This is a genomic window from Pseudobutyrivibrio sp. ACV-2, assembly GCF_900107545.1.
Taxonomy (GTDB): Bacteria; Bacillota; Clostridia; order Lachnospirales; family Lachnospiraceae; genus Pseudobutyrivibrio.
The window spans coordinates 1-51829 of record NZ_FNQZ01000018.1; the positions used below are offsets into that span (position 1 = coordinate 1).

General features: G+C 36.5%; 52 protein-coding genes and 3 pseudogenes. 44 read left to right on the plus strand and 11 right to left on the minus strand.

Features of this window, described 5'->3' with window-relative positions:
- Nucleotides 1-514: 514 nt before the first annotated feature.
- The 5 genes from BLV53_RS14290 to BLV53_RS14310 form a co-directional block, all read right to left on the minus strand.
- Nucleotides 515-958 (minus strand): GNAT family N-acetyltransferase, encoded by a 444-nt coding sequence (locus BLV53_RS14290; RefSeq protein WP_090302067.1) that lies wholly within the window; start codon nt 956-958, stop codon nt 515-517.
- 37 nt (nt 959-995) lie between these two features.
- The gene (locus BLV53_RS14295) at nt 996-1688 is read right to left on the minus strand and encodes an alpha/beta hydrolase-fold protein (RefSeq protein ID WP_090302069.1); all 693 of its coding nucleotides are present in this window, start codon (nt 1686-1688) and stop codon (nt 996-998) included.
- Nucleotides 1689-1691: 3 nt separating this feature from the next.
- Nucleotides 1692-1904 (minus strand): helix-turn-helix transcriptional regulator, encoded by a 213-nt coding sequence (locus tag BLV53_RS14300; RefSeq protein ID WP_090302070.1) that lies wholly within the window; start codon nt 1902-1904, stop codon nt 1692-1694.
- Between the two features lie 110 nt (nt 1905-2014).
- Nucleotides 2015-2563 (minus strand): hypothetical protein, encoded by a 549-nt coding sequence (locus tag BLV53_RS14305; RefSeq protein ID WP_090302077.1) that lies wholly within the window; start codon nt 2561-2563, stop codon nt 2015-2017.
- Nucleotides 2550-2828, minus strand: coding sequence for a hypothetical protein (locus BLV53_RS14310; RefSeq protein ID WP_139298977.1), 279 nt, complete (start codon nt 2826-2828; stop codon nt 2550-2552). The genes BLV53_RS14305 and BLV53_RS14310 overlap by 14 nt, the downstream gene beginning before the upstream one ends.
- A gap of 384 nt (nt 2829-3212) precedes the next feature.
- Here BLV53_RS14310 and BLV53_RS14315 point away from each other — a divergent pair, with 384 nt between their 5' ends.
- The 11 genes from BLV53_RS14315 to BLV53_RS14360 all read left to right on the plus strand — a co-directional run bounded on the left by BLV53_RS14315 (nt 3213) and on the right by BLV53_RS14360 (nt 11189).
- Entirely contained in the window at nt 3213-4124 is a 912-nt protein-coding gene (locus tag BLV53_RS14315; RefSeq protein ID WP_090302082.1) for an alpha/beta hydrolase, read from the plus strand.
- Between the two features lie 85 nt (nt 4125-4209).
- A complete protein-coding gene (locus BLV53_RS14320) occupies nt 4210-4509 on the plus strand; it encodes a hypothetical protein (RefSeq protein WP_090302085.1) in 300 nt (99 codons plus the stop codon).
- Nucleotides 4510-4610: 101 nt separating this feature from the next.
- A complete protein-coding gene (locus BLV53_RS14325) occupies nt 4611-5147 on the plus strand; it encodes a phosphatase PAP2 family protein (protein ID WP_090302087.1) in 537 nt (178 codons plus the stop codon).
- 110 nt (nt 5148-5257) lie between these two features.
- Nucleotides 5258-5428, plus strand: a complete 171-nt coding sequence (locus tag BLV53_RS17115; RefSeq protein ID WP_170830881.1) for a hypothetical protein — start codon at nt 5258-5260, stop codon at nt 5426-5428.
- Nucleotides 5429-5457: 29 nt separating this feature from the next.
- Nucleotides 5458-7293 carry a glycoside hydrolase family 3 protein gene (locus BLV53_RS14330; RefSeq protein WP_170830882.1) on the plus strand — a complete coding sequence of 612 codons (1836 nt, stop codon included), beginning with the start codon at nt 5458-5460 and terminating at the stop codon, nt 7291-7293.
- A 39-nt stretch (nt 7294-7332) separates the two neighbouring features.
- Entirely contained in the window at nt 7333-8436 is a 1104-nt protein-coding gene (locus BLV53_RS14335; RefSeq protein WP_090302091.1) for a ribose-phosphate pyrophosphokinase, read from the plus strand.
- 100 nt (nt 8437-8536) lie between these two features.
- A complete protein-coding gene (locus tag BLV53_RS14340) occupies nt 8537-9106 on the plus strand; it encodes a hypothetical protein (RefSeq protein ID WP_090302094.1) in 570 nt (189 codons plus the stop codon).
- 3 nt (nt 9107-9109) lie between these two features.
- Nucleotides 9110-9529, plus strand: a complete 420-nt coding sequence (locus tag BLV53_RS14345; RefSeq protein WP_090302096.1) for a DUF3574 domain-containing protein — start codon at nt 9110-9112, stop codon at nt 9527-9529.
- A gap of 32 nt (nt 9530-9561) precedes the next feature.
- A complete protein-coding gene (locus BLV53_RS14350) occupies nt 9562-10221 on the plus strand; it encodes a M15 family metallopeptidase (RefSeq protein ID WP_090302098.1) in 660 nt (219 codons plus the stop codon).
- Between the two features lie 52 nt (nt 10222-10273).
- Nucleotides 10274-10468: a putative periplasmic lipoprotein gene (locus tag BLV53_RS14355; RefSeq protein ID WP_090302100.1), complete on the plus strand. Its 195-nt coding sequence runs from the start codon at nt 10274-10276 to the stop codon at nt 10466-10468.
- A gap of 4 nt (nt 10469-10472) precedes the next feature.
- Nucleotides 10473-11189 carry a hypothetical protein gene (locus tag BLV53_RS14360; protein WP_090302102.1) on the plus strand — a complete coding sequence of 239 codons (717 nt, stop codon included), beginning with the start codon at nt 10473-10475 and terminating at the stop codon, nt 11187-11189.
- A gap of 137 nt (nt 11190-11326) precedes the next feature.
- Here the strand turns inward: BLV53_RS14360 and BLV53_RS14365 are convergent, their stop codons facing one another.
- Entirely contained in the window at nt 11327-12523 is a 1197-nt protein-coding gene (locus tag BLV53_RS14365) for a helix-turn-helix transcriptional regulator (RefSeq protein ID WP_090302104.1), read from the minus strand.
- A gap of 183 nt (nt 12524-12706) precedes the next feature.
- Here BLV53_RS14365 and BLV53_RS14370 point away from each other — a divergent pair, with 183 nt between their 5' ends.
- The 5 genes from BLV53_RS14370 (at nt 12707) to BLV53_RS14395 (ending at nt 20143) form a co-directional block, all read left to right on the plus strand.
- Nucleotides 12707-14011 carry a glycoside hydrolase family 1 protein gene (locus tag BLV53_RS14370; RefSeq protein WP_090302106.1) on the plus strand — a complete coding sequence of 435 codons (1305 nt, stop codon included), beginning with the start codon at nt 12707-12709 and terminating at the stop codon, nt 14009-14011.
- Between the two features lie 29 nt (nt 14012-14040).
- Complete coding sequence (locus BLV53_RS14375; protein ID WP_090302108.1) at nt 14041-15462, plus strand: MFS transporter; 1422 nt, start codon at nt 14041-14043, stop codon at nt 15460-15462.
- Nucleotides 15463-15519: 57 nt separating this feature from the next.
- On the plus strand, nt 15520-16329 hold the full coding sequence (locus BLV53_RS14380) for a sugar phosphate isomerase/epimerase family protein (RefSeq protein WP_278335408.1): 810 nt from the start codon (nt 15520-15522) through the stop codon (nt 16327-16329).
- Nucleotides 16330-16361: 32 nt separating this feature from the next.
- Nucleotides 16362-19025: an alpha-L-rhamnosidase gene (locus BLV53_RS14385; RefSeq protein ID WP_090302112.1), complete on the plus strand. Its 2664-nt coding sequence runs from the start codon at nt 16362-16364 to the stop codon at nt 19023-19025.
- A 665-nt stretch (nt 19026-19690) separates the two neighbouring features.
- Complete coding sequence (locus BLV53_RS14395; protein ID WP_090302120.1) at nt 19691-20143, plus strand: cysteine hydrolase family protein; 453 nt, start codon at nt 19691-19693, stop codon at nt 20141-20143.
- On the opposite strand, the pseudogene BLV53_RS14400 reads toward BLV53_RS14395, so the two are convergent.
- Nucleotides 20140-20526, minus strand: a pseudogene (locus BLV53_RS14400) (hypothetical protein); the annotation flags it as partial. The gene BLV53_RS14395 and the pseudogene BLV53_RS14400 overlap by 4 nt on opposite strands.
- A gap of 243 nt (nt 20527-20769) precedes the next feature.
- On the opposite strand from BLV53_RS14400, the gene BLV53_RS14405 reads away from it, so the two are divergent.
- From BLV53_RS14405 to BLV53_RS17395, 15 genes and pseudogenes are all read left to right on the plus strand, one after another.
- Nucleotides 20770-21687 carry a hypothetical protein gene (locus tag BLV53_RS14405; RefSeq protein WP_139298978.1) on the plus strand — a complete coding sequence of 306 codons (918 nt, stop codon included), beginning with the start codon at nt 20770-20772 and terminating at the stop codon, nt 21685-21687.
- Nucleotides 21688-22123: 436 nt separating this feature from the next.
- A complete protein-coding gene (locus tag BLV53_RS14410; protein ID WP_090302127.1) occupies nt 22124-22471 on the plus strand; it encodes a hypothetical protein in 348 nt (115 codons plus the stop codon).
- Between the two features lie 129 nt (nt 22472-22600).
- Complete coding sequence (locus BLV53_RS14415; protein ID WP_090302129.1) at nt 22601-23809, plus strand: GGDEF domain-containing protein; 1209 nt, start codon at nt 22601-22603, stop codon at nt 23807-23809.
- A gap of 56 nt (nt 23810-23865) precedes the next feature.
- Entirely contained in the window at nt 23866-24378 is a 513-nt protein-coding gene (locus BLV53_RS14420; protein ID WP_090302131.1) for a hypothetical protein, read from the plus strand.
- 363 nt (nt 24379-24741) lie between these two features.
- On the plus strand, nt 24742-26250 hold the full coding sequence (locus tag BLV53_RS14425; protein ID WP_090302134.1) for a carbamoyltransferase C-terminal domain-containing protein: 1509 nt from the start codon (nt 24742-24744) through the stop codon (nt 26248-26250).
- A 1-nt stretch (nt 26251) separates the two neighbouring features.
- Entirely contained in the window at nt 26252-26956 is a 705-nt protein-coding gene (locus BLV53_RS14430) for a phosphotransferase (RefSeq protein WP_090302136.1), read from the plus strand.
- Nucleotides 26937-28817 carry a glycosyltransferase family 4 protein gene (locus BLV53_RS14435; RefSeq protein ID WP_090302138.1) on the plus strand — a complete coding sequence of 627 codons (1881 nt, stop codon included), beginning with the start codon at nt 26937-26939 and terminating at the stop codon, nt 28815-28817. The genes BLV53_RS14430 and BLV53_RS14435 overlap by 20 nt, the downstream gene beginning before the upstream one ends.
- Nucleotides 28780-29961: a glycosyltransferase family 4 protein gene (locus tag BLV53_RS14440; RefSeq protein ID WP_090302140.1), complete on the plus strand. Its 1182-nt coding sequence runs from the start codon at nt 28780-28782 to the stop codon at nt 29959-29961. Before BLV53_RS14435 ends, BLV53_RS14440 begins: the two co-directional genes overlap by 38 nt.
- Nucleotides 29943-31394 (plus strand): tetratricopeptide repeat protein, encoded by a 1452-nt coding sequence (locus BLV53_RS14445; protein ID WP_090302142.1) that lies wholly within the window; start codon nt 29943-29945, stop codon nt 31392-31394. Before BLV53_RS14440 ends, BLV53_RS14445 begins: the two co-directional genes overlap by 19 nt.
- A 4-nt stretch (nt 31395-31398) precedes the next feature.
- Nucleotides 31399-32529 (plus strand): glycosyltransferase, encoded by a 1131-nt coding sequence (locus BLV53_RS14450; RefSeq protein ID WP_090302145.1) that lies wholly within the window; start codon nt 31399-31401, stop codon nt 32527-32529.
- Nucleotides 32483-33244 carry a radical SAM protein gene (locus BLV53_RS14455; protein ID WP_170830884.1) on the plus strand — a complete coding sequence of 254 codons (762 nt, stop codon included), beginning with the start codon at nt 32483-32485 and terminating at the stop codon, nt 33242-33244. Before BLV53_RS14450 ends, BLV53_RS14455 begins: the two co-directional genes overlap by 47 nt.
- A gap of 5 nt (nt 33245-33249) precedes the next feature.
- On the plus strand, nt 33250-34080 hold the full coding sequence (locus BLV53_RS14460; RefSeq protein ID WP_090302151.1) for a leucine-rich repeat domain-containing protein: 831 nt from the start codon (nt 33250-33252) through the stop codon (nt 34078-34080).
- Between the two features lie 4 nt (nt 34081-34084).
- Nucleotides 34085-34861, plus strand: coding sequence for a class I SAM-dependent DNA methyltransferase (locus BLV53_RS14465; protein ID WP_170830885.1), 777 nt, complete (start codon nt 34085-34087; stop codon nt 34859-34861).
- 63 nt (nt 34862-34924) lie between these two features.
- A complete protein-coding gene (locus tag BLV53_RS14470; RefSeq protein ID WP_090302155.1) occupies nt 34925-36229 on the plus strand; it encodes a phenylacetate--CoA ligase family protein in 1305 nt (434 codons plus the stop codon).
- A gap of 263 nt (nt 36230-36492) precedes the next feature.
- Nucleotides 36493-37281: pseudogene (locus tag BLV53_RS17395) on the plus strand (DUF5688 family protein).
- Between the two features lie 265 nt (nt 37282-37546).
- Here BLV53_RS17395 and BLV53_RS17750 read toward each other — a convergent pair.
- On the minus strand, nt 37547-37747 hold the full coding sequence (locus BLV53_RS17750; RefSeq protein ID WP_170830887.1) for a transposase domain-containing protein: 201 nt from the start codon (nt 37745-37747) through the stop codon (nt 37547-37549).
- Between the two features lie 56 nt (nt 37748-37803).
- Here BLV53_RS17750 and BLV53_RS14490 point away from each other — a divergent pair.
- Nucleotides 37804-38004: pseudogene (locus tag BLV53_RS14490) on the plus strand (transposase domain-containing protein); the annotation flags it as partial.
- 133 nt (nt 38005-38137) lie between these two features.
- On the opposite strand, the gene BLV53_RS14495 reads toward BLV53_RS14490, so the two are convergent.
- Nucleotides 38138-39376, minus strand: coding sequence for a helix-turn-helix domain-containing protein (locus BLV53_RS14495; protein WP_139298979.1), 1239 nt, complete (start codon nt 39374-39376; stop codon nt 38138-38140).
- A gap of 397 nt (nt 39377-39773) precedes the next feature.
- Here BLV53_RS14495 and BLV53_RS17120 point away from each other — a divergent pair, with 397 nt between their 5' ends.
- Nucleotides 39774-39956, plus strand: a complete 183-nt coding sequence (locus BLV53_RS17120; protein ID WP_170830888.1) for a hypothetical protein — start codon at nt 39774-39776, stop codon at nt 39954-39956.
- A gap of 85 nt (nt 39957-40041) precedes the next feature.
- Nucleotides 40042-41052: a nuclease-related domain-containing protein gene (locus tag BLV53_RS14500; protein ID WP_170830889.1), complete on the plus strand. Its 1011-nt coding sequence runs from the start codon at nt 40042-40044 to the stop codon at nt 41050-41052.
- Between the two features lie 312 nt (nt 41053-41364).
- Here BLV53_RS14500 and BLV53_RS17680 read toward each other — a convergent pair whose 3' ends face one another.
- On the minus strand, nt 41365-41529 hold the full coding sequence (locus BLV53_RS17680) for a transposase domain-containing protein (RefSeq protein WP_090302166.1): 165 nt from the start codon (nt 41527-41529) through the stop codon (nt 41365-41367).
- A gap of 127 nt (nt 41530-41656) precedes the next feature.
- On the opposite strand from BLV53_RS17680, the gene BLV53_RS14510 reads away from it, so the two are divergent.
- From BLV53_RS14510 to BLV53_RS14555, 10 genes are all read left to right on the plus strand, one after another.
- Nucleotides 41657-42004 (plus strand): transposase domain-containing protein, encoded by a 348-nt coding sequence (locus BLV53_RS14510; RefSeq protein ID WP_139298980.1) that lies wholly within the window; start codon nt 41657-41659, stop codon nt 42002-42004.
- A gap of 234 nt (nt 42005-42238) precedes the next feature.
- Nucleotides 42239-42448 (plus strand): helix-turn-helix transcriptional regulator, encoded by a 210-nt coding sequence (locus tag BLV53_RS14515; RefSeq protein WP_090302170.1) that lies wholly within the window; start codon nt 42239-42241, stop codon nt 42446-42448.
- A complete protein-coding gene (locus BLV53_RS14520; protein ID WP_090302173.1) occupies nt 42448-42927 on the plus strand; it encodes a hypothetical protein in 480 nt (159 codons plus the stop codon). Before BLV53_RS14515 ends, BLV53_RS14520 begins: the two co-directional genes overlap by 1 nt.
- Nucleotides 42928-43130: 203 nt before the next feature.
- Nucleotides 43131-43739: a TetR/AcrR family transcriptional regulator gene (locus BLV53_RS14525; protein WP_170830890.1), complete on the plus strand. Its 609-nt coding sequence runs from the start codon at nt 43131-43133 to the stop codon at nt 43737-43739.
- A gap of 31 nt (nt 43740-43770) precedes the next feature.
- Nucleotides 43771-45558, plus strand: coding sequence for an ABC transporter ATP-binding protein (locus BLV53_RS14530; protein ID WP_090302177.1), 1788 nt, complete (start codon nt 43771-43773; stop codon nt 45556-45558).
- Nucleotides 45551-47287, plus strand: coding sequence for an ABC transporter ATP-binding protein (locus tag BLV53_RS14535; RefSeq protein WP_090302179.1), 1737 nt, complete (start codon nt 45551-45553; stop codon nt 47285-47287). The genes BLV53_RS14530 and BLV53_RS14535 overlap by 8 nt, the downstream gene beginning before the upstream one ends.
- 18 nt (nt 47288-47305) lie before the next feature.
- Complete coding sequence (locus BLV53_RS14540) at nt 47306-47896, plus strand: MptD family putative ECF transporter S component (protein ID WP_090302182.1); 591 nt, start codon at nt 47306-47308, stop codon at nt 47894-47896.
- Nucleotides 47896-48600, plus strand: coding sequence for an energy-coupling factor transporter transmembrane component T (locus BLV53_RS14545; RefSeq protein WP_090302184.1), 705 nt, complete (start codon nt 47896-47898; stop codon nt 48598-48600). Before BLV53_RS14540 ends, BLV53_RS14545 begins: the two co-directional genes overlap by 1 nt.
- Nucleotides 48597-50177: an ABC transporter ATP-binding protein gene (locus BLV53_RS14550; protein ID WP_090302186.1), complete on the plus strand. Its 1581-nt coding sequence runs from the start codon at nt 48597-48599 to the stop codon at nt 50175-50177. The genes BLV53_RS14545 and BLV53_RS14550 overlap by 4 nt, the downstream gene beginning before the upstream one ends.
- Nucleotides 50167-50604: a GatB/YqeY domain-containing protein gene (locus BLV53_RS14555; RefSeq protein WP_090302188.1), complete on the plus strand. Its 438-nt coding sequence runs from the start codon at nt 50167-50169 to the stop codon at nt 50602-50604. Before BLV53_RS14550 ends, BLV53_RS14555 begins: the two co-directional genes overlap by 11 nt.
- 848 nt (nt 50605-51452) lie before the next feature.
- Here the strand turns inward: BLV53_RS14555 and BLV53_RS14560 are convergent.
- Entirely contained in the window at nt 51453-51710 is a 258-nt protein-coding gene (locus tag BLV53_RS14560; protein ID WP_090302191.1) for a Txe/YoeB family addiction module toxin, read from the minus strand.
- Nucleotides 51711-51829: the final 119 nt, after the last annotated feature.

Here is a 51829-nt window from a genome sequence, read left to right on the forward strand (position 1 = left end):
AGAGAAAAAGAGTAAGATAATCTCAAATCTAATTCTTATCACAAATGCACAGGGATAGTCTTTTCTGTGTTTTCCGAGTACAAATTTACGCTGCCGTGAGGTTTTAGGGTAGTTTACAAAAGAGATTAAAGTCTTTATAATATGAATTAAGAAAAGGTGCTAGCCGATTGACGGTTGGTCCGTTCAGAAAAAAGCAGTAGTAACCGCTCAGTCCTGCCAGACTAATGAGCGGTTACTTTTTTGTTGCACTATCTCGGTCAACTTTGTAGCCGATTCCAAATGCTGTAAATAATACTCCAGTAATAGCTACAAATTGCTCTAATGTTAACATCAAAGTATTCCTCCATAGATTATTTCTGCTAAATGACAGATTATTCTAAATAGAGGTCTCAGTCCTCTAGTTGAAGACCAACCGCCAACCGTAATGGGTAGCACCAGAATTAAGTCTATCAAAAGAGAATGTTAAAAACAATCGAACATTGATATTCTCTCACAAGATTTTTTTCTAGCCGTTTTACAAGGTTAATCTCATTTGATACCACTGGACATCACCGTGGGTTGATTCGCTGATTCCCTCATTCTTGAATCCAAACTTGGCATAGTAGTCGATAAGCTTATCTTTGCAGGTTAATACTAGGCCAGATCTATTTTGTGATTTCGAATCTTCAATGGCATGCTCTATAAGTTTACCAGCATAGCCATGGTTTCTATATTCAGGAATGGTGTTTACTCCAAATATCATCTGCCATTTGCCATTTTCATCGTGCATGTCAGCCTTAGCATACATTCCATCAGTAAGGTCGGGGTCATCTGTACAAAATCCATCAACGAAAGCTATGAGTTTGTCATTATCAAACATTAGCCAGAAGTGGTTAGCATAGTGTTCTAAGCGATCTTTGAATTCTCCTGATGTGGCTGCTTCTGTGGGAGGGAAGCATTCTGCTTCTACGCGAGCAATAGCAGGTAAGTCATCTCATCTATAGTAGCTGTTCTAATTAGCATTGTGTTGTCCTCTCAATACACCAAACGAAACCTTTAGCTGTTCGTATATCGGGTTCTTTAAAGTGATTTCCTTCATTCCATTCAAGGGTTGTGTCTATAGCCTTAGATGGGAAAATCTCACTAAGTTCACGTGTACAGTTGCCTACTGTAGCCATAGTAGAATTCTTAGCTCGCTCTTCTTTATCCCCTAGACTTAGATAAATATGCTTGGTATGTGGATTGTTATCTTTAGCATAATCAAGAAATCCAGGGAACCAAACCGACGGTGATGCTGCAGATATGGCAGTAAAGGTATCTGTTTGGTACGCACTCCAAAGAGCAAATAGACCGGCTAGTGAGTATCCGCCAACTATGGTAGGGATTGTTGGGCTGAGGTTGTATTTTACTCTTGTTGCTGGAATGAGCGTATCTAAGATAAAGCACAATGTGTTTTTCGCACCTTCACCAAAGCCTTCTTTACCAAAAACAGGCGGTGCTGTCCAAGGGGATAGCTCGGTATTCCAGTTATCTATGCTGAAGGCTACAAGCATATATGGAGAACTAGTATGCTCGGATATATATGCAATTTCATCATCTAGCATTTCATAATCATGTGAATCCACTGGTTGAATAAGCAGAATCTCAGGGGATTTAGTTATATATACTATGCAATTCTTTGTTTCGATTTGGAAGGTCTCTTTATTCATTCGTTAGTCCTCTTCTTCAGGAAACTCAAAGACTTCTTCTACGGATTTACCAAATACTTTAGCAATGTCCATAGCAAGTTTAAGTGAAGGATTGTATTTGCCATTCTCTAATTTACCTATAGTTTCACGGCGCACACCAACCATTTCGGCTAATTCTGCTTGCTGGAGATGCATTTCTTTTCTATATTCATGGATTCTGGTCTTTAATGTTGGCATAGCATCGATGATATCCTGGAGTGGAGTCTAGGTCATTGGGTCAAAATTGTCTTCTTATTCTTGTATATGTATTTCTATATAAGGTGGAGCTCTTGCTCCGCCTTTATTGTTTACTTAAGCTCTTCGAATATCTGCTTGATGTTACTGTCAGTGTTGGTGTCCTTCAAGTAGCCATAGTTGACGTCGTGCTTCTGCATATATGAAGTGAAGCGGTAGTATTCTGAATGACAGATAAAGTTACTGAAGAAGTATACTTTATCCCTGCCATCGGCTGTTGCAGGGCTAAGTGAAGCGAACTTCTCTACGCCTATAAAGCTCCAGTTAGGGAATAAGGTTTTTAGCTTATTATACCAGTTTGGATGGCCTCCGATGATAAGGATGTTCTTGTCTTCGATAGCTTTTTTCAATTCCTCTACGTTTGTATTAGATTCTGGGACAGTCTCGTCAGTAAGAATGTAAACGTAGTTTCTAAGATGGATTAATCCCTCATGCTCTGCTTCGAACTGATTCTTTAAAGATTCAAAAGTAGCAGCTTCGGTCTTGGCTTTTTTATTGTTGCTACGAAGATATTGGATATCTTGCTCAGCTTTATTTAACTTATTACGTAGCTCTGCAATTTCCTTTAGATAGTCTTCATTTGAAGCATTACCAGAAGACACAGGAGCTATCGTCAAATTCTTGTAGTTTAGTACCACAATGAGCCATGAAATCGTGCTCAATAATAGGGAAATCTACATACATTTCATCAGTCATAAAATCCTGAAGAAAATAGAAATCTGCTCCTGCTGTATCTGGCTCGATAATAATTCCATTGTCTCGATTATATTGGTCCTCAACGATTAGGGAGGCAAATTTTTTTGCTAATAAATCGCTGGCCTCCTGGAGAACAGAATTATTTTGAAAAGCATCATATGGTAATTTCATAACGGAATCGCCTCTGTTATAGATATAGGGATATTTTACCATAACAGGTAAAAGCATCGAGTTACATTTTTCCTGGGAAGATATTAGAAAAGGTTATGAAGCTTGGGCCGGTTGTTGCTATGTGGGAGACGATACCTCTTTAATATTTCTTGGACCCTTCCTAGCAGCTTCGCAGGTCTGCCCAGCTCCACAGACCAGGCGCTTCGCTTACAAGGAAGATTATAATCGGCTTCGCCGATGGGGGATTTATCTTTCAGTTTTCTATGAACCTTTCAGTTTTTCCTTCCCCCGGACCCCCTTTCCCCAGGATTTCAGAATTCAGAATATGGTTAGTAATGTCTAACTTGCTGTGATATTATTTTATTTAGGAAAGGTGGGAATAATATGGCTAGTATACAGTACAAAATGGTTTATGGCTTATTTAAGCTTTTAGGTGTTAACAAGATGCTTGATAAAGAGGGAGTTGAGTTTGATAAGCTTCTTGAAACCTATAGTAAAAAACAGAAAAAGCCACTTGCTATCCCATACAAAAAGATGGAAGGCTTTGACATTGAGACTAAAACTATCAGAGAGACTACAATTTATATAGTCAGAGAAAAGGGGAAAACTCCTTCAAAGGGAATTCTATACCTTTTTGGTGGCGGATATATTTTGCCACCTGATCCAGGGGATATTGTTTTATGTGGGCAAATTGCTAAGGAGTGTGACGCCGAGGTTTGGTTTCCTCTCTATCCTATGGCTCCAGAGCACAAGCTCATCGACACAGTTCAAAGTACAGTGAAGGTATATGAGAGTATGCTATCCAAATATGATAGGAGCAATGTGCGATTCTTTGGTACATCCTCAGGTGGCGGACTGGCCATGTCAGTTTGTATGTATATAAAGCATGAGGGATTAAGTATGCCATTACCTGAAAAGCTGGTACTTCAATCACCAGGACTTCAAGTGCCACCTAGCAAAGAACAAAAGAATGAAATGAATTTGATTAAGAAAGATGATGTAATGATTCCACCCGACTTTTTTGATAGGATTGCACCTGTACTTGCCAAGGGAGAAGAGGAGTATCTTTTAATTCCATTGCTATTTGATATTTCAGGCTTTCCTTCTATTGATATTTTTTATGGAACGAAGGAAGTTATGTATGTGTATTTGAAATATATGAGAGAGCACTGCAAGAAATACGGTGTAGTTCTTAATGAGCATGTAGGTGAGGGAATGATGCACTGCTGGGGAGCTATGGAGTTTGTTCCAGAGGCAAAGGCTGTAAGACAGGAATATTTTGCAGCTCTTAGATAGACGGTCATGCTAGTTTGGCTCCATTTCAGCCAGAGAGATTTATTGAAGCAATAGGTTAAATTGTTGTAAGGGGAGGGACGAGGATATGATGAAGTACACGGGAAAGTACTATATGATTTTTTCGCTATTGTTACGCAAGCATCTCAATAATCAATTTGGAAAAGAGATAACCAGCAAAGCTCTCAAAGGTGCAAAGCCTATTTATAAAGATATGCTCTTAAAATGTGAGGATATTGGCTATGACAATCCAATGGCTGGGAATATTTATATGTGCTTTGTTTTTCTTGCCATATGGAAAGCTACTGACAACTGTAATGATCCAGAGTGGTTCAGAGATTTATTTGGTACCATGTGTAAAAGTGTGGGGCTCTTGGACGAAAAATGATGTTTTTATATTTAAAGACTGGCTGGTCCAGTCTTTATTTTTGCAGTTTTTTCATAATCTTTGGATATACTTATCTATGATTAATAAGAGGAGGGAAAGTTATGGAGTTTGAATTCTTATATGCTATACCACGTACAGAAGTATTAGACACTTTCTTTTTAACAATCAACAAGATTACAGGATCTTATGGGCAGCTTTGGGTAATCATTGCTGTGATTCTTCTGTTATTCAAGAAGACTAGAAAGATTGGTATAGCAGTTTTGGTTTCTTATGTGCTTGTGTTTGTCTTAGGTCAGTATGGACTAAAAAATATGTTTTCAAGAATGCGTCCGTGTCAGATAGATGAGACTTTTGAGCTTTTGGTTTCACGTCCATCCAGCTCATCATTCCCATCTACTCATTCAGCCTGGGCATTTGGTGGAGCGGTAGCTATTTTCTTAGGGAATAAGAAGGGTGGAGTAATTGCCTTGATTTGGGCGGCACTTATAGCCTTCAGCAGAATGTACTTATTCCTTCATTTCCCAACAGACGTATTAGCAGGAATTGTTTTTGGTGTGTTGATGGGTGTAGTTGCTACTAAACTGGTGGAGTTTATTTCAAAGAAGATTAGTGCAGGAAAGGGAGGTGTCTATGAATAACGATGAGTAATGGAGAAATATGGTATTTCTAAGAAATTGGGAATTGGGATTATGCTTCAAATGTTGTAGACGATGAGCTAGAGCTTTTTACGATAAGAAGCAGGACACATATGCTTCCATTTACAAATAAGCGTTTGCTGATTAAGACTGAAAGAGGGGTTGTTCCGGACGACTTTGTGCATGAACATTATCTCGTAATAAAAGAAAAAGGGCTGACAGTGTTGATGTCTGGCTGCGCCCACAATGGAATTTTGAGTATTCTTGATGCTTATAAAATATAGAAGAAAAAATGCTGTTCAAGGAGGAGCTTATGAAAAAAAGAATAGCTTTTGTATTGTCGATACTAATAGCTGTAGTTACAGTTATTAGTCCAGCTTGTACAGTGAATGTTCAGGCCAAGGAGAGTATTGCTCAAATAGTTTCAGACATGCCACTGGAACAGAAGGTGGCGCAGATGATTATGCCTTCTTTTAGGTATTGGGGTACAGGGGATGCCAAAAAGGGCGTCACAGAATTGAATGACCAGCAGAAGGCAACTTTGATGAAATATAACTTTGGAGGTGTTATTCTTTTTGCACAAAATACCCAGGAAGCAGCGCAGACAACAGAGCTTGTCACTGCCATGCAAAAAGCCAATATTCAGGGCGGAGCCAAGTCGTCATTACTGATTTCAATTGATCAGGAAGGGGGATATATCACTCGTCTTCAGACTGGAACGCAGATGCCAGGAAATATGGCTATTGGTGCTACAGGTGATTCGGAGAATGCTTATCGTGCTGCTAATGTAATTGGAAAAGAGCTTGCAGTACAGGGAATAAATGTTGATTTTGCGCCTGTTATGGATGTAAATAATAATCCTGAAAATCCTATTATTGGAGTACGCTCATTTTCGGATAATCCATACACGGTGGCACGCTTTAGTCAGAGATTTATAGACGGGCTCCATAGTAATGGAGTCATGACTGCATTAAAGCATTTTCCTGGTCATGGCGATACGGCTACTGATAGTCATACTGGATTACCATTAATTGACAAAACGTATGACGAATTGAAGAAACTAGAGCTTATTCCATACGCTGCAGTTGCCAAGAAATCTGATTTCGTTATGACAGCTCATATTCAGTATCCAAAAATTGAGACAGGAACGTACATTTCTAAGCTTACAGGCGAAAAAATAAATATACCAGCAACACTCTCAAAGACTATACTTACAGGGATTCTAAGGGATGATTTGGGCTTCGACGGTGTAATTATCACTGACGCATTGGATATGGATGCCATTGCGAAACATTTTGATAAGCTTGAAGCAACAGAGCTTGCTATCAATGCCGGCGCAAATATGCTGTTGATGCCTATAGATTTGTCTACAGAGGACGGATTAAAGAACCTGGATGATTACATCAGTGGTGTAGTTGCAGGAATAAAATCAGGAGATATTTCTATAGACGCTGTAAATGAGTCTGTTACCAGAATTTTAAAAATGAAGGCGAAGTATGGCTTATTGGTTGACGATTCATTAAATTCAGTGAGCAAATGGTCAAGAATTCAGCCATCAGCTACAGTGGCAGAAAAAGTAGTTGGAAGCAAAGCAAATCATGATGTGGAATGGGATATTGCCCTTGAGGCGATTACTTCAATAAAAAATGATAATGCATTCCCTATAGATTCTGATAAGAAGGTAGTAATCTTATATCCATCGGTAAGTCAGTCGAAATCATTCGAGTATGCACTTGATAGATTGAAGGAAAGTGGTATTAAGATTAATAAAAATAATATTTCCATGATTTATATAGAGAATTATGATAACTACAATATAGCTCAGGGAATAGCTGGTGCAGATGTTGTTATTTGCCTGTCTGCAATATATTCAGCAGAGGTGAAGAACAAAGAGTTTATAACAAACGTTATTTCAGAGTCTCACAAAAATAATGCCAAGGCAATTTTTTTAAGTGCTCAATTACCATATGATACAGCATTTTATCAGGCTGCCGATGGTATAGTGGCTTGTTATAATGCCAAAGGAATGACAGATATTCCAAACTTTAAGGCAAACACAAAACAATATGGTCAAAATATTCCAGCTGCAGTATATGTATTGTTTGGTGGGGCAGGAGCGAAGGGCGTTCTACCTGTAAGTGTGAACTAAGGGTTTTCTTAGACCAGGCTGAAGCATGCGGAGGCACCTATGGAAAATATTTTTTTTAATAATCTTGGAATAATTGCTTTGGAATCAGCGACAGAATTGGGAAAAAAAATCAACAAAGTACTTTATGATTGGAGGGATGAAAATTTCCTCATACCATGCAGTTGCCCTAGGTTTAGCAGTGGAGAAGCCAAAGGAATAGTCGAGGCTTCTGTTCGTGACAAAGATATTTATATTTTGGTAGACGTATGCAATAATTCACTGACCTATAAGATGGATGGAAGCTTGAATCGCATGTCTCCGGATGATCACTATCAGGATTTAAAGAGAATAATAGCCGCATGTAATGGAAAGGCAGGCAGAATCACAGTCATTATGCCGTTCCTGTATGAAGGACGGCAGCATAGAAAGACAATGCGTGAGTCTTTAGATTGTGCAATGATGCTTAAAGAATTAGAAAATATGGGGGTGCACAGTATTGTAACTTTCGATGCCCATGATCCTCGCATGCAAAACGTATTGCCTTTAAATGGTCTCGAAATAATATCACCTGCTCTGCAATTCACACAGGCTTTATTTGCAGAGTATGAAGATTTGAAAATAGATAGTGAACATCTAATTTTCGTTGCCCCAGACGAAGGCGCAACTGAACGAGTAATATTTCTGGCCTCTCTTTTTGGGGTAAACATTGGTATGTTTTACAAGCGCCGTGATTACACTAAGATTGTGGACGGTACAAATCCAATCATTGCTCATGAATTTTGCGGTGGAAATATTGACGGCATGGATGCAATAGTAGTTGATGATATGATTGCTTCCGGTGGAAGTATGATAGATGTTGCAAATCAGTTAAAGGAAAGAGGAGCAAAAAGAGTATTTCTGTTTTCTACCTTTGGTTTATTTACTAGCGGTCTTGAGAAATTTGACAAAGCCTATGAAAGTGGCGTATTCACAAGAATATTTACAACAAATCTGATACACCAGAAAGAGGAGCTCTTGGAAAAGGAATACTATAGCACTGTTAATATGGGACGCTATATTGCAGCAATCATAGATACTTTAAACAAAGGTGATTCTATGATTGAAATTTCTAAACCTGCTTCAAGAATAAGAAAGGCTGTAGAAGACTACAAAATTTACCATTAGATATACAGAGATGCTTTCCTCTCTGGCCAATAAGCTTCACTTTAATGTTGTAAAAATCAATCTATTTCAAAGAAGATTAGTGCAGGAAAGGGAGGTGTCTATGAATAACGATGAAGTAATGGAGAAATATGGTATTTCTAAGAAATTGGGAATTGGGATTATGCTTCAAGTGTTGTTGATGATTGCAGCACTTATACTTACGATTATAGGAATTATCAACAACACAAATTTGCACAGAGCCATCATATACATAGGCCAGGCAGCTGCTTGTATTCTAATAATAGTATTTGGTGTATTTCGATTTAAAGATAGGAATAGAAAGTTTTTAAGGATTGTCTTAAATTCATATGCTTTACTTGAAGCGTTAAGAGCTGCACTTTTAAACACAGATGGTGTAAACCCTTGGGTCGGAGCATTAGCAAAATTCATTTTGGCAGTTTTAGCCTGCAATTGTGTTTTAGTGGCAGAGCGAATGGAAAAAGGTTCTAGCGAAAAGATATCTTTAGGTATGGTTATTTTAGAGATAGTTCTTTATATAGTGTTCCTGGTTGGATTCCCTGGCGTAATGCTTGGTCACCTTAATCGCTTCTTACCTCTTGTAGGTGTTCTTATTGCAGGAAGCATAGCAATATTACAAAAAGGAAAGAACAGTCAGCTTGGAAAGGAGTAATCTATGAGAAAAAAGTTAATTCCAATAATTCTATCTATTTTTATGATTACTGCTTTTGTAGCTTGTTCAAAGACTTCGACAATTCTGGGGCAACAATCTGAAACCGGAGAGAAATATACGCTTTATCTTGGACTTAATGATAAGGACACTTATGAACAAATAATTAGTACAGAGGATGCTTTAGATAAAGCTAATCAGATTTGTGCAAAGTATGCTGGTGGCTATACTCAACTGAGCGCAAAAGGTGGTTGGATTAATGATGATGGCACTATGGGGCATGAGAACACCATAGTATATATCTTATATGATATTTCAGAAGATAACCTCCAGTCTTTACTTGATGAGTTGATTGATGGATTTAATCAAAGCTCTGTTTTAGTAGAAAAGAATGAAGTCTCTCATATTTATTATTCCAAGGAATAGGATAACGGTAGAAAGGAATGTGAATCGCCGCTATGCGTACAAATGTTATTGAGGATATTACAAAGGATCCATCTGGATTTATTCTTCTATCAGATGTTATCCCTAGCATAATTCAAGAAATACGTTATTTTTCAACTTACAATTTTGTAGGGGAGCGTATAGACGGATATGAAGAACCTTGCGCCATTTTAACAAAAGAGGCGGCAAGGGCTTTAAAGACTGTAAGTAATGAACTTATGGTACAAGGGTATCGTCTAAAGATATTTGATGCTTATCGCCCTGCGTCTGCAGTTAAACATTTCGTGTTATGGGGCATAGAAGACCAGGATATTAGAATGAAGTCTTATTTTTATCCTGAACTAGAAAAGCAAGAGTTATTTTCAAAGGGATATATAGCAAAACAATCTAGCCATAGCCGTGGTAGCACAGTGGATTTGACTCTTCTTGATATGAAAACAGGTAAAGAAGTAGATATGGGGGGACCTTTTGATTATTTTGGTGAACTATCTCATCCAAATTACAAAAATATTTCTGCGGAGCAGTATGAAAACCGTATGACTTTACAGCAAGTCATGGTTCGAAATGGCTTTGTGCCTTTTGATTGTGAATGGTGGCATTTTACACTGAAAAATGAACCATATCCTGATACATACTTTGATTTTCCAGTATCTTCCAATTATTTAAGGAAATAATATACCCTTCTGTGATATATTAGAAAGAAAAAATATAGCAAAGGGATTATTTATGAAAAAGACGTTAGTTACATTATTATTGGCTTGTATGCTTGTGGGCTGTGGCAATAAGCAGAGTGATGAGATAATTGGTGGGGCAGATGAGCCTACAAGTATTATTTTGGAATCGGATTCAACAAAAGATGATGAGGAAGAGCCTACTGGAGAGACTTTTAATGTAAAAGACTATTTTGAAATAGGTGAATAATGTTATGGAACGTGATGAGTTAAAAGAAGCCATTCTTAGAGATCTAAATGCAGAGGAATATCCTTTTATTATAGAAGTTAAAGGAAACACCATTATTGGAAGATGGAAGACTCAGGAGATTCTTGAGGGTGCTAATCCAAAAAGATATCGTCCCTTTTCTGTAGAATATAAGCTCCGTGCAGACGGAACATTTTATGGCGGGGAAATGACAGTCCACTGTGATGAGTACAAGCCACCTATGTCAGCAGAGTCTAGAGGGGTGTATTCTGTTACTGCCAATGAAAATTTGAAGTGGAGGAAAAAGGTGGATGTTAAAGACTGGTCTACTATCGACCACGACGAGCAAAAGCTTTTTTCAATAATAGAGCATTATTTGATAGATAAAGGGTTTTCCTATCGACCAGGTGTATGGAACCATGCTTATATAGGATGGAGACAAGGATATTACTTACGATTAGTAGGTGCATTACTATTGTTTGTTGGTACCTTTATTTTTATAGGCTCACTAGGTACTGGAAACTTATTTCTTAATCTATTTCCTTGGATTCACATCATAGTTGGTGCTTGGGTTCTTCTTATAGGATTAGGGAAGATTCCGTTTTACCATCTTAGGAATGACATACTGATAAAAGTGATTATTGGAACCATTGCCATTTGTTGGTTGTTAGTCTTTGCCTGTATGTTTTTTGATATAGATCCACTTGGATTCCTTTTTAGATAACTAATATTGTCCAACAAATTACCCTTCTGTGATATACTTAAAGATTTTCTTTTCATTTAAGTTATTCTCCTTCTTAGAGCTACATCATATGGTGTAGCTCTATTTTTATGTTTAAAAACATGGCATATTGCCTATCACTAGGCTTCCTTTCGATATTCCATAGGTGTCTTTCCAGTCTGTTTTTTGAAAGCAGTTTGAAACCAGCTTTGTGATGAAAATGATAATATTTCTGAAATTGATGATAGTGATAGATCTGTGAAGCGAAGTAGAGCCTCTGCCTCGTGTATTTTTTCTTTAACAATAAAACTCTTTAGTGTCATGCCTGTTTCGGATTTAAATTTCCTGGATAAATGTTCTTCTGATAAATTTACTAATTCAGCAAGTTTCTTGACAGTTATCTGTTCTCTAAAATGATTTTGAACATATATTATTACAGTTCGAATATCATGACTTGTGTTGCCAGGTATATTAACATCTCTGACCAACCTTGCATAGGCAGCGGGAATGAACATTCTTGCTGATAATTGAATTAGGGACTCAACATCAGGCGAGGACTCTATCTGGTCACTAAAAGCCCTTCCTAAAGAGTCAGTAGAACGTAATGGCACGCCTGCAGATAGAGCTGCACGTTGGCTGAGAGAGTTCAAAACAATGAGTGAATTTTTAGCATATCGTAGACTTAATCTATTCATCGATTCCATAAATTGCTCTGGAATAACAAGGTTCTCAAGATTTTCAACCATGCCATGAGAAATATAAAATAGAATTCTGTCCTGAATATCTGTGTCAGTGTAGTCATGATCGTCAAAAGTAATCTCTGTTGTAATTGCATTAGTAACTTTCTCTAGCGCATTTTTCTGAGTTAGGTTCGTTGAGTATTCGCTAATTGTTTTAATATCGTGTATTTCCACACCCAACAGGGATGCTATTAGAGATAAGGTAGCTTTAAATTGATGTAGGTCAGTCAATTTCATCGAAGCAAGTGTACTCGATATTGCTAAAGCAATCTCTTTTGAATAGCTGGAGCTTATCTGACCCGTAAAATGTTTCAGGGAAACAGAATTCATCTCGACAATAGTGGCAGGCCCCAAGACGATTATCTGCTTATTTGAAAAATCTGGGATAAATCCCAATAGAAGCAGGGAATCTGTGACAAGACAACAAACTTGATTTGTAAAAGAACTAAAGTGTGTCCATTCAGGAATATCAGATAGTTTAAAAGCGCCATTAAAATTCTTATCAGGGATAAGTTTCTTACATGTCCAATCTAAATCAAATACTGAGATTGGAACTCCATATATTTGATAAATCAATTCTAATTGTGATAATAGCATTTCATATCAGCCTCCCATTGTAACTTTTTCATAAATTTGCGCAGTAGGAAATTGTGCAAAAAGGGAAAAATATAGCAAATATCATAAAACTATAATACACATCAAATTAATAAAATACAATATCTGTTCATCCCAATATAATGTGTTCACAACTTAACATTTAACTAAGGAGGAAGAGGGAATATGTTTGAGAAGAGTTTTTTATTGGGGGCTGCCACAGCTGCACATCAGGTAGAAGGAAACAATATTTACAGTGATTATTGGGTTCAGGAGAATTTGGAGCACAGTATGTTTGATGAACCTTCTGGTTTGGCAGTAGATCATTATCATCATTTTGAAGAGGATATAAAGCTATTAAAGGATGCGGGACTGAATGCATATCGATTTTCAGTTGAGTGGGCAAGAATACAGCCAGAGGAGGGCAAATGGGATTCTGCAGAAGTAGAGCATTACAAGGATGTCATTAAGTGCTGTGTAGAAAATGGAGTGGAACCGGTTATCACTCTAATGCACTTTACATCTCCTAAGTGGTTAATTCGTAAAGGCGGATGGGAGAATCCTGAGGTCATTGATGATTTTGCTGCATACTGCGGACGAATTGTTTCAGAATTGGGAGAAGGAATTCATTATGTTTGCACCATCAATGAAGCCAATATGCGTTATCAATTGGCTGGACTGATGAAAAGCATGATGGCTCGCATGAGTGCAAGTCGTTCTCTAGAAGAAAAACAGGCCGAAGAAGATTCGAAGGTTCAGGTTGGTATCAATTTGGATCAGAATCGTATGATGCAAGCTGCAATGGAAAGTGCACAGGCATTTGGATTTAAAGACCCAAGAGATGTTGCTGTATTTGTATCACAGTGCTCAGATGAAGGAGACCGAATTGTAATGAAAGCACACATGGCTGCGGTAAAAGCAATTCGAGAAGTTAGGCCTGATTTAAAGGTTGGAATTACATTATCATTGCATGACTTACAATCACTTGAAGAATCAAATAGTGAAGAATCAACTAAAGCAGTTGAAAGAGTATGGGATGAAGAATTACTTCATTATCTTCCAGCTATTGAAGGCGATGATTTCCTCGGCGTTCAATGTTATACGAGAAAATGCTTCGATGAGCAGGGGGAGGAACGTTTACCTGATGGTGTTAAAACAACCCAGATGGGATATGAAAACTATCCTAAAGCAATTGGAAATGTAGTTCGAAAGGTGGCAAAGTCCTTCAAAGGAGATTTAATTGTTACGGAAAATGGAATTGCAACATCAGAAGATAACGAGAGAGTAGAGTACATAAAAACTGCTACTGATGAGATTAAATCATGTATAGATGATGGATTACCAGTTAAAGGGTATTTTTATTGGTCATTATTAGACAATTTTGAATGGCAAAAGGGATTCAAGATGACCTTTGGACTTATTGGCGTTGATCGAAATGATATGAGCCGACATCCAAAGGAAAGCCTGAGATTTCTTGGAAGTCTACGCTAGATACAAAATGATAATAAAAAGGAGCAAAAATGGAAAATCAAATTAATTACAGAAAAGCAAAGAACTGGCAAATTGCCTTATCACAAATGAATTCTGCAAACGCAATGTGTTTTTATATCTTAATGACTTACGTCAGTTATGTTGGAAATGCTGGGTATGGTATTGCAACTGCGATAATGGGCACTATTCTTACATTCAGTAGAATACTTGAGGGTGTTCTAAATCCTGTAATTGCAGTATTCGTGGATAAATTTAACACCAGATTTGGAAAGATTCGTATATTCCTTTTTGGCGGATGGCTGATTCAGACTGCAGCGGTTTTATTGTTATTTATTTGGGGAAGTGGTAAAGGACATGGAATTATACTTTTCGTAGTAATGTATGTCATTTATTTATTTGGATACGCCATGAATAATGTTGCAGGCCAAATAATGGGACCGGTAATGACAAATGATCCTGAGCAAAGACCAATGGTAGGGGTATGGGCAACTGTTTATAGTTACTTTGCGCCAATGATTATGACAATTTTAATCACAATGGTAATTCTTCCAAAGTATCAAAATACATATTCTGTTGAAATGCTTAGCACTTCGTGCATTGTAACAGTGGCAATCTCTCTTGTGTTCATTATTCTGGCTTGCATAGGTGTATCTGAGACTGACTGTCCAGAAAATTTTGAAGATGTGGCTGCAACCAATAATGAAAAGGTTTCTTTTAAAGATATGGTTTCGCTTTTAGGCAAGAATAAAGCAATGCAAACCTATGTGATTTCAGCCTCTGCTGTAAAACTTGCAAATCAGGTTGGTAGTCAATCTATTGTATCAACAATGATGTTTGGAATACTGATTGGAAATATGCAGCTTTCCACATTAATCAGTGTAATTGCGATGCTTCCTTCAATCGTGTTCGCCATTATTGGAGGAAAGTATGCAGGTAAGCATGGAAGTAGAAAAGCTATTTCATTCTGGTCATTTGTAAGTCTCATTGCAACAGTACTTATGACTGTATTTTTACTGACAATTAATACGAGAACGATTACAGTTGCAGTACTTCCAACTATTGTATATTTCGTTTTAACTCTTGCTGTTAATGGAACAAAAATGGGTGTCACAGCAGCTACAACATCAATGAGTGCGGATGTAGTCGATTATGAGAAAGACCGTTCTGGAAAGTTTATTCCTGCTGTTGTTACAGCTACTTATTCTATGATTGACCGACTTGTATCGTCGTTAGCAACAGTGATTACCATGGGCTGTGTTGCTCTTATTGGTTATGAGACAACTATGCCACAGCCAAATGATCCTATGACTAATGGTATTAAGTATCTGACAGTGTTATTGCTTTATGGATTTCCAATAATAGGATGGATTATCTCAATTATATGCATGAAAATAAGCCCTCTTTCAAAGGAAAAGATGGCTGAGATTCAGGCAAAAGGCCAGAAGAAATAATAGGAAGTGAGGTAGTAGAGGGTGATTCGAGGAATACAACAGTTTCAGCTTCGAACCGTGATAGGCAATCAAAAAAAGGCACAAGACACATTGGGTAGATTGAGAGCGTCTGGCTATCAGGGGATTGAATTATGTTCATACATGATTCACCCCATGCCATTTATCATAAGAGCCTTGACTCGTCTGGCAGGGATGCCTATGGGAAAAAGTGGCAAGCTGAACTGGAAAGAATTGATAGATGAGTCCGGCCTTAAAGTTATTAGTTTACACTCTGACTTGGGTAGCGTATTGAAAAGAACAGAGGAAGTGGCAAAAGAGGCTCATCTTTACGGAACAAAATATGTGGTTATTACAGGCATGCATCACTTTGATTATACCGATGAGAAGGCAGTTTATGACCTGGCAAATAATTTGAATGAAGCAGGAAAATTGCTAAAGAACGAAGGACTAAGTCTTTTATATCACAACCACAATTGCGAGTTCAGAAGATTAAAAAGTGGAAAGATGGCCTATGAAGTATTGATTGAAGAGACCAATCCGGAATATGTGAATTTTGAATTTGATTCATATTGGGCTGCTGATATTGGAGTGAATCCTGAATACTGGATGGGTAAACTTGGGCAGCGAATGAAACTTTGGCATATCAATGATAGAGGCTCAAAACAGACGGGACCACTTTCATCAATCTTAAAAACCGATAGTTGTGAGCTTGGAAATGGAAGTATGGATTTACAAGGATTGCTTGAAATTGCAAAAAAGAATGAAGTAGAAGCGGTTGTTCTTGAAAGCCATAGAAATTGGGAACAGAGGTCACCAATAATTTCTGCTGAAATTAGTTCTCAGTTTCTAAAAGAGTATGTGAATTAAAACACCCAATGAGCGAGAGGTAACAGGAATAGATGAAAGCAATAAATTGTAAAACCGAGTACCGGAATAACCCTATAGGAATAGATGCACAGGATTTATATGTTTCATGGCAGTGTCAGGATGGTATTATGCAGAGCGCATACCAAATAGTTGTAAAAAAGGGTAGTGAGATAATACTTGATACTGGCAAGGTAGAATCAAAGAAAATGCATGCTATTATTGCACCAGAGCATAGGTCAAGAGATAACATGTCATGGACTATCCGTTTATGGGATCAGGACGATTGCTCAGGTGAATGGGCAGATGGAGGCACCTTTGAATATGGCCTGCTTAACAGTGATGACTGGTATGCTAAATGGATTGAGCCAAGTGAGGAAATTGGGTATCAATTTGATATAGGTACTCCAGATTATATGAACTCTATGGCTTTAAAAGCATGGAACGAGAAAAAGCATAAAAAAAATGAAGTGTTTATTCCTCATAAGCCAGCATCAGTTTTTAGAAAGAAATTCTGCCTGGATTCAATGGAGAAAATAGAGACTGCAAGAGTATATGCCAGCGCTTGTGGACTCTATGAAATATACATAAATGGACAAAAAATAACTGATTATGTGCTTACACCAGGAACAGCCAATTATAAATTCGAAATACCATATCAAACATATGACGTTTCAAACTATGTTAAGACTGGAGAAAATGAAATACATATTATCTTAGGTGATGGATGGTATCGTAGTACATCAGGTGTAGATGGTGACAGAAATTTATTTGGCGAAAAAACGGCAGTATTATGCCAGCTAGAGATTAACGGGAAAGCCATTGTGTCAACTGATAACACATGGCAAGCATCACAAAATGACCCTCTTAGACAGAATGATATGCAACATGGCGAGGTATATGATGCCAGAATGGAGAACTTGTCAGATGATGAGATGGCTTGGCATGAAGTGAAGGAAGTACCTATTGGGTATGAGCTTTTGAAAGCAATGGATACTGTGCCTATACTAAGAATGGAAAGGTTTGATGCAACAATCATTAAAACTCCAAAAGGAGATACTGTTCTTGATTTTGGTCAAAACCTTGCGGGACAGATTGAGCTTATAATTCCAAATGGAGCGGCAGGAGAAAAAATACGCCTGATTCATGGTGAGACATTAGACCAAAATGGAGAGTTTACACAGGAAAACTTTCAAGATAGAAAACGTCATAAAGAAGGTGGAACCTACCAGACTATTGATTATACAATGAAAGCTGGGTATAACCATTATCATGCAAGCTTTACCATCATGGGATTTCGTTATGTAAAAGTAGAGACAAATGCCGATTTATCAAAAGCAGTATTCTATGCCCATGCGGTGTATTCTCAGATGATGGATACTCTTTCATTGACTACATCAAATACAGCGCTAAATCAGTTGGTAAAAAATGCAATGTGGAGTCAGAAAGGAAACTTTTGTGATATTCCAACAGACTGCCCAACAAGAGAACGTGCTGGTTGGACTGGCGATGCTGGTATATTTGCATATACAGGACTGCGTTTGATGGAATCAGTTCCTGTATTGAAAAAATGGTTAAGACAGTGTAGGTATACACAGCTTTCTGATGGAAGAGTAATGAACATTGCACCTCCTAACAATAAACCTGGATTTTTTGCCAAGCTATTGGCTGGATCCGTTGCGTGGGGAGACGCTATTATAATTGTGCCTTGGGAAATATATCAATTGACCGGGGATAAGCGTGTTCTCAGTGAAAACTATAGCATGATGTGCAACTGGTATTCATTCTTGAAGAAAGAGGCGCGTAAGAAAAAGCTTTTTAACAAGTCTCATTCGAAAAAGAATAGAAATTATGTAATCGAAAAGGGGATGAATTATGGCGAGTGGTGTGAGCCAGGCCGAAGCGCAGCTGAAAGCATGAAGGATGGTAACTATGATGTTGCTAATGCCTATTTTGCATATTCCGGAATGCTTATGTCAAAGATTGCCAAAATTTTAGATAGACCTGAAGCTGAAGTCAATGAGTTAATTCGCGTGTCTGACAAAGCCAGACAAGGCTATATTGAAGTTTATACAGAAAATGGATTGATTACTACAGAACGCCAATGTCAATTAGTACGACCACTGGCTTTTGGGCTTTTACCCGAAGAGGCCGACAAGCTTGCGGCAAAACAGTTAGCAGTGATGGTAAAAAGAGAAAATGGAAAGCTAAATACAGGATTTCTAACCACACCTGAAATATGCAGGCAGCTGGCGAAAAGAGGATATATAAAAGAGGCATATCAATTGCTATTGAATCCACAAATGCCAGGATGGTTATATGAGGTAAATCAAGGTGCCACAACCCTTTGGGAAAACTGGGATGGAATTCAGCCGGGAAAGGAACCAAAAGCATCTCTTAATCACTATTCTTATGGAGCTGTTGTTGGCTGGATTATGGATGGTGTATGTGGAATACACTATTGTGATGGTGAGCTGGTAATACAACCTGAAATATATATAGGTGATGATGCAAATGGACTTACTTCTGCAAAAGCAACGTATGATTCACCAGCAGGAAAAATAGAAATGGGATGGGATTATATTAACGAAAAAGTTCATATTCATCTATTTATTCCTGTAGGACTTGAAGCAAAATTAATCCTTCCAAATGGAACGCAGCAACGGGTTTTAGCCGGTGAATATAACTATATGTGCTGACAAAATATGAATTATCAGAGGACTCTCTTTTTGGGAGTCCTTTTTTAGAATATAGATTAGCCCTGTAATAGGGATTTACTTTTTGTTTTCTTGAACCTTTCAGTCTTTCCTTCCGCCGTATCCCCTTTCCTCAGGAACTAGGAATGAAGTTATTGGACGTAATTTTAATTAATGTGGCATTTTAAGATTAGAAAGATTAAAATGGTTGTAATTTATTTCCTAGAGAGGAGAAGTTGTTTATGAGAGTCTTTCAATCAAGTTGGTTTATATTCATATGTAAAGTTATTATCTGGGCTTTGGCACTTAAAGGATATGACTTGTTACGGCTAAAAATAAATATATGGCAGTACTTTGACAGCAAACTTTTTTGTCATTTCATAGAGTTCTGCCTACTGTGCGTTTTTGCAGTTATACTAGATAAATGTTTTAACTGGTTTCAAAGTCATGTTTTATTTAAGAGTTATCAAAACGAATAGAGGTTAAATTATGTTCTACCCTTCTGTGATATAATACAAGATTTACTATGAGGCAAATGATTGCGTTATTGCTGAGACGGAGAAGTGCGATGTAGTTATAGCCTTTAGTCAGTATGAATATTACTCAATGTCAAACGAGGAAATAGAGAAACGTATTTACGATGGAGTAATGAGGAGTTTATAAAAGAAATGGAAATACTTCTTGTTATTGATATGCAGCAAAAGTATATGGATAACTATGAGCCAGACCTACTTGATAGAGTGAATGTGCGCATTCATGAAGCTGTGGATGCAGGTATGCCAGTAGTCTATGTGCGAAATGTAGGTAAGCTTGAGAACGAAGAAAAGTACGTGTTAGCTGAAGGTCTTGATGTAGTATCGGAGTATGTATTTGCCAAAAGATGGCCAAGTGCTTTTTTCTCGGAAGAGTTTGTGCAGTTTATAGAACGGATGCAGGTAGATACCATCAATATGGTTGGTGTTGATGGTAGATGCTGTGTCGCTCGAAGCGCGTTGGATGCAAAGAAGAGAGGCTACGTTGTAAGGCTCTATTTAGATTCTGTTGCTGCTACTAATGATAATTTCTATATAAAAAAGCTTCCTGAAATGCAGGAAGCTGGGATAGAAATAGTATCTGATTAACTGATTGTTTTCTTAGACCAGGCTGCAGCGCCACAGCGTGCACAGCCGTAATATCTATAATTTCTAGTAAATTTGCTGTCTCGCTTGCGGTAGATTGTGGCAACACAGTTGCCGCAGGTGAAGACATATTTAATGCTCATTTCAGAGCTATTATAATTCTCAACACCCTTTTCAGAGCCTTGAGTGACACGTTTAATATTGTAGCCATAAACTTGATTGACTACTTCAGCGTAGTATTTCCACTTGCCAGTGTGACGCATACACCCTTTGCAAGTATGAAGCAGCTCATGGATTATGGTCTCTTTGCAAGCTTGCTCTGAAATCCTCTCGTCTTCCAAAAGACGAGAGGCAATTTCAATAGAGTAGCTACCGTCTCGATTAAGTTTGCATAGTCCTCAACGGGTCTTTGCCCTTTTATTTATTTCCCAAGAAGAAATGGTTCCAAGCTTTATTCCAAGGTGCGAACCTCATTTATACATTCTTCCTTAAGGCGTTCAAAGTCTTTCATATCAAGTCCTTTCAATATGGCACATTATAGATATTTTATCTTTGAATAACAATATGAAACAGTTATAATTGTCAGTTGATAATGATGCTAGTCAGAAAAAGGAGTTAAATCGATAATAATGATTTTAAAAGTACTACGAAGATTGATAATGATAGGTTTAGTTTCATTTTCGTGCTTAAATTGTGCTTGTAGTAATAAACAAGAAGTATCTAATGTCGAAGAGGATGCTAATATATCTGAAAATCTTGAAAATAGCATTTCAGAAGAATACGAGGCTGAGACTAATGAGTCAAATGATGCTGATAATCAATCTATATGGGATTATGTCTATGGATTAGATATGGCCAGTCTGTATAAGCAGATTAAATCTGTAGATAATCCAAAAGATTTTGAAGGTTCATGGCAAGCAACAAATTGTCATTCCTCTTTGTCTGGAAGTATTGATATTACAAATCAGACTGATGAAGGGTTTCATTATGAGGGATTCTTTTCGTATTATTCCCATTGTGGAGAAGCAATTGGCGAAGCTCATTGGGTGTCAGAGTCTATGGCTATTAGTAGTCAAGATGATGTAGAAGATTCCATGGATGATGGATACATGATTTTTTACATGGTTGGAAATTCCTTATATGTAAGAGCGGATACATTCTTTGGTTCAATGGGAATGAATGTGACACCTAATAACGAATATACTCTTGGAGAACCGGTATATACTAATGCTGATATGGTTAATCGCGCATATACAGAGGAAGAGTTGCAGCAAATAAAAGATTTATTAGGAAACGACTTATATGATGATTTTTTTATTTTCGGAACTGAAAATGGTGGAGTAAATGTATCAGAAATGATGTTAGCAGATGACACCCCATGTAAATACGTGGAATGTTACATGCTTACATGGGGAGAGAGCTATATGGCGGTAATAACTGCTGATGGCCGAATTTATATTAAAGTATACAAGTATGATAATGAAAAGCTTTATACAAATGATTCAAGTTGGGCGAGTCAGGAGCTTCCAGAAGTAATTGAACAATAGAAGGCTACAGTACTTCCAGCAGATTTTTAGCTTGTTTTGACAAGTAATTACATAGGTGGTATTATTTGTTTTAGAAAGAGCTACCGATAGACGGTGGCCTATAAAGTAATTTGGTAAGAATAACCGCCTTAGTTTGCAGACCGAGGGCGGTTATTTCTTTTTTGTCACATTATATACTAAGGTTATTAAGCCAATTAAAACTAGAGTGTATGTGAATAAATCACTATATGTAACCATTAGCATCACCCCCTTAAATACTCAGAGGGCTAAGACAACACCCTCTGGTGAGGGCCAACCGCCTACCGTTTTATGGTAGCTCCGCTATCCATTATACTCAAACATTTGTGCGCATTCAATACTAGGTTAATTGTATGGAAGATATAAATATCTACTATGCATATTTGAACAAGATGAGTCAAATACAGGGGTCACAAATGTGACTATCGTTCAACATCAAGTACTTGGCTCATTGTATTTTAACAAAAAGAATAATGAGACATTGGAGGATCTTATTCCAGCATTTGAACATATTATGTTTAAGGATTCTTATGATATGATATGGCAGAAGCTCACCGAAGGTGAAAAAGAAATGGTAAAGTGTATTTGCAAGACAAAGGATGGAAAAATTGATGAAATAAAAGCATTAATGTCCAACCCAGTTTCATATAATGTATTCAGGAACAAGCTTATAAATAAGCATCTTGTAAATGGAAATAAAAGAGGATACTTAAAGATAAACCTTCCTAGATTTGAAAGCTTTGTGGAACTTTGGGGGGATGACTAGATAATATAGTGACAATCCTCAGTAAATTCACAGATACATGCTAAAATGACTGTGATTATGTAGGAATTGGTATTAACAATCAGTATAAGTGATAGGCTTATTTGAGGCATTCGAAAAGGGGTATTTCCTATGACATCGGTTTCCTTAGAGGCACAGATTATTCCGTTTATTATTTTTATTCTTATAATAAGTTTTTGGTCATTAAGTATCATTTATGCAAAGACAAATGAAAGTATAGGTAGTAAAAAGGAAGTTAAGGCATTTAAAGGTATGCTTCTTTCATTTATGGTCTATACCCTTGAAGACATACGACTAATCTTTGGAAATGACTTTTATTCTATGCTTCCATATCTGTTAGTTTGCCTGATTATATCTATTGGTTTTGCGTCTATGTCATTTGCCTGCTTCTTTTGGTTTCTGCATGTTTATGCTAGTCTTCACATCAATAAAACTCATTTTACTAAAAATAAAATAGATATTCTTGGAATATTGATTCATATTCCATTACTTATCGTGGTTTTAATACTGTTTACCCCACTACATTCTATTGTTTATATTCTTGTGGACGATATGCCTGTTTTCGGATCGGGGTTGATGATAATTCTGGCAATGGATTATATATATTTGATAGCAGCAACAGGAATAGCGCTCTATAACTACAAAGAGGCTAAAACAAGCTTTGAAAAACGAAAATATGGTAGTCAGACTATTTTTATCCTGTTTTTTACGGTAAATGGTATACTGATAGCATTTCTTTTAAATCTCCCAGCTATAGAATTGAGCATGATTCCGGTTGTATTAAAATTGTTTGTGGAGCTGCAGGATTCCCAAATTTATACAGATGCTCTAACAAAGCTTTATAATCGCAGACGAATGAGGGAATTTATAACTGAAGAAATATCCACCTGTAGTAGAGAGAATCCGCTATCAGTCATAATGCTAGACTTGGATTATTTTAAAAGTATTAATGATATATTAGGACATGATGAAGGTGATAAGGTGCTCATTGCCTTTTCAAAGGCATTGAGGAAGGTGATAACTTCGCGGAATGCTGTAGCTGCCAGATGGGGTGGAGATGAATTTGTTGTTGCTGGAAAAGATGAGAACCTTGCCACAAATATTCGTGGATTGTTGGAGGCTGAACTTCAAAAGAACAAATCATTGAATTTCATGCCACCCTTTAGTGTTGGAATTTATCAATGCCGAACTAGTGGATTGGAATATGCAGTGCTTCTTTCAGAAGCTGATGCAGCATTATATGAGGATAAGGAAAAACAGCATAAGTCGTTAAAGGAGTTCGCTGAAAAGCTTAATGAATTAAAGAACGCTAAAATGTAGGGGCGGGATTAAATACATTGGAATAACTATTACTGGCAAATACAGGGGTCACAAGTGTGACTATCGTTCAACTTAGTGGTCAAGAACTGAAGAAATCATGCCTGGATGTACTAAATGATCTATGCCATGAATACAATGAACGAATTTCTTTTCTAATATATAATAGCGAAGATTATGGTAATGAAAATTTTGATCGAGAAGCAGAAAAAATTTACAATAGCAAAAAGTTTTATGCTGCTGTTGTAGCGAGCGATATCAAGACTCTTGGAGAAGATGAGAACTTTACAGAACGATTCAGGACTGATATAGCGACCTTATTTAAACGTGAAGAGGATAATTTGTCTCCGAGAGGGAAAGAGTTATTAGAGCTTTTGAGGGAAAAATGCAAAGGCGTAGGATTTGATATAGGTAAAAGTGAGGTTATTAGTGCTGAGTGGAATAGGTATAGGCGAGGTACTATGAGTGAAGGTGATAAAATAAACATTGGATTTTCGTTGGAGGACTTTGAAGCTATGGCTGAAGAGGAAGATTGGGATGATCTTGTAGATACATACAGTGGCATCGACTAATTGTAAGATCCTTGCTATTGTATGTTGTTTTCTCGTACTTATGATGTGAATTCATAAGTAATTTTAAGCCATCAAGAAGATGGATTTTTTCTTATTATCATCGCTTATGATGTTCAAACTTATCGATTGATAAATTGTTGCCGACGGCTTAAAAGCAGTATTACACAGATCGCAAAAATCAGTCTGTTTATTCTTTTTATAGTACGGTTTTAGTAAAAGAATAGTAGTTCGATTCGTAGTAAAGATTCTTGCAGTTACAGATATTGTTGGGGTGGGACATCTTGTTTCTACCATTTCTGGAAATATACCTTTAATGTTTGCTGTAAATATGAATTATGGTTAATTGTGAAATGAGTTAAATGTATGAGAATGTTGGGATTTTATATAGGAGGTCACGATAGTAGTGTTTCTCTATGTGACTCGGATGGAAAAATCAAATATTTTAAATTGGAAAGGATTATTCAATCAAAGCATAAAAAGGGGAATTTGGAGTGGATAAAAAAAATATGTGATGAAAATGATTTTTGCCCTGAATTCGTCTGTTACTCTGATGGAAATAGAAATGGGTTAGGAATTTGTGATGAAGGCTTATTGTGGCAAGAAAAAGAACCTTTAGATGCTTTTTTAAATGCAAAAACTATATGCATTGATCATCATTATGCGCATATTCTTAGTGCATTTCCACTTATTCATAAAACTGTGGATTTTGGGATATGTGTAGATGGAAGAGGAGATCACCAGATAAAATGTTCAGTCATTGAAAATCCGTATGATATTTATAAGAGTAAAATGATTTATCAAAATAAGAACGATGCGTATTGTTTAATGTTTAATGAAATTGGGAAGCTAATGCAGCTTGAAGGCGGAGAATTGGACTATGCAGGAAAAATAATGGGAGCTCATGCATATGGGAAAGCAAATCTTAGCTATATCGAAGAGTTAGAGGAATTTTCCAATAAATATGGGGTTTCAGAGACTCTCAAATTAAAATATGAAAACCACAATATAAAAGATTTGTGCATGGAAAAGACAGAAAGGTTTTACGATTGGCTTGCATCGTATCATCAGTGGATAGAAAATCGAAAAATCTGTTTGTTTCGTGAAAATACAAAACCCAATTCATCTATTGTATATGCAGGAGGTGGCGCACAAAATACGGTAATTAATGAACGATTATCAAAGAAGTTTAATTTAATTATCCCACCTCATTGTTATGATGGAGGAATATCTTTAGGCTGCATGAAGTTCTTGTCGAAATACTTGGATAAGAATATCTACATTGAAGAATTTCCTTTTTGTCAATGGGATCAGAATTTGGGTTACGCATCAGCCAATTCTATAGATAAGGTTGTTGATCTGCTATCAAGTGGGAAAATTGTTGGGTGGTGTCAGGGAAGAAGTGAAATCGGGCCTAGAGCTTTAGGCCATCGCTCTATTCTGATGGATCCTACAATACCAAATGCCAAAGATATTCTTAATAAAAGAGTTAAAAAGCGAGAAAACTGGAGGCCATTTGCAGCTTCAATTTTGGAAGGGGATGTTAAACGTATTACTGGGGAATCAAGAAAATTAGAATATATGCTATATGCTGTTCAAGTGTTACCGGAATATCAGGGCAAGCTAAGGGGGGTTATTCATGTCGATGGTACATGCCGGTTTCAGTCTGTTAGCGATACGAAAGAATTGCATTCTTATTATGAGTTAATAAAGCATTTTAAAGATAAAACTGGTGTTCCGGGAGTGATCAATACATCATATAATTCTTCTGGTATGCCAATAGCTAGTAGTAGAGATGATGTTATAAAGGCTTTTGATTCCCTGGATTTGGATGCTTTATGCCTTGGTGATGAGGTGATAATCAGGAAGAGGTGAAATGGAAGAATTCTTGTGCGAAAGGCGAACAACCATTAGTTATAGGGATGGCGATATCTTCCGAAAGTATTACAAGTATCTTGGAAAGGAAGATGTTCTTTTGGAGCAGGATTTTTCAAGACTTGCTCAAGAAAGCGGAATTAACTGTCCAGTTTTTTTGTCATGGGGATATTGTGTCGAAAAAGAGATGTTCTACAGTGAATTCAGATTTGTTGAGATAGAACCTATAAACAGTCACAGAGTGAATAAAACTATTCTTTTAGAAGCTCTTGATTATTTAAATAAAATGCCGTCTAGCAATAATCAGACGCATAAAAGAGATAAGCCCTATGAGCAAGATTTGCTTTCGATTGTTACATATATACCATTTGATAAACGCAGCGAATATAACAAATTAGTACGGCAACTCCTATATAGGAAAAGTGACGTGATGATTCATGGAGATTATTCCTTTGAAAATATCGGGTGGGATGTCATACACAATAAAATAATAGTTTTTGATTTCCAAAATTCGGGATATGGGGTCAATGACTGGGATAGAGCCTATTTGTTGTCTTCTATATCAAATTTTAGTCTTGTATCTTCGTTGCCAACTCCAGATATCGATATGATGAAGATAATATCGGCACTGAGGTATGGAAGGGCAATTAGAAAAAGTTATGATGTAGAGGACAGAAAGAAGATATATGAATACTGGTGGAAATAAAAAAATTGCTTTATTTGTTGGAGGCAATGACAATGCAATCGGTGGAATGGAGACGCATGCAAAGTATTTTTGTAGATATTTTAAGAAGATTGGGCTGTTGAACTGTGTAGTAAGAAAAGAAGATATTTTTGATATTGTTCATGACAGAAAACAAGAATATTCTTCGTATGAAGAAATGACAACAATTCTTAGGTATCTAGACATTGGTGTTTTCTTTTTTAATGATGGTCATTGGATTGAGAAATTCAGTACATTACGCAAAGACTTTTCCTCTTGTGTAATGATTATGCGTTCTGGAGGAAATGAATTCATGAAAGCTCCAGTTACGAATATGTCTCTACCAATCTTTGAAAGGCAGCAAATATGGGCAAGAGAGCTAAATAAACTTGATTATGTGATCTCTAATAGTTCGTATTCGACGCATAGAATGATAAGCATCGGAATTATGAAAGAAAAAATAGTGATGGTTCGCGGTGGGGTAGATACAGAATTGTGCAGAAGTTATGCACGTATTAAGCTTGAATTACATAGAGAATTAGCAAATAAACATAAGATTGAACCAAGTGCTTGCTTGCTAGGTATTGTTTCAAGGTTTGAAAAGTTTAAAGGTATTGAGCAGACAATCGAAGCATTAAGCTACGCTAGCGATGTTAAATGGCATTTGTTTATTGCTGGTTCAGGACCAGAAAAAAATAATATTTTAATACATCTAAATAAATGGTTGAAACCAGACCAATATACATTTTTGGGGCAGTTAGACATAGAGCAATCTATGAAGCTTATTGCATCGGTGGATTTCCTCATAAATATGAGTTTAGAGTATGAACGAGAAAGTGGTATGAATACGTATGTACATACTGAAACCATGGGCAGAAGCATGATGGAAGCTGTTTGTTGTGGGACACCTGTAATAGCAACAAAAGTAGGAGGTATACCGGAACTTTTTGAGGAGCAAGGGAAAATAGGTGTTATTGTAGCGAACAATAAGTTTTTGGCAAAGGAACTAGAAGTTGCAATTAAGAGAAATTATGTTGTTTCTGCGCAACAAATCGAAAAATACGATTGGTCTTACATTTTTAATAATATATATCAGCATTTGATGAATATTGAGGAAAAGGTCGTCCATAAGACTAATTTGGTGGTCGATTTAGAAGGGTCTATTATTCATGATTTTTGTGATGTGGAGACAAATAAGCAGAATTTTTTAGAAATACTGCAATTATCAAATATATGCAATGTGATAATAAATACAGCTGGAGAGCTGGACGATATTTTTAAACATTACCCGTATGTAAATGATTATGTAGATAAGATAGTGATTATTGCTAATTGTGGAAGAAAAGTATTGTTGTATGGGGATAGATTTCTTTTTTGGGAGAAATATTATGAAAGCTTGTATGCTCCAAATGAAAAGATTATAGAACAAATAAGAGAGTATATTGAGCGCGAAGGTATCAAGGTTACCAAGATCAGTAAGGTGGACAAGTTGTATATTAACTTTAAAGCGGATGGTATTGGTGAAGATATTACTAATAAGATAAATGCACTTTTAAAAGATACTCCATATAAAGTATGCAACAATAATAGCAATATCAAACTTATATCTGAAGAAATAGAAAAAGGAAACACCTTAAGGTTTATTTGCAAACACGTTCTAAAAACGGATAAAAGCATTGGTATAGGAAACGGAGTTTTAGACATGTCATTCTTGAATCAGTGCCAAAAGGCATATTTTATAAATCCAAAAGGAATTAGTGCTAATTATATAGGCGTTGAAGTTCGTAACCCACTGAATATGCGGGATTTTCTTGGGGTATTGCAGAATGAAGTTAAAAAAGAAAGTTCTTTTTGTAACAGCTAAATGGCCATACATAACAAGTAGTACGGATGGTGGAGATTCAACAACAAAAGAAATCATTCGCTCTTTAAAGAGGGATTATGTTTTGGACATGCTTTGCTTCAGAAATGATATAGATGAACATGCTGAAATAGAGGGAGTAAAGCATCTATATTTTTATTTTGATGATTTTGCGCAATTTAAAAACTATCAATTACATAGCGAAGACAAATTTCTTATAAGAATAGCTCAGTCCAAAATTGCAAAGAGGGAAATAAAAAAAGTATATCAGAACTATGATTTTATTGTGGTACAGCATGCCATGTTCATTTTGGATATGGAGGAAGAAAAGAATCTGTTAGATAAAATAGTACTTTATCCAATGTTCACAGGTAGTTCTTATCTGAAGAGTGGAGATAAGGTTCCTGATATATATATTGATTGTGAAAAAAACGTACTTCGTCTGGTCAGACTTATTGTCTCTCCGAGTAATGTTGAAAAAAATATGCTGCTTCATGACTACGGAGTTGATGAAGAAAAAATAATAGTAGCCCCTCGGTCGGTAGATTTTACATATCAAGTAAGGAAAGCTAAACAGAAAACAAGGATAAGATTATTATATATTGCCTCAGTTAGAACACAAAAAAATCACTTAGATGCGATGAAATTAATAAAAATCATTATTAGTAAAGGTGTTGATGCTGAGTTGCATTGTGTTGGAGCTATCCAAGACAATGTTATTTTTTTAGAATGCATAGATTTTTTGAGGGAAAATGATCTGGTTGATCATGTGGTTTTTCATGGAAACAAGTCACATGAGCAGATAGAGGAAATTATGCAGAACTGCGATATTAATATTTCGGTTTCAAAGTGGGAAACATTTGGTCGAGGTGTGTACGAAGGCATGGCTTTTGGGTTGCCTACTGTGGTAATAGATAAGCTTAAATGCGTGACACAGGCCGAAAATATTGGAATATATCCTATAGTGGTAAGTTCTATAGCTGAAATGGGGGATGCGATTATTGAGCTTTTTTTCAATATAGAGAAGTATGAAGAGGAATCAAAAAAGGGAGAAATATTGAGCTCTCTTTTAAGTGTAACTAAATTAGACAGATTTATTAGAAAACAATATTATGAGGTATTTGGCACATGGGATGCTACAAAATAGTAAGTGATGAAAATAGCGAGATGTCTAAAGGAAATTCTACGAAAAACCTTTTTGCTAGAAGAGATTTTGAAGGTGTAGCAGCTGAGCTAGAAAAAGAAAACAATGATGATGAGACTTTTTATATAAACAAAGCATTAATATGTCATATCCTTGGTAATTATGATGTGGCAAATGAATATTATGAAAAAATCAAAAATAATGATATGGGCTATGTTAATTATCTTGCAAGGTGTCATAGATACTTTGATTACAAAAAACTGAGTGAAACTGATTTCGCTCAAAATCAGTACAGGTTAGCAATGGAAAATAATAATTTCAATTATATTGTTTCAACAAATGGAATTGAATCAATAGATAAAAGGGAGATGCAACATACAATTTATACTGAGCGAATTTTGAATGATTTGTATATGAAAATGGGAAGGCCATTATTGCATAAGCAGAACGATATTCTTAAAAAGCAGTTTTTGGAAACTGTTGAAATCCAGGAAAAGAAGGTGGTATTTAATAAGAAAAAAAGGGTTGGATTATTTGTAACCGATATACAACGCCATAAAGATTCAGCGATGATTTATGAATTAGTAGATTGCCTAAAAGACTATTTTGAACTGGTAATTTACTTTAATAATATTTTTGCTAACAAATTAGTGAAGTATTTTGAGGGGATATGTACTGTAAGTCATGTAATTAATCTTTATTATGAGGAAATCAATAATCTTATATACGACGATAGTATAGATGTCTTAATTGATTTGGGAGAATTGGGCTTAAGAAACAATAATATTGCATTAAGTATGCTGGAAAACTGTATTTCATTGCATGAGTTGCTTGATTTATTTCCGATATTATTGGAAACAGAATCCTACTATCCTCCTGAAGGTCCGGTTAGCAAAGAAGACTTTTCGTGTGTAATCGGTGATCTTCGGTGTTTGGGGAGCGAGAAATTAATTGATATTCAATCTAAGATAGAAGGGAATATTGAATTTGAAAGTCATTCTTTGGATGAAGATGTTTTTATGGATTATTTTGAGCAGAAATTATTATCTCTTGGCAGTGATATGAGCCGGATTAGTCTTACTCCTGGAATATTACCATTTTCAAAATATATGGATCACATCAGATGCTGCAAGAATATAATATTGACTGATGGAATATCTTATGTTGAATTATCAGAAGCATTAAAAAGTCGTACAAATATTTTGCTTATGTCAAAAAATCCGTTAATTAGAAAGGTCTATGAAACATATTGTGGAGAAAAAAATATAGACGGTATAAGTATTAAGCAAAGCTTGATACAGTACATTGACACATGTGGTGATTCTAGACTATACAAAATAAAAAATAAAAAGTCACGCATTGCATATTTCGAAAATGGTAAGGAAATAACAATAAGTAATACCTGCAATGGAGATGTTGTTTTATTAGGAGAATAGTAATGTGAAGAGCGTTTTAGTATTAGGTAATAACTTTACAGGTGCATATGGGTCATTGAGTTGTTTTGTTAAAGAAATAAGCATGGCTCTAAAGGAAATGAATCATAATATATTGATAGCAAATTCTGTCTCTGAAGCAGTAGAGGCATATGACAAAAATGACATTGAATTTTCAATCGGGATAGGTAAATATTTATATTTCTGTAAAGAAAAACCATTATATGATGTGTATCATAAACTCCATTATCAGTGGATTATTGATAATCCATTAAAAATGGAAATAGATAATGCAAGTATTTATATAAAATATATTCTGATTGATAGGCTGTTTCTATGCTGTATGGGGAAACTAAAAAATCGAGTTATATACTTACCAATAGGAATACCTAATACTGATGTGAAAAAAAATATTGAGAAAAAGTATGGAATAGTATTTTCAGGGCAAATTAAAGATAGTAACACTATTTTTGAAGAAATAAATGCGAGTGTTTGCAAACATGAAATTATGAAAGTGCTAGAACCGCTGACTTCTAACTTGGATTTGTTATATATTCCAGTACTAGAGAAGCATATTAAAAAGCTCTCACAATCAAATAAAAAAACAGTTTTTGCTTATACAAATTCTTTTTTACGAGCCTATAAAAGGGAAAAAGTGCTAAATGCCATTAAGGACATACCAGTAATTATCATTGGAGAGAATAGTAGTAGGTCTTTATTAAATAGCAGAAACATTACAATGCTAGGAAAAGTACCTTACTATACAGCTTTTGAGATAATGGGACAATATCAGTTTTGTCTAAATATTGAGCCTAATTTTTCTTGTGGATTTCATGACAGGATATTACGTTCGGCTGACCAAGGGAATGTAGTTGTCACAAATTATAATAAGATTAATTCGGAAATTTTAGGTAATGATGCAATTTATTATAGTTATTCAGCCCTTGAAAAGATAACTGATCAAATATTTAATATACAGCCAAAAGAATTGACTGAAATGGGGAACAGGTTGTCAGAGAAAGTCTCAGACTATTTTTCTTGGGATAAAATTCTTGATTTTTTGTTACGTGATTATGGAGGTGCAGTGGATAATGGCGAGAATAGATTATTTAGAATTTTGGGCAACAAAGCACTGTAACCTAAATTGTAAGGGATGTTCTTCATGTTCCCCGATACAGGAGAAATGGAACATAGATATTGAGGTATTAAAACAAGATCTGAACAGATTGAAGGCATTAAAAATATTGATTGACAATATCAATATTCTAGGTGGGGAGCCGTTACTACACCCACATATCGCGGATATTCTTAATGCAGTTAAACACATATTTCCAAATTGCAATTTGGGGTTATTAACAAATGGCTTGCTAATAAAAAATATGGATAACGATTTTTGGAATTCGTGCGTAGAAAACAACGTTATTCTTAAAATTACATGCTTTCCGGTGTTCTCTGAAGATGATATAGAGCAAATTGTACATTTGCTTGAGATGAATGGGATTAAGTACCAATTAACAAGAAAAATCAGATTCAACAAGATACTAATTGAAAATAATCCAAGTAAAATGGAAGACATCCTTCTGGCTTGCGGATGCAATCATGCGTATAACCTTTATGGGGGATATGTATCTAGATGCACTGTCCCGATGATTACAGAAAAATTTAATAGCAAATTTGGTACTAATTTGAACACAGAAGGAAAATTGAATATTTATGATGCAACTGCGGAAGAAATCATAGATTTTTTGATGACTCCAAATAATTCATGTTTAAATTGCTCTGCATTCCCGCAGAAAGTAGCATGGTCACAAGCAGGGGAGTATCCATCAAAAGATGACTGGCTTATAGGGTGACAAATATGGATTTCAAATATTTATGTGATGAACAGGGGGTTTCCATTACAAAGTGGTTAGGTGATAGTGAGGAAGCATATATTCCTAAGGAAGTTGATGGAAGACCTGTAATAAGGATTGCGGAGTATGCATTTTCTGACAATGTGTCTGTGAAAAACGTCATTGTTGATGCGAATTTGATTGAGATTGCTGATTTTTCATTTCAATTTTGTGAAACGCTGGAAAGCATAAATCTGCCTCAAACAATCAGACATATTGGTCAATCAGCTTTTGAAGGGTGCATAAGTTTAAAGGAAATTATTATTCCACCGGTTAAATGTATTAGCAAATCGACATTTGAAGAGTGTAGTTCGTTAACAAGAGTAGAAATACCAAATAGCGTAGAAATAATAGATGAGCGAGCGTTTGAGTTTTGCTTGAATCTTCGAGAGGTTACAATGCATGAAGGAATCCTTGAAATCCGAAATGGGGCCTTCTTTTGCTGTCGAAGATTAAAACAATTTTTTATGCCGGATAGTGTGGTTAAAACAGGCAAGGAGATAATGCTTGGTTGTAGAAAGCTGGAAACAGTCCATTTGTCAAACTCTTTAAAAAGAATAGAAGTTGGATTACTGGCAAGATGTAGAAATCTGAAGGAAATTGAAATACCAGATAATGTAGAAATTATATGCAACGGAGCATTTGCAGAGTGCAGCGCTTGTACAAATTTTATTTTAGATAACAAAAATATAAGGATTGGTGTTCGGGTCTTTGAGGGGTGTAATGGTTTGTTAAACAATAAATTCTTTGTGGAAAGCATGAAGAAACATTTGGTGAATGAAAAAGGGGAGAAATAAATTTATGGAGAAGGTTAATTTATATAAAAAAAGGGACAATGCTTTGAGAGAAAAATTCAATGATATCGCTGAAGAATACGAAGAATATAGATTTACTTATCCAGAAAAGCTGTTTGATGATATTATTTGCTATTCGGGGGAGGGGCGAAAGGCGCTAGAAATTGGTATAGGCACAGGGAAAGCTACTCCTTTTTTTTTGAAAAATGGGTATAAAGTAGTTGCTGTTGAGCCTGTTAAAAATATGCTTGAAGTTGCGAAAAGAAAATTTAGTGATGAATCAATTGAATTTATTCATTCAACATTTGAAGAATTAGAGGCTGTTGATCAATATGATTTGATCTATGCAGCGTCTTCTTTTCAGTGGGTTAATGGGGGCAACCGGTTAGGTAAAGTATATACAATGTTGCGAAAAGGTGGCGTTTTTGCCAGATTTAAAACAGTAAATATTATTTTGCCAGAAAAAAATACTAATAACACGATTTTGATAGAAGCATATAAAAGATTCCTTCCGGACTATTTGCCAATGGATGTTTCGAATACGAACATGAGATACGAAGAATATGAAAGTAAAGGATTTTCTGATTTGAAAAGAAATGAATATTACATTGATCATGAGCTTGAGATAGAAAAATATGTAAAATTGGTAAATACTTATACTGAGTACCTAGTTCTTGATGTCTCATTGCGAAAGGAATTTGAAGATTATATTATTGGCAAAATGGCTGGAGAAAAAGTCGCTATTACACAGAAATGCACGCTGTATCTTGCTAGAAAACATTAATTATTTCGATTATGTCATATTATGCTTTTTCCTGATTATCAGAAAAGGAAAGTGAGAGAAATAATGGGATATTTTCAAGAATCTATTGAGACTATGGATGTTGATAAACTAAAGGCGTTACAAAATAAGCGCTTTTGCGATTTGATCAAGAGGACATATAGGAATGTGCCTTTTTATAAAAAGAAATTAGAAGATTTGGGGATTGTTATTTCAGAAATAAATGGGATAGAGGATATAACTAAACTTCCGTTTATGACTAAAGACGATTTAAGGATCAATTACCCAGATAAATTATTAGCTGTTCCCCAAAGTGAAATAGTTAAAGCGCAGTCTACAAGTGGGACAACAGGAAAGCCTGTGATTTCATTTTACACGAAGCACGATGTGTCAATATGCGAAGATTGCTGCGCGCGAGCAATTGTAGCAGCAGGTGGTTGCAAAAAAGATGTATGTCAAGTGAGCTTTGGATACGGGTTGTTTTCTGGTGGAGCAGGTTTGGATGGGGGATCACAGCGTGTTGGATGCCTTACTTTGCCGATGTCTACAGGAAATACTAGACGCCAAGCGCAATTTATGATTGATTTGGGAACAAGTATATTATGTAGTACTCCATCATATGCTGCAAGTATTGGTGAATACATAGATAAGAATAACCTAAAGAAATATATCAAGCTTAAGGCGGGAATATTTGGAGCGGAGCCATGGAGCAATGAGTTACGTAATAAAATTGAGGAAGAATTGGAAATCGATGCTTATGATATATATGGATTAACTGAAATGATGGGCCCAGGAGTTGCATTTGAATGTAGTCAAAAGGATGGAATGCATATTCAGGAAGATCATTTTTTTGCTGAAGTAGTTAATCCTGAGGATGGACATGTTTTACCTAATGGTGAAGTAGGGGAATTAGTGCTTACAACTCTAACAAAAGAAGCAGTCCCACTTGTACGATATAGAACTCATGATTTGTGTAGGATTTATAGAGATAAGTGTTCATGTGGGAGAACTCACATAAAGATGAGTAAACTGTTAGGCAGGACAGACGATATGGTAATTGTAAAGGGAGTAAATATTTGGCCATCTCAAGTGGAGACAGTTTTGATAAGAAATGGGTATACTTTAAACTATAATATAGTGATTAGTCGTGAAGACAATAATGATTTTATGGATATTGATATTGAAAATTCTAAGCGAATTTTGGATGATAACCAAAAGGAACAAGAGATAAAATATTTAATAAATGAGTTCAAAGATGCATTAGGGATAAAAGTTAATATCCATCTAATCGGTGTCGGGACATTACAAAGAAGCGAAGGAAAGGCAAAAAAAGTTTTTGATAAACGAAACCTTTATGAAGGCGAGTGCTAATGAAATAGAAATATTCTTTAGGTTTACACGATTAGACCCCTTTTTTACACTAGGTTTACACTCTCAGATACTTTTCAAGCGATTTTTAGCATGATATTATTATAATGCGCCAAGTGATACGGGTTGCGAAAAACAGCCCGCACACGAAGCGCTTTTTCTTTTGCAAAAGAATAGTTTTTTTGATGGACGCTGGTTTTGAAAGTGATTTCAAGCCGGCGTTTTTTCGTGCAGAAAAACAATCGGAAAGAGAGAGGGAAAACAACATGGATTTTGAGACATTTAAGGAAAGCCTTGCGAAGGATGTTAAAGAAATACTTGATTCGAGAACCGGCGGTGACACACAGGTGGAGAGCCGCACAGTAGATAAGATGAACGAAACCTATGATGCGATTACTGTTAAGCCTGAGGATAGCAATATCGGAGTAAACCTCAATGCCACAGCGCTCTATCAGGAGTATGAGGGCGGAAAATCATATGATGAGATCGTGGATGGCGCTGCAGATGTTGCGGACAGCGCCCTTAAGTCCAGACCGGATTTTGATGTGCAGGCATTCAGTGATTATGACAAGATGAAGGACTCACTTGCCATGGAGGTTGTTTCTAGGGGCAGAAATGCAGAGCTACTTGAAACTGTTCCTCATAAGGATATCGAGGACATGTCAGTGGCCTATCGCTTTGTGATTGGTGAGACAGCCCAGGGTACAGGAACAATACTTGTGACAAATCAGATGCTTGATAACTAAGGTATTACTGCGGACCAGCTTCATGAGGATGCTGTGAAGAATGCTCCAGAGATCAGACCTCTTGTTATCGAGGGCATGGCAGAAGTGCTTGCAAAACAGATGGGTGTTGAGGACCTTGAGATGCTCGGTCTTAACTTTCCACCGGAACAGGAGCAGATGTTTGTCGCTTCTGTTGAAGGCAATGTGCATGGTGCCGGAGTCCTTGCATATGAGGATTTCATGGATAAGGCATCGGAAAAAGTTGGCGGACAGTCGTTCTTCATTCTCCCGAGCAGTATCCACGAGTGTGCGACCTGTTTCGCCACATAAATTAACAAAGGGCGAGGGGTGCAATTAGTTTACTAGTTGTAACAATATTCTGCCGATAGATAAATATAATTCTACTTTCCGCTTCATTTCCGCTTCACACTTCACCACTACAATAACTTTTACCACTACTAACTGCGGGACCTGCTATATGTTAGCAACCCGTAATTTCAATCTAACGTAAGCGTTTAATATTACCCCGTAGGGTATAAACAAAGGCATCCTTGCGGATGCCAGACAGTCAACATATGGAGCATTTTACTCCATTTTATATAGCGCATGCTTCTCGAGTAGTTTCACTCCAAGAAGCTAACAGATCTAATTGTTCGTCTAACCAATCAGCACTCGGACGACTCTCGAGAAGGTACTCAAGATATTTTTCAGGATTGACATTATTAACTTTGGCTGTCTCAATCGGTGAATTGATAATTATGCTGGCATTTGCACCATCCTGAGTATCGCTAAACAACCAATTCTTCGTATTATGTTCTATAGAACATAATCGAAAAAACTGGGTTATGATTAATTTCAGGTGCCAAGGCCAGTGCTATAACTTATAGCATCACTGAAACAGCAAAAGCTAACAACCTAAAACCTTATGAGTATTTCAAATATCATCTTACTGTTATTCCAGAACATCTGGATAAGTCAGATAGAAATTTTATGGATAAACTACTTCCTTGGTCAGATGAACTGCCAAGCGAATATAGAAAACCAGTTAAGTAATCGTCGCGCCTGTGGGCGCGGCTAAATTTAAAGACGGTACCTATGGTTTACCGTTTACTCAGTATATAATGAATAGAACCTTTTATATTTAATGACTTGCGTGAATTCTTCTAAACTTTTTTTAGAACGAAAATTATTCATCTTTCTTTTTATCCGTCCAGTAGCCCAATGGTTCGTTTTCTTGTTCAGTAAGTATGCTCATAATTCTCTGGTATTCCGTATTAAATATCATTGTATCAGACTGATTCATTCGATTTTTAATAATATTTAAGCTTTCAGCAATTCGATGAATCGATTCTTTTGTTATAAGATATTCTGTAGAATTTTGGCAAAGTGGAGTAAATGTAAATGGATATCTAAGTTGTAATTCATAATTCGTGTAATCATCTAGTCTTGCATATCTTGAAACAATTATTGCTTTTTGATAAAAAGGACTATTTTTTTCTGTAGGTAATTTATCTGATGTAATTAATAGTTGCTTATCAAATCTAAATTCTGTGTAAAAATCAAAAGGCACATATGATAGATAATCATGTTTTACTAATTCAAAAATTAAATAAGCATAATAATCAAAAGCATCCTCATCAAGCAATAATAATGATTTTAAGCATTCTATCAGCTCAGAATAATTTTTAGTTGGTTTTTGTATATAGCAATCAATCATTTTGATTAATTCTAAAATGTTCGAATCATAATTCCTTGATTCCTCAGCATTTAATATTAGATAAGGAATCATCTTAGTTATTTTAGAAGTAAAACTAATTTTGCTATACACATTAATTCTTTGACATATTGTATCAATAGCATCATCTTCAAACTTCATTATCAATATAGACTGTTGTAATCCAGGATATTCTTTCATAATTCCAGTTATATGATATGCAATTTGACAAGCTGTCTTTGTGGATGGTTTTACTTTATTATTTAATATGGCGGACAAATTATTAACTCCTTTTAACTTTGAAATAACAAAATCGCCACAGCCTATCTGTTTACAACGTGTAATAATCTTGTTTACATTGTTCAATAATTGTGGAGTTTCTTCATAGTCAAAAAGAGAATTCCCAAAAGATTCTTCAAAAACTTTGGTGTTATGTAGTAAAGATGTAAGTTCTTCGCATTCAATAGGATAATTCTCTCGGCATGATTTGCGCCAAAAAGCTGTTCTATACATTAAATCAAATGGATATACGTATAATTTTCTTGCTATATGATATAAAAGGTTGAGATCTGGATTATCTCTATCCCCATATATGTAGTTTTTTAAAGTTGTATCATTTACTTCTAGCCATGCTGCTAATTCTGAGCGAGACATATTCGAGTATTCTAATAACTCTTTTAAATTCCTAGATAATTCATTAGTTAGATCCATACTGAAGTCCTTTCCAAAATATATTGCATAGTAATACTATACACTATATTTATATCCAAAATCAATAAAAATATGATTGTCTATCTGAAAGTGAGTCACACGCTGATTTGATTTAGAGCCACCCAACGCTAGCTTGAAAGTGAGCCACCCTTCTTTCGGCCCTTCTTAGTTTGGGCTAAGCGGTAAGATTTAGATTATATTAGCTTGCTCCTTGATTTTCATTTAAAAACGTGGTAGATTATTTTGGACCCAGATAAAGCATAGAGGTACTCAATATATTTTGTTTTGTGAGAAAGGAGGATAATAGATAATATGTCAGTAATAATAGCCAACATCATCGCTCATGCCGCGATTGACGTAATAACCGCAATAATAAGAAGATAAGGAGGAAAACGTAATGTCATTTGATTTAATAAAATCATTTAATTTTTTAAAAGCACCTGGAGATAGATTTTCAGCTCGCATAACAAATACAGGACGGAAAGTCTTGAAAATTTCAACCGACCATGGAAAATTTAAGGCTAGCAAAGTACAGTACTCAAACGGTACCACTGTTGAGACGTATACACGCAAAAGATAGTAACTCTAATATTTTGTGCTTAAGTACTCGCAGAATAATTAATAGATATTATCTGCGAGTACTTTATATAGAAAGGTATTTAATTATGAATAAGGAATTTAGAAAAAGTCTATTTGTTAAAGAATTATACAAAATAGGTATCACTAGAGATGGTTTATATAGAAAGGATTCTATAGAATCCATTTTATTAAAACTACAAAGCTTTATAGTGAATACTGTTTTTGAAAATGTTCATGGGAAAAATCTTCGTATAATTGATGTGGCGAATCATATCCAAAATAGAGCAAGTGAACTGGGCATTAACTCTAATAAAAGTATTATTGATTTTTCAAATTCATGTAAGAAATTACAAAACTTGATTTCTTCAGAAATCACAGGCAATATTGGAGAAAAAGCCCTTAGAAGAGCCGATTCATTTGTTTATTCTCAGCATAATAGTATCTACAATGTTAGTCTTAAAAATGACGATATATCCGCAGAACTTGATGGTATCGTAATCACTAATAGGGCGATATTTTTGCTAGAAAGTAAATACAGTAAAAACAACTTATTTATTGCTGAAAATGGGTTGCTTATAGATAAATATAGATCCGATAGACAAGCATTGAAGAATATAGGAGACCAGATTAATAGAGAAGTTCATGTATTAAAATCCACTTTATCTAATATCGATATTACTAACGATATAGTGATTAAGCCTTATGTTGTAGCTACCAATGACTTCAGCTCGTTAAAAAGCAACTATCAATATGTTTCAACCTGTGGCATTTCAGAACTTCCTCATATTATTGATGATTACCCAGGAGAAGTTCTATACACCCAAGGAGATATAGCGCTAATAAAAAAGGCCATTCTATCTAGCAGCAAAGAACAATTATATCCTATAAACTTCGATTTCTATCAGTTCATTTATCTCTTTGCAGATGTATTGGATTTAATAGAGGTGGATCAGATATACGAAACTCCAGACAAAACTATTATCGTGGAACCTGCAGAAGAGAAGAATTGGGGCACATACGCTCTTGGAGGAATAGCTGTTGTAGGTGCTCTTTGCTTAGTTTTATTTGGTAAACAGAAAGCACTCAAGTTCTTATAGTAATTGCTTATAAATGTATAGGTAAGTATTTGAGAGTTACAAATGGAATTTTAAAATATATTTGCAAATTCCTGATGAATTGTCAAAAGGACAATGGAACGATTAATTATAAAATGCTAATCTGAATCTGAGCCTTTGAGGGTTTCCAATCATAGATTGATAATGATTATCATTTTTGCAATACAATACTTTATTTATGATGATTAATATATGAACAATAATAAAAGTTTAGTAAGCGCTTAATATTCCGCGCTACCAAAATTAAAAATGGCATCCGCAAGGATGCCAGATAATGGAGCATTTCACTCCGTATTATAGTTCGCATGCTTTTCGAGTTTCATTGCTCCAAGGAGCAAGACGCTCAAAGTCATCATCTGACATATCAGCACTCGGACGATTATCAAGTAAATAAGTAAGGTATTTCAAAGGATCTATACCGTTGGCTTTGACTGACTCTACAAGTGAATAAATCTTCATGCTTGCATCGGCTCCATCCTGGCTATCAGAGAAAAGCCAGTTCCTATTGTGAAAGGTCTTATTGATCTTTCACTGGTTTATGCGAACATTCGCATAAGCAAGTGAGAGATCCATAAGAAGCTTTTCAGTGGGAAGAGTCAACTGGTTGTTTGCAGATACGCCCCTGGGTGCGGAAGTTAATTCTATGGTGTATACCTTTGTAGAGACAGCAAAGGCAAATGGCGCCAATCCTTATCTTTACATCAAGTACATCTTAGAAAAGATGCCAGCTCTTGTTGATGAGAAATATGAGGTTAAAGATAAGACAGCTCTCGATGCTATGTTGCCTTGGTCTAAGGATTACAGGCAATACGAAATAAATCAGGTTGAGGCAAACAGGCACCTTCTTGATAATCTATTTCCTGTGCCAGAGCGGCCTAAGGCACCAAATAATTATGAAAAATCTGATTTGCAATCAGATGCTGCTATTGCATAAGAAAACCTGCAGATTAAATCTGCAGGAACTTTGTTGATTAAAAGTTTAGAAAGTAGGAAAAGTCTTAAACTTTCTTGATTTTTCAAAATGGTATTCTGTGTGGGCTTCCTATTTAATGCTTACGGATGATTTTTGAAAAAAGATAAAAAATAATGCAAAGTTAGCTTGACATAATATGCAAAGCAAACTATACTAATTTTGCAAAGCGAACTTAGCAAGAGCATGGAGGCTGTCATGAAAAACAAAATAAAGGAGTTAAGGAAAGTGAATAAACTTTCGCAATCTGAACTTGCTGATATTGTTGGAACTACGCGTCAGACAATTACCTCTATAGAGATAGGAAAATATACAGCGTCTCTGATATTAGCGTATAAGATTGCACATCACTTCAATATGAACATTGAGGAAGTATTTGATTTTGAGAGCTTGGAGGAAGAAGACTAATGAATAACAAAAAAATGAATCAGATGAGAGAATCAATTAAAAAACAGAATTTTGCATATGTTGGAATTATACTACTTAGTGCAGCATTGTATTTTGTGTCACAGAGACCAACTATAACTGCAATGTATGCAACATCTAATTATGCTGATTTCATGCAGGGATTTGTAATAGGAATGGTAATCGTATTGGACATCATAAGTATTTATCATCTTGTAAAGTATTCAAATGCTCTTAAGGATGATAAGAAACTTACACAAATCTATAACGAAATGCATGATGAGCGTATGTGTCATATCGAATCACTATCTGGGAAGTTTACAGTAAAGTTTGCAGCTATTTTCCTATTATTATTTGCAATAGTAGTAAGCTTTTTCAGTTTTGAAGCAGCAATCGCTATTATGGCAGCATTGTTTATACTGGGGATTGCCAAGAAAGTAAGCATGGTACACTATACTAGAACATATACGGGCGAGGAATAAAAAGAAAAGGCTCAAGTTTCTACTGAAGCTTGAGTCTTTTCTTTTTGTACTTCATTTGTAAGCAACCAACTAGAGAGCTTTATATTTACCGCTTACCTTTTTTCTAAAAAAGATTAAGATATTATTTGACAAGTTAGACATATCTAACTATAATGTTAGTCGAAACTAACATGTTAACAGTGTTAACATCGAAAGGAAATCATGTGAGAACCAAAGAAACAAAAGAACAAATTTTAAAAGCTGCTATGGAAGAGTTCATGGAGAAAGGCTATAAAGATGCTTCCATGAGAAAAATCGCAAGTAAAGTAGGTATTACAGCCACCGCTTTGTATAGGCATTATGCAGGCAAGGAGGAAATATTTGATGCTGTTGTGGAGCCTGCTGTTAGTGCTTGGGAAGGGCTGTGCCGGACAGAAGAGGCAAGACAGGTGGGTACTGCCAGAGAGAATGGTGTGGAAGCCATGTGGGAAGATGAGGATCAGGCGAAAATTATCGTTAAGCTCATTTACGATAATTTTGATGCGCACAAGCTTTTGTTTTGTAAAAGTGAAGGAACGAAATATGAGAATTATCTTCATACAATTGTCTCAAAGGTTCAGGAAGCCACGCTGGCTTTCAAGGATGAACTTGAAGCTGGAGGTATGCTTGTAAATTCAGTTGATGAAAATGAGATGCATTTGCTTTTAAGCGCGCAATACACAGCAATGCTAGAGATGGTTCATCACGATTTCACATACGAGCAGGCCCTTCACTATTGCGATACCATATCCAGATTCTTTAAGGAAGGTTGGAGAAAATTCTTAGGTTTCTAAAATTGTTCTTGCATGCCAAAAGGAGGAATTTATGAAGAAAAAAAGTACGTTCTCCTGGGTTATTCATTTTGCAGGGAGAAAGAAAAGTTTTTACATCGGCAGTGTGCTGCTTGCCATTATCGGTGTTGTCATGTCATTTATTCCATATTTGATAATTGCTAAGATTGTTGGGATGCTTTTATCAAAGGATATGGATTTCAGCCATTACATGTCACTGATTTTGATGATGGCATTATGTTGGATTCTTAGAGTTGCGCTTCACTCAACATCTACAACATTGTCCCACGTTGCCACATTCAATGTGTTAGGCGGAATTAGAACTCAGCTTTGTAAGAAGCTTTCAACCATTCCGCTGGGCGCGGTTTTGGATGATAACAGTGGCGCCTACAAAAATATTATTGTAGAGCGCGTTGATTCTATGGAAACAACTTTGGCTCATATTGTGCCTGAGTTTACAGCAAATATCTTGTTGCCTATAGTCATGTTCATTTACATTCTTGTTTTGGACTGGCGCATGGGCTTAGCAAATCTCATTTCAGTTGCAATCGGTTTATGTTTTGCAGCTGGTATGATGACCCGAAGTCAGGGTGAATTCGAATATACGATACAAAAAACTAAATATTTAAATGATACCGCTGTTGAATATATCAATGGTATCGAGGTTATCAAAGCCTTTGGCAAGACAGGAAGCTCCTATGAGAAATTCGTCCTTGCTGCAAAAGAAGGGGCAGATTGCTTCATCAATTGGATGAGAAAATGTATCTGGTTCCAGGCAGGATGCTTCGCATTCACACCAGCTACATTCCTTGGAATACTTCCAGTTGGTTTACTTTTAGTGAAAAATAATAGCATGACACCAGAGGATTTCATCACATCAGTTATTCTTTCAGCAGGTCTCATGGGACCTTTGATGATTGCATTTTCATACATGGACGACATTATGAAAATGCAGGCTATCTTTGGAGAGGTTACAGAGATTATTGAAAGAGAAGATATGGTAAGACCAAACACTCTTACAAAGCAGCCGGTGGGCTCTGATATCACTCTCAGAAATGTGCATTTTTCATACAAGGATAAGGAGATTTTGCACGGCTTGAATTTGGATATCAAGCAGGGGGAGGTTAACGCATTTGTTGGACCATCTGGCTCTGGCAAGAGCACAATTGCCAGACTAATCGATTCACTGTGGGATGTGGACGAAGGCACAATCACATTTGGCGGGGTGGATATTAAGGAACTTCCATTAGAGTATTACACAAGCCAGATTGCTTATGTTGCTCAGGACAACTATCTGTTTGATATGTCTGTAATGGAAAATATCAGACTGGGCAAGGCCGGTGCTACAGATGAAGAGGTTATCGCTGCAGCGAAAGCTACTGGATGCCATGAATTCATCCTTGGCCTTGAAAATGGCTACGACACCATAGTTGGTGGCGCGGGCGGACATCTATCAGGGGGAGAGCGACAGAGAGTCTGTATAGCACGAGCAATGCTCAAAGATGCACCGGTTGTAATTATGGATGAGGCTACCGCATATACGGACCCAGAAAACGAAGCGCTGGTACAGGAAAGCGTGGCAAAGCTGGTACGTGGCAAGACACTTATCGTTATTGCTCATAGACTTTCAACCATCATAGATGCGGACAAGATTTTCGTTATAAATGAGGGAAATGTGGAAGCAGAAGGCACTCATGCTCAGCTCCTAACTGATTGTCCTCTCTACAGAAATATGTGGGAGGCACACACCATGTCGAAGGATGATGACAGAGTGGATTCAGTCATGGGTTCTGAAGCTAGAAGGGAGGCCGCTCATGCTTAAAATTCTGATGAAATTTTTCAAATTCTGCAACGAAGAAAACAGAAAAAAGTTTTATAAATCAATTGCATTCGGTGTTCTTGATGCAATGTTTACAGGCATGAAAATTCCTGCAGCTTATTTTGCAATTGATGCCATTGTGAATAATAACATTACCGTAAATACGTTTTTACTTGTAATGGGATTTATGCTCTTAAGCACTGTCGGAAAAATGGTTATAAATAGGTTCTATCAGATGCTTCTAACAGAAGGCGGCTATAGGACTTGTGCTGGAAAGAGAATTGAAATTGGCGAGCATCTCAGATATTTGCCAATGGGGTATTTTAATGATACCAGCCTGGGACATATCACATCTGTTACCACCAATACTTTGGAGCAGACCGGAGATATTGCAACCCGCGCAATAATATTAGTTATGCAAGGCACAATTACCACAGCTATCGTTAGCCTGGGCATGTTTATTTTTGATGTGCGAATCGGCTTGATATGTGTTGCTGTTATCCTGATTTTCTTTATCTTCAATCAGTTTACAAACAAGAGTGTAGAGAAGGTTGCCCCAGAGAAAATTGAGTCAGATAAGGATATGGTTGGCGTAATTCTTGAGTTTATTCAGGGCATTGCAGAAATCAGAAATTACAACATCATCTCCATGAACAACGCAAGGCTTAATAAAGCCATTGAAAGAAAAACAAAGGCTGATATCAAAGCAGAGATTGCAGCTATTCCTTTGGTAGGCGTGCAGATGCTTATCTGTAAGCTTGCGGGAGTAGTAATTGCAGGCGCATCAATCGCATTTTATCTGAATGGCACCATGAAGCTCACATACAGCATCACAATGATGCTTTGTGCATTCATCATCTTCGAGTCCCTTGATTTGGCAGGAACATACACAGCTCTTATCAGAATCATTGGAAAAGGCGTTGATATGGTAAATGAGATTATGGAAGTTGAGCAGATGGATATTAATGGTGAAGATATTCATCCTTCAAACCACGACATTCATCTTGATCATGTCAGCTTTGCATATGAGGAAAGAACTATCATCGACGATGTGACCATTGATATTAAAGAGAAAACTACTACAGCTATCGTTGGCCCTTCCGGCGGTGGCAAGACCACTCTGACATCTCTTATTGCAAGATTTTGGGATGTGAAATCCGGCAAGGTCACACTTGGCGGAAGAGATGTAAGGGACTACAGCTTCGATTCTCTGATGGAGAATTTCAGCTTTGTTTTCCAGCGAGTTTATTTGTTTGAGGATACAATTGCTAACAACATCAGATTTGGCCGGCCGGAGGCTTCCATGGAGGAGGTAATTGCGGCAGCCAAGAAAGCATGTTGCCACGATTTTATCATGTCACTTTCAGATGGCTATGAGACGGTGGTTGGCGAGGGCGGTGCCACATTGTCAGGTGGTGAAAAACAGCGAATTGCCATTGCTAGAGCCATCATGAAGGATGCCCCAATAATCATCTTGGATGAGGCAACAGCTAACGTGGATCCTGAAAACGAGAAGGAATTAACTGAGGCAATTGAAAATCTTACAAGAGAAAAGACCATCATCATGATTGCCCACAGGCTGAAAACTGTAAGACATGCAGATCAAATCATAGTCATCGATAAGGGCAAGATTGTCCAGCAAGGCAAGCATGATGAGCTTATGGCTGTGGATGGCATTTACAAGAATTTTGTTAGCGGACGAAAGAAAGCTGTAAGCTGGAAGATTGCTTAATTATTTTGGAGGAAGAAAATGGACAAGAAAAAATTGACAGCGAAGGATTTTATTACAGTAGGAATATTTACAGCGATTGTGTTTGTGGTGGAGTTTGCATGTGGCATACTTGGCTTTATTCACCCATACATTGTAGCTTCATATGTAGTGATGATTCCTATTGTAGCCTCAATTCCTATGATGCTTTTTTACAGCAAGGTAGATAAATTTGGAATGATTACAATTATGTCAGTATTAATTGCAATCATTATGTTTGTTGCAGGCATGGGATTCCTGGGAGCACCACTTATTATTTTGGCTGGTGTAATTGCTGATTTTATTGCAAAAGCTGGGGATTACAAGCAGTTCAAAATGATTGCCATCAGTTATGCTGTATTTTGCCTGTGGATTTGCGCCAATTATTTTCCTGTAATCGTGACTGCAAATTCTTATAGAAAATCCCTTTTAGAAGAGGGCTATTCTGCAGAATACACAGACAGCTTGTTTAGAGCAATCAACAGCAAAACTATTTGGGTTCTTTTGATCCTTTGCCTTATTTTTGGATACATCGGTTCCTATATTGGAAAAATAGTTGTAAAGAAACATTTTGAAAAGGCGGGAATTGTTTAATGAAAATTAAGCTCGATCCACGAACGAAAATTTATATGATTTTTGTGGTATCTGCCATTGTTATGATGAGTGCCACCACGCCATTTTTGTGGGGCCTTAGAATTCTAACTACCATGGTGCCTATCGCACTTCTTATTGCAGAGAAACGCTATGCCAGCGCGTTGCGTTTCTTTGCGCTTTATATAAGTGCGTTGATTCTGACTTTCTATTTCTTATCATCGGAATCAACAGGCCTAATCAGGGCGTTACTGACCGGATATTGCGGCATTATCGCCCAGTTTTTACCTGCATTCATTACTGCCTGGTATGTAATTCATTCTACAAAGATAGATGAATTTATGGCGGCGATGCAAAAAATGCATGTTCCAGATGGCATAACCATCTCTTTTGCGGTGGTCATGAGATTTTTCCCAACCATCAAAGAGGAATATGGTTCCATAAGAGATGCCATGAAGATGAGAGGAATATTTCTGGCAGGAGGTAATGCAGCGAAAATGGTTGAATACAGAATAATTCCCCTTTTATTTTCATGCGTCAACATCGGCGATGAATTGTCGGCAGCTGCCATCACCAGAGGACTTGGCGGGAAAGTGAAAAGAACCAGTGTGGTGGAGCTTAAGTTGCATGTTTTTGACTGGCTTTTGATACTTTTGTTTTCAATCGCAACAGTTATTTTTATTTTGAATAAGTACATTTTATTATGAAGAATATAATTGAAATTAAAGACGTAAGTTTTCAATATAAGGGGTCGGAGGAAGGTCTGTTAAACAATGTTTCTCTTAACATAGCGCAAGGAGAAACGGTGCTTTTGTGTGGAGCATCTGGCTCAGGAAAAACTACCATTATCAGGCTAATCAATGGCTTGATTCCTCACTATTATCCAGGTGAATATAGTGGTTCAGTTTTTGTAGATGGGCATGATATCAAAAATACTGAGCTATATGATTTGGCTGGCGTAGTTGGGACGGTTTTCCAAAATCCAAGGAGCCAGTTTTTTTCTGTAGATACCGATGGCGAGATAGTCTTTGGACCTGAAAATATTGGATTAAATCCTAATGAAATAAGAAGACGTTCTGCCATGGTTGTAAAGGATATGAACCTGGAAAAGCTCATGGGGCGAAGCCTCTTTGATTTGTCAGGTGGTGAAAAACAGAAGATTGCCTGTGGCTCTGTGTCGGCTCTTTTGCCTAATGTTGTTCTTCTGGATGAGCCTTCTTCCAATTTGGATTGGGATGCCATTAAAGATTTGAAAAATGAAATCGTCAAATGGAAGAGTGAAGGAAAGACTATCGTAATTTCGGAGCACAGATTATGGTACTTGAAGGACCTGCTTAATCGTGTTATCTACATGGATAGTGGTGAGATTGCGGGCGAATACAATGGAGATGAATTCTTCGCATTTACGGATTCAAAAATAAGAGGTCTAAAGCTTAGGCCAGTGAAAATTGAAGAGAAATATATAGATAAGTTTAGTGACATATCTTCAGGTCAGGGTGCACTGAGAAATTTTAGCGATTATGGGGATTCCATTAAGTTGAAAAACTTTTATTTTACATATAAAAGAAGGCCTTATATCTTTCGAAAGAAAAAGCTATCTGCAAATGATGCAGATATTTTAAATCTAAACATGCCAGAACTTGATTTGCCAAAGGGAAAGGTGATAGGTATTATTGGTAGAAATGGCACGGGCAAATCCACATTTCTAAGGTGCCTATGCGGCCTGGAAATGGACTGCACAGGGGAAATCATTTATCGCAATAAAAAGTATCGAGGCAAAGACCTGACAAATTTAAGCTATCTTGTTATGCAAGATGTAAACCATCAGCTCTTTACAGATAGTGTAGAAGCGGAAGTACTGCTTTCTATGAAGGAAAAGGATATAGACAAATGTAGCGAGATTCTGGAAAGGCTCGGGCTGCTTGAATTCAAAGACAAACATCCTATGGCTTTATCCGGCGGCCAAAAGCAGCGAGTCGCCATTGCATCTGCCATAGCTGCAGGGGCAAAGCTTCTATTATTTGACGAGCCGACATCAGGACTAGATTATTCTCATATGGTGAAAGTGGCTGAGCTTTTAAAGGAGCTGGCTGTCAGCGGAAGTACTGTTTTAGTATCTACCCACGATCCAGAGTTAATTGAGCTTTGCTGTGATTACATAATTAGAATTGATGATGGCAAGGTAATTTCATCGGATTTCCGTAATTGCGCCATGGATTTACACACTGATAAGGACTATAATCTAGATAATAGATTAGAGGAGGATAATGAAAATGCAGTTTGAAACATTACAAAAAGACATGGTCGCAGCTATGAAGGCAAGAGATAAGGCGAGAAAAGATGCTATTTCTTCACTTGTTTCTGATGTAAAGAAGGCCGCTATCGATGCTGGCACTAGAGATAACATTGCAGACGATTTGGTAGATCAGGTTATTCTCAAGTCATTAAAGACAGCTAAAGAACAGCTCGATACATGCCCTGCTGATAGAACAGATTTAAAGGAAGAGTATCAGTTCAGATATGAAGTAATCAAAGAGTACGCACCTTCAATGATGAGCGAGGATGAGATTCGCGGATTCCTTCAGGAGAATTTCGCAGAGGTTCTTGCATCTAAGAACAAGGGAGCAATCATGAAGGAAGTCATGCCAGCTCTTAAGGGCAAGGCTGATGGAAAAGCCATCAATATGATTGTTGCTGAGCTTTGCAAGTAAGCGTTTGAGCTTGGAGTTTTATGAGAATGAAGCTCAGCACGATATTCCCGTCATGCTGATAGAATCCATGTTATTTTGGTAAATGATACATTGGGCTTTTAGTAGCCGCTACATATAGAAACTATGCAAGGCAACATAAGTTAATCATGGCTTTCAGGGATTTAATAGAAAATTGTTGCATATTTTTGAAAATTTCGTATACTTTAAATCAAACAAAGGCGTTTTGAGTCGCAATAGCGGCTCAAAGCGCCTTTGTTACTTTATAGAATTTAATAGAAAGAGAGAAATTTATCAGTGTCAGAACAGCCACAGCAGGGCTAATGAGGACAGTATAAAGCTGATAACTGCATTTGTGGATGAGTGTAAATAGTATTGGGAGAGATAGCATGATTAAACTGAATGATTATTTATATGATGGTGAAACTATTTTCAGGATATATTTCCGCTGTTTAATGTGGATACCTTCATTTAATAGGAGGTAGCTTTGCCAACTTGACGCGCTCCCATTATAACTAAAGGCTTTCGTTTTGTACTATTTTTCCATTCAACAAGTTTATCCATCGCAAAACGCTGCATATATCATACCTCCAATGTGCCAAGTACATTTTTTCGCATCTGAACCGGAAGGAAAATTACACTTTTTCTGGGCTGAAAATAGAGTTTTTTACAATTTTTAAGTCCTAAATCTATGTTAATAATACAATTTTTAAGACCTAAATGTAATATATATATATATATATGCAAAACAACTATTTAATGGAAAGATAGATATAATGAATAACACCGCCCTATGTTGCCCTATGTTGAGAGTTGAGATGCAATCTAAGGCGGTGTATATTAACGATATTTTATTCATAATGTCCGCGACATGAAATTATACGTATATTTCCGTTCTCAAAATCATAAACAAGGCGGTCTACATCATTTATTCTACGGCTCCAAAACCCACTGAGGTTTTCCTTTAACGGTTCAGGTTTTCCAATACCATTATATGGATCACGTTGGGCATCTTTTATTAGTGAATTAATTCTTTTTAAAGTCTTTTTATCTTGGGTTTGCCAATAAAGATAATCATCCCAACCTCTGTCTTCCCATAGGATTCCCATTAATCTTCATCCTCCAGTAGTTCATGTTCTTCAAAGTGAGCTTTTCCTGTTTTGATATCATTTGCGATGCCTTCAAGATATCTTATATTTGATTCAGAATAAAATGGATCTGCAGAGAC

What these genes read in the sequence shown, in the direction of transcription:
- BLV53_RS14295 (WP_090302069.1), bottom strand. Translation starts at nt 1,688, where the DNA reads ATGAATAAAGAGACCTTCCAAATCGAAACAAAGAATTGCATAGTATAT.
- BLV53_RS14300 (WP_090302070.1), bottom strand. Translation starts at nt 1,904, where the DNA reads ATGCCAACATTAAAGACCAGAATCCATGAATATAGAAAAGAAATGCAT.
- BLV53_RS14310 (WP_139298977.1), bottom strand. Translation starts at nt 2,828, where the DNA reads ATGAAATTACCATATGATGCTTTTCAAAATAATTCTGTTCTCCAGGAG.
- BLV53_RS14315 (WP_090302082.1), top strand. Translation starts at nt 3,213, where the DNA reads ATGGCTAGTATACAGTACAAAATGGTTTATGGCTTATTTAAGCTTTTA.
- BLV53_RS14320 (WP_090302085.1), top strand. Translation starts at nt 4,210, where the DNA reads ATGATGAAGTACACGGGAAAGTACTATATGATTTTTTCGCTATTGTTA.
- BLV53_RS14325 (WP_090302087.1), top strand. Translation starts at nt 4,611, where the DNA reads ATGGAGTTTGAATTCTTATATGCTATACCACGTACAGAAGTATTAGAC.
- BLV53_RS17115 (WP_170830881.1), top strand. Translation starts at nt 5,258, where the DNA reads ATGCTTCCATTTACAAATAAGCGTTTGCTGATTAAGACTGAAAGAGGG.
- BLV53_RS14330 (WP_170830882.1), top strand. Translation starts at nt 5,458, where the DNA reads ATGAAAAAAAGAATAGCTTTTGTATTGTCGATACTAATAGCTGTAGTT.
- BLV53_RS14335 (WP_090302091.1), top strand. Translation starts at nt 7,333, where the DNA reads ATGGAAAATATTTTTTTTAATAATCTTGGAATAATTGCTTTGGAATCA.
- BLV53_RS14340 (WP_090302094.1), top strand. Translation starts at nt 8,537, where the DNA reads ATGAATAACGATGAAGTAATGGAGAAATATGGTATTTCTAAGAAATTG.
- BLV53_RS14345 (WP_090302096.1), top strand. Translation starts at nt 9,110, where the DNA reads ATGAGAAAAAAGTTAATTCCAATAATTCTATCTATTTTTATGATTACT.
- BLV53_RS14350 (WP_090302098.1), top strand. Translation starts at nt 9,562, where the DNA reads ATGCGTACAAATGTTATTGAGGATATTACAAAGGATCCATCTGGATTT.
- BLV53_RS14355 (WP_090302100.1), top strand. Translation starts at nt 10,274, where the DNA reads ATGAAAAAGACGTTAGTTACATTATTATTGGCTTGTATGCTTGTGGGC.
- BLV53_RS14360 (WP_090302102.1), top strand. Translation starts at nt 10,473, where the DNA reads ATGGAACGTGATGAGTTAAAAGAAGCCATTCTTAGAGATCTAAATGCA.
- BLV53_RS14365 (WP_090302104.1), bottom strand. Translation starts at nt 12,523, where the DNA reads ATGCTATTATCACAATTAGAATTGATTTATCAAATATATGGAGTTCCA.
- BLV53_RS14370 (WP_090302106.1), top strand. Translation starts at nt 12,707, where the DNA reads ATGTTTGAGAAGAGTTTTTTATTGGGGGCTGCCACAGCTGCACATCAG.
- BLV53_RS14375 (WP_090302108.1), top strand. Translation starts at nt 14,041, where the DNA reads ATGGAAAATCAAATTAATTACAGAAAAGCAAAGAACTGGCAAATTGCC.
- BLV53_RS14385 (WP_090302112.1), top strand. Translation starts at nt 16,362, where the DNA reads ATGAAAGCAATAAATTGTAAAACCGAGTACCGGAATAACCCTATAGGA.
- BLV53_RS14395 (WP_090302120.1), top strand. Translation starts at nt 19,691, where the DNA reads ATGGAAATACTTCTTGTTATTGATATGCAGCAAAAGTATATGGATAAC.
- BLV53_RS14405 (WP_139298978.1), top strand. Translation starts at nt 20,770, where the DNA reads ATGATTTTAAAAGTACTACGAAGATTGATAATGATAGGTTTAGTTTCA.
- BLV53_RS14415 (WP_090302129.1), top strand. Translation starts at nt 22,601, where the DNA reads ATGACATCGGTTTCCTTAGAGGCACAGATTATTCCGTTTATTATTTTT.
- BLV53_RS14425 (WP_090302134.1), top strand. Translation starts at nt 24,742, where the DNA reads ATGAGAATGTTGGGATTTTATATAGGAGGTCACGATAGTAGTGTTTCT.
- BLV53_RS14430 (WP_090302136.1), top strand. Translation starts at nt 26,252, where the DNA reads ATGGAAGAATTCTTGTGCGAAAGGCGAACAACCATTAGTTATAGGGAT.
- BLV53_RS14435 (WP_090302138.1), top strand. Translation starts at nt 26,937, where the DNA reads ATGAATACTGGTGGAAATAAAAAAATTGCTTTATTTGTTGGAGGCAAT.
- BLV53_RS14440 (WP_090302140.1), top strand. Translation starts at nt 28,780, where the DNA reads ATGAAGTTAAAAAAGAAAGTTCTTTTTGTAACAGCTAAATGGCCATAC.
- BLV53_RS14445 (WP_090302142.1), top strand. Translation starts at nt 29,943, where the DNA reads ATGGGATGCTACAAAATAGTAAGTGATGAAAATAGCGAGATGTCTAAA.
- BLV53_RS14455 (WP_170830884.1), top strand. Translation starts at nt 32,483, where the DNA reads ATGGCGAGAATAGATTATTTAGAATTTTGGGCAACAAAGCACTGTAAC.
- BLV53_RS14460 (WP_090302151.1), top strand. Translation starts at nt 33,250, where the DNA reads ATGGATTTCAAATATTTATGTGATGAACAGGGGGTTTCCATTACAAAG.
- BLV53_RS14465 (WP_170830885.1), top strand. Translation starts at nt 34,085, where the DNA reads ATGGAGAAGGTTAATTTATATAAAAAAAGGGACAATGCTTTGAGAGAA.
- BLV53_RS14470 (WP_090302155.1), top strand. Translation starts at nt 34,925, where the DNA reads ATGGGATATTTTCAAGAATCTATTGAGACTATGGATGTTGATAAACTA.
- BLV53_RS14495 (WP_139298979.1), bottom strand. Translation starts at nt 39,376, where the DNA reads ATGGATCTAACTAATGAATTATCTAGGAATTTAAAAGAGTTATTAGAA.
- BLV53_RS17120 (WP_170830888.1), top strand. Translation starts at nt 39,774, where the DNA reads ATGTCATTTGATTTAATAAAATCATTTAATTTTTTAAAAGCACCTGGA.
- BLV53_RS14500 (WP_170830889.1), top strand. Translation starts at nt 40,042, where the DNA reads ATGAATAAGGAATTTAGAAAAAGTCTATTTGTTAAAGAATTATACAAA.
- BLV53_RS17680 (WP_090302166.1), bottom strand. Translation starts at nt 41,529, where the DNA reads ATGAAGATTTATTCACTTGTAGAGTCAGTCAAAGCCAACGGTATAGAT.
- BLV53_RS14515 (WP_090302170.1), top strand. Translation starts at nt 42,239, where the DNA reads ATGAAAAACAAAATAAAGGAGTTAAGGAAAGTGAATAAACTTTCGCAA.
- BLV53_RS14520 (WP_090302173.1), top strand. Translation starts at nt 42,448, where the DNA reads ATGAATAACAAAAAAATGAATCAGATGAGAGAATCAATTAAAAAACAG.
- BLV53_RS14530 (WP_090302177.1), top strand. Translation starts at nt 43,771, where the DNA reads ATGAAGAAAAAAAGTACGTTCTCCTGGGTTATTCATTTTGCAGGGAGA.
- BLV53_RS14535 (WP_090302179.1), top strand. Translation starts at nt 45,551, where the DNA reads ATGCTTAAAATTCTGATGAAATTTTTCAAATTCTGCAACGAAGAAAAC.
- BLV53_RS14540 (WP_090302182.1), top strand. Translation starts at nt 47,306, where the DNA reads ATGGACAAGAAAAAATTGACAGCGAAGGATTTTATTACAGTAGGAATA.
- BLV53_RS14545 (WP_090302184.1), top strand. Translation starts at nt 47,896, where the DNA reads ATGAAAATTAAGCTCGATCCACGAACGAAAATTTATATGATTTTTGTG.
- BLV53_RS14550 (WP_090302186.1), top strand. Translation starts at nt 48,597, where the DNA reads ATGAAGAATATAATTGAAATTAAAGACGTAAGTTTTCAATATAAGGGG.
- BLV53_RS14555 (WP_090302188.1), top strand. Translation starts at nt 50,167, where the DNA reads ATGCAGTTTGAAACATTACAAAAAGACATGGTCGCAGCTATGAAGGCA.
- BLV53_RS14560 (WP_090302191.1), bottom strand. Translation starts at nt 51,710, where the DNA reads ATGGGAATCCTATGGGAAGACAGAGGTTGGGATGATTATCTTTATTGG.